53 protein-coding genes, 1 tRNA gene and 1 pseudogene (2 of these 55 cut by a window edge) are annotated in these 56763 nt (G+C 52.5%); 36 read left to right on the top strand and 19 right to left on the bottom strand.

Features of this window, described 5'->3' with window-relative positions:
- The 4 genes in view from aroE to mpl are tightly spaced (at most 38 nt apart) and all read right to left on the bottom strand, a layout consistent with a single transcriptional unit that may run on beyond the window.
- A protein-coding gene (gene aroE, locus AC8GE9_RS15120; RefSeq protein WP_506677986.1) for a shikimate dehydrogenase crosses the window boundary here: on the bottom strand, positions 1 to 477 show its 5' portion. The gene continues 411 nt to the left of window position 1, outside the view; only the first 477 of its 888 coding nucleotides appear in the window; its start codon is at positions 475 to 477; its stop codon lies beyond the left edge, outside the window.
- The gene (locus tag AC8GE9_RS15115; protein WP_506677985.1) at positions 474 to 1376 is read right to left on the bottom strand and encodes an energy transducer TonB; all 903 of its coding nucleotides are present in this window, start codon (positions 1374 to 1376) and stop codon (positions 474 to 476) included. Before AC8GE9_RS15115 ends, aroE begins: the two co-directional genes overlap by 4 nt.
- Positions 1373 to 3289 carry a ribonuclease catalytic domain-containing protein gene (locus AC8GE9_RS15110; RefSeq protein ID WP_506677984.1) on the bottom strand — a complete coding sequence of 639 codons (1917 nt, stop codon included), beginning with the start codon at positions 3287 to 3289 and terminating at the stop codon, positions 1373 to 1375. Before AC8GE9_RS15110 ends, AC8GE9_RS15115 begins: the two co-directional genes overlap by 4 nt.
- Before the next feature lie 38 nt (positions 3290 to 3327).
- Positions 3328 to 4698, bottom strand: coding sequence for a UDP-N-acetylmuramate:L-alanyl-gamma-D-glutamyl-meso-diaminopimelate ligase (mpl, locus tag AC8GE9_RS15105; RefSeq protein ID WP_506677982.1), 1371 nt, complete (start codon positions 4696 to 4698; stop codon positions 3328 to 3330).
- 109 nt (positions 4699 to 4807) lie between these two features.
- On the opposite strand from mpl, the gene AC8GE9_RS15100 reads away from it, so the two are divergent.
- The 8 genes from AC8GE9_RS15100 (at position 4808) to AC8GE9_RS15065 (ending at position 11075) form a co-directional block, all read left to right on the top strand.
- A complete protein-coding gene (locus tag AC8GE9_RS15100; protein WP_506677981.1) occupies positions 4808 to 5386 on the top strand; it encodes a TlpA family protein disulfide reductase in 579 nt (192 codons plus the stop codon).
- 63 nt (positions 5387 to 5449) lie between these two features.
- Positions 5450 to 5893 carry a type II 3-dehydroquinate dehydratase gene (gene aroQ / locus AC8GE9_RS15095; RefSeq protein WP_506677980.1) on the top strand — a complete coding sequence of 148 codons (444 nt, stop codon included), beginning with the start codon at positions 5450 to 5452 and terminating at the stop codon, positions 5891 to 5893.
- A gap of 17 nt (positions 5894 to 5910) precedes the next feature.
- Complete coding sequence (gene accB / locus AC8GE9_RS15090; protein ID WP_506677979.1) at positions 5911 to 6369, top strand: acetyl-CoA carboxylase biotin carboxyl carrier protein; 459 nt, start codon at positions 5911 to 5913, stop codon at positions 6367 to 6369.
- A gap of 1 nt (position 6370) precedes the next feature.
- Positions 6371 to 7720, top strand: coding sequence for an acetyl-CoA carboxylase biotin carboxylase subunit (gene accC / locus AC8GE9_RS15085; protein ID WP_506677978.1), 1350 nt, complete (start codon positions 6371 to 6373; stop codon positions 7718 to 7720).
- 31 nt (positions 7721 to 7751) lie between these two features.
- A complete protein-coding gene (gene prmA, locus AC8GE9_RS15080; protein ID WP_506677977.1) occupies positions 7752 to 8654 on the top strand; it encodes a 50S ribosomal protein L11 methyltransferase in 903 nt (300 codons plus the stop codon).
- A gap of 9 nt (positions 8655 to 8663) precedes the next feature.
- The gene (locus AC8GE9_RS15075) at positions 8664 to 9593 is read left to right on the top strand and encodes a zinc-ribbon and DUF3426 domain-containing protein (protein WP_506677976.1); all 930 of its coding nucleotides are present in this window, start codon (positions 8664 to 8666) and stop codon (positions 9591 to 9593) included.
- Between the two features lie 10 nt (positions 9594 to 9603).
- Entirely contained in the window at positions 9604 to 10545 is a 942-nt protein-coding gene (locus AC8GE9_RS15070; RefSeq protein ID WP_506677975.1) for a carbohydrate kinase family protein, read from the top strand.
- Between the two features lie 23 nt (positions 10546 to 10568).
- On the top strand, positions 10569 to 11075 hold the full coding sequence (locus AC8GE9_RS15065) for an outer membrane lipoprotein (protein WP_506677974.1): 507 nt from the start codon (positions 10569 to 10571) through the stop codon (positions 11073 to 11075).
- Between the two features lie 7 nt (positions 11076 to 11082).
- Here AC8GE9_RS15065 and AC8GE9_RS15060 read toward each other — a convergent pair whose 3' ends face one another.
- The 4 genes and pseudogenes from AC8GE9_RS15060 to AC8GE9_RS15045 form a co-directional block, all read right to left on the bottom strand.
- Positions 11083 to 11655 carry a YggT family protein gene (locus AC8GE9_RS15060; RefSeq protein WP_506677973.1) on the bottom strand — a complete coding sequence of 191 codons (573 nt, stop codon included), beginning with the start codon at positions 11653 to 11655 and terminating at the stop codon, positions 11083 to 11085.
- Positions 11656 to 11798: 143 nt separating this feature from the next.
- Positions 11799 to 12244, bottom strand: a pseudogene (locus tag AC8GE9_RS15055) (histone H1-like repetitive region-containing protein).
- Between the two features lie 259 nt (positions 12245 to 12503).
- The gene (locus tag AC8GE9_RS15050) at positions 12504 to 13709 is read right to left on the bottom strand and encodes a ribonucleotide-diphosphate reductase subunit beta (RefSeq protein WP_506677972.1); all 1206 of its coding nucleotides are present in this window, start codon (positions 13707 to 13709) and stop codon (positions 12504 to 12506) included.
- 20 nt (positions 13710 to 13729) lie between these two features.
- Positions 13730 to 16645: a ribonucleoside-diphosphate reductase subunit alpha gene (locus AC8GE9_RS15045; RefSeq protein ID WP_506677971.1), complete on the bottom strand. Its 2916-nt coding sequence runs from the start codon at positions 16643 to 16645 to the stop codon at positions 13730 to 13732.
- Between the two features lie 366 nt (positions 16646 to 17011).
- Here AC8GE9_RS15045 and AC8GE9_RS15040 point away from each other — a divergent pair, with 366 nt between their 5' ends.
- A complete protein-coding gene (locus AC8GE9_RS15040; RefSeq protein ID WP_506677969.1) occupies positions 17012 to 17515 on the top strand; it encodes a hypothetical protein in 504 nt (167 codons plus the stop codon).
- Between the two features lie 24 nt (positions 17516 to 17539).
- Here AC8GE9_RS15040 and gltX read toward each other — a convergent pair whose 3' ends face one another.
- The 3 genes from gltX to yjgA are packed head-to-tail and all read right to left on the bottom strand — an operon-like array spanning position 17540 to position 20187.
- Positions 17540 to 18943: a glutamate--tRNA ligase gene (gene gltX / locus AC8GE9_RS15035; RefSeq protein WP_506677968.1), complete on the bottom strand. Its 1404-nt coding sequence runs from the start codon at positions 18941 to 18943 to the stop codon at positions 17540 to 17542.
- Between the two features lie 12 nt (positions 18944 to 18955).
- Positions 18956 to 19630: an alpha/beta hydrolase gene (locus tag AC8GE9_RS15030; protein WP_506677967.1), complete on the bottom strand. Its 675-nt coding sequence runs from the start codon at positions 19628 to 19630 to the stop codon at positions 18956 to 18958.
- Entirely contained in the window at positions 19627 to 20187 is a 561-nt protein-coding gene (gene yjgA, locus AC8GE9_RS15025; protein ID WP_506677966.1) for a ribosome biogenesis factor YjgA, read from the bottom strand. Before yjgA ends, AC8GE9_RS15030 begins: the two co-directional genes overlap by 4 nt.
- 35 nt (positions 20188 to 20222) lie before the next feature.
- On the opposite strand from yjgA, the gene pmbA reads away from it, so the two are divergent.
- The 6 genes from pmbA to erpA all read left to right on the top strand — a co-directional run bounded on the left by pmbA (position 20223) and on the right by erpA (position 25011).
- On the top strand, positions 20223 to 21590 hold the full coding sequence (pmbA, locus tag AC8GE9_RS15020) for a metalloprotease PmbA (protein WP_506677965.1): 1368 nt from the start codon (positions 20223 to 20225) through the stop codon (positions 21588 to 21590).
- A 189-nt stretch (positions 21591 to 21779) separates the two neighbouring features.
- Positions 21780 to 22208 carry a 50S ribosomal protein L13 gene (gene rplM, locus AC8GE9_RS15015; RefSeq protein WP_290238500.1) on the top strand — a complete coding sequence of 143 codons (429 nt, stop codon included), beginning with the start codon at positions 21780 to 21782 and terminating at the stop codon, positions 22206 to 22208.
- 9 nt (positions 22209 to 22217) lie between these two features.
- Positions 22218 to 22610 carry a 30S ribosomal protein S9 gene (rpsI, locus tag AC8GE9_RS15010; RefSeq protein WP_481934701.1) on the top strand — a complete coding sequence of 131 codons (393 nt, stop codon included), beginning with the start codon at positions 22218 to 22220 and terminating at the stop codon, positions 22608 to 22610.
- Positions 22611 to 22730: 120 nt separating this feature from the next.
- Positions 22731 to 23792 (top strand): N-acetyl-gamma-glutamyl-phosphate reductase, encoded by a 1062-nt coding sequence (argC, locus tag AC8GE9_RS15005; RefSeq protein WP_506677964.1) that lies wholly within the window; start codon positions 22731 to 22733, stop codon positions 23790 to 23792.
- Between the two features lie 10 nt (positions 23793 to 23802).
- Complete coding sequence (locus AC8GE9_RS15000; RefSeq protein WP_506677963.1) at positions 23803 to 24543, top strand: DUF6776 family protein; 741 nt, start codon at positions 23803 to 23805, stop codon at positions 24541 to 24543.
- A 99-nt stretch (positions 24544 to 24642) separates the two neighbouring features.
- Entirely contained in the window at positions 24643 to 25011 is a 369-nt protein-coding gene (gene erpA / locus AC8GE9_RS14995; RefSeq protein WP_506677962.1) for an iron-sulfur cluster insertion protein ErpA, read from the top strand.
- Between the two features lie 21 nt (positions 25012 to 25032).
- Here the strand turns inward: erpA and AC8GE9_RS14990 are convergent, their stop codons facing one another.
- Positions 25033 to 26166, bottom strand: a complete 1134-nt coding sequence (locus AC8GE9_RS14990; RefSeq protein ID WP_506677961.1) for an anhydro-N-acetylmuramic acid kinase — start codon at positions 26164 to 26166, stop codon at positions 25033 to 25035.
- 15 nt (positions 26167 to 26181) lie between these two features.
- Entirely contained in the window at positions 26182 to 27648 is a 1467-nt protein-coding gene (locus tag AC8GE9_RS14985) for a M23 family metallopeptidase (RefSeq protein ID WP_506677960.1), read from the bottom strand.
- A 201-nt stretch (positions 27649 to 27849) separates the two neighbouring features.
- Between AC8GE9_RS14985 and tyrS the strand changes: the two genes are divergently transcribed.
- The 7 genes from tyrS to AC8GE9_RS14950 all read left to right on the top strand — a co-directional run bounded on the left by tyrS (position 27850) and on the right by AC8GE9_RS14950 (position 34459).
- A complete protein-coding gene (tyrS, locus tag AC8GE9_RS14980; protein WP_506677959.1) occupies positions 27850 to 29076 on the top strand; it encodes a tyrosine--tRNA ligase in 1227 nt (408 codons plus the stop codon).
- Positions 29077 to 29167: 91 nt separating this feature from the next.
- A complete protein-coding gene (gene glyA / locus AC8GE9_RS14975; protein ID WP_506677957.1) occupies positions 29168 to 30412 on the top strand; it encodes a serine hydroxymethyltransferase in 1245 nt (414 codons plus the stop codon).
- Positions 30413 to 30463: 51 nt separating this feature from the next.
- Positions 30464 to 30934 carry a transcriptional regulator NrdR gene (gene nrdR, locus AC8GE9_RS14970; protein ID WP_506677956.1) on the top strand — a complete coding sequence of 157 codons (471 nt, stop codon included), beginning with the start codon at positions 30464 to 30466 and terminating at the stop codon, positions 30932 to 30934.
- A 2-nt stretch (positions 30935 to 30936) separates the two neighbouring features.
- Positions 30937 to 32136, top strand: coding sequence for a bifunctional diaminohydroxyphosphoribosylaminopyrimidine deaminase/5-amino-6-(5-phosphoribosylamino)uracil reductase RibD (gene ribD, locus AC8GE9_RS14965; protein ID WP_506677955.1), 1200 nt, complete (start codon positions 30937 to 30939; stop codon positions 32134 to 32136).
- A gap of 8 nt (positions 32137 to 32144) precedes the next feature.
- Positions 32145 to 32768 carry a riboflavin synthase gene (locus tag AC8GE9_RS14960; RefSeq protein WP_506677954.1) on the top strand — a complete coding sequence of 208 codons (624 nt, stop codon included), beginning with the start codon at positions 32145 to 32147 and terminating at the stop codon, positions 32766 to 32768.
- A gap of 147 nt (positions 32769 to 32915) precedes the next feature.
- Positions 32916 to 34316 carry a Fic family protein gene (locus tag AC8GE9_RS14955; protein ID WP_506677953.1) on the top strand — a complete coding sequence of 467 codons (1401 nt, stop codon included), beginning with the start codon at positions 32916 to 32918 and terminating at the stop codon, positions 34314 to 34316.
- 52 nt (positions 34317 to 34368) lie between these two features.
- A tRNA-Ser gene (locus AC8GE9_RS14950) sits at positions 34369 to 34459 on the top strand.
- A gap of 37 nt (positions 34460 to 34496) precedes the next feature.
- Here the strand turns inward: AC8GE9_RS14950 and AC8GE9_RS14945 are convergent.
- On the bottom strand, positions 34497 to 35804 hold the full coding sequence (locus AC8GE9_RS14945; RefSeq protein ID WP_506677952.1) for a lipocalin family protein: 1308 nt from the start codon (positions 35802 to 35804) through the stop codon (positions 34497 to 34499).
- Positions 35805 to 36375: 571 nt separating this feature from the next.
- Here AC8GE9_RS14945 and AC8GE9_RS14940 point away from each other — a divergent pair.
- The 9 genes from AC8GE9_RS14940 (at position 36376) to AC8GE9_RS14900 (ending at position 46960) form a co-directional block, all read left to right on the top strand.
- Positions 36376 to 36699 (top strand): helix-turn-helix domain-containing transcriptional regulator, encoded by a 324-nt coding sequence (locus AC8GE9_RS14940; protein WP_506677951.1) that lies wholly within the window; start codon positions 36376 to 36378, stop codon positions 36697 to 36699.
- 301 nt (positions 36700 to 37000) lie between these two features.
- The gene (locus tag AC8GE9_RS14935; RefSeq protein WP_506677950.1) at positions 37001 to 38407 is read left to right on the top strand and encodes an amidohydrolase family protein; all 1407 of its coding nucleotides are present in this window, start codon (positions 37001 to 37003) and stop codon (positions 38405 to 38407) included.
- Complete coding sequence (locus tag AC8GE9_RS14930; RefSeq protein WP_506677949.1) at positions 38397 to 39650, top strand: M20/M25/M40 family metallo-hydrolase; 1254 nt, start codon at positions 38397 to 38399, stop codon at positions 39648 to 39650. Before AC8GE9_RS14935 ends, AC8GE9_RS14930 begins: the two co-directional genes overlap by 11 nt.
- Positions 39651 to 39692: 42 nt before the next feature.
- Positions 39693 to 40340 carry a DUF1028 domain-containing protein gene (locus AC8GE9_RS14925; protein ID WP_506677948.1) on the top strand — a complete coding sequence of 216 codons (648 nt, stop codon included), beginning with the start codon at positions 39693 to 39695 and terminating at the stop codon, positions 40338 to 40340.
- Positions 40341 to 40381: 41 nt separating this feature from the next.
- Entirely contained in the window at positions 40382 to 41878 is a 1497-nt protein-coding gene (locus AC8GE9_RS14920; protein ID WP_506677947.1) for an ABC transporter substrate-binding protein, read from the top strand.
- A 17-nt stretch (positions 41879 to 41895) separates the two neighbouring features.
- Positions 41896 to 42852 carry an ABC transporter permease gene (locus AC8GE9_RS14915; protein ID WP_506677946.1) on the top strand — a complete coding sequence of 319 codons (957 nt, stop codon included), beginning with the start codon at positions 41896 to 41898 and terminating at the stop codon, positions 42850 to 42852.
- Complete coding sequence (locus tag AC8GE9_RS14910) at positions 42833 to 43720, top strand: ABC transporter permease (RefSeq protein ID WP_506677945.1); 888 nt, start codon at positions 42833 to 42835, stop codon at positions 43718 to 43720. Before AC8GE9_RS14915 ends, AC8GE9_RS14910 begins: the two co-directional genes overlap by 20 nt.
- Positions 43668 to 45566, top strand: a complete 1899-nt coding sequence (locus tag AC8GE9_RS14905; RefSeq protein ID WP_506677944.1) for a dipeptide ABC transporter ATP-binding protein — start codon at positions 43668 to 43670, stop codon at positions 45564 to 45566. The genes AC8GE9_RS14910 and AC8GE9_RS14905 overlap by 53 nt, the downstream gene beginning before the upstream one ends.
- Before the next feature lie 14 nt (positions 45567 to 45580).
- Entirely contained in the window at positions 45581 to 46960 is a 1380-nt protein-coding gene (locus AC8GE9_RS14900) for an MmgE/PrpD family protein (RefSeq protein WP_506677943.1), read from the top strand.
- Here the strand turns inward: AC8GE9_RS14900 and AC8GE9_RS14895 are convergent.
- A complete protein-coding gene (locus tag AC8GE9_RS14895; protein WP_506677942.1) occupies positions 46957 to 47706 on the bottom strand; it encodes a tyrosine-type recombinase/integrase in 750 nt (249 codons plus the stop codon). The two genes, AC8GE9_RS14900 and AC8GE9_RS14895, sit on opposite strands and share 4 nt — an antisense overlap.
- Before the next feature lie 693 nt (positions 47707 to 48399).
- Between AC8GE9_RS14895 and AC8GE9_RS14890 the strand changes: the two genes are divergently transcribed.
- The 4 genes from AC8GE9_RS14890 (at position 48400) to AC8GE9_RS14875 (ending at position 52934) form a co-directional block, all read left to right on the top strand.
- Positions 48400 to 49869: an FAD-dependent oxidoreductase gene (locus tag AC8GE9_RS14890; protein WP_506677941.1), complete on the top strand. Its 1470-nt coding sequence runs from the start codon at positions 48400 to 48402 to the stop codon at positions 49867 to 49869.
- 56 nt (positions 49870 to 49925) lie between these two features.
- Positions 49926 to 50903, top strand: a complete 978-nt coding sequence (locus tag AC8GE9_RS14885) for a Bug family tripartite tricarboxylate transporter substrate binding protein (protein WP_506677940.1) — start codon at positions 49926 to 49928, stop codon at positions 50901 to 50903.
- A 22-nt stretch (positions 50904 to 50925) separates the two neighbouring features.
- Positions 50926 to 52254: an MmgE/PrpD family protein gene (locus AC8GE9_RS14880; protein WP_506677939.1), complete on the top strand. Its 1329-nt coding sequence runs from the start codon at positions 50926 to 50928 to the stop codon at positions 52252 to 52254.
- 95 nt (positions 52255 to 52349) lie between these two features.
- On the top strand, positions 52350 to 52934 hold the full coding sequence (locus AC8GE9_RS14875; protein ID WP_506677938.1) for a DUF4136 domain-containing protein: 585 nt from the start codon (positions 52350 to 52352) through the stop codon (positions 52932 to 52934).
- An 80-nt stretch (positions 52935 to 53014) separates the two neighbouring features.
- On the opposite strand, the gene AC8GE9_RS14870 is transcribed toward AC8GE9_RS14875, so the two are convergent.
- From AC8GE9_RS14870 to AC8GE9_RS14860, 3 genes are read right to left on the bottom strand one after another with little or no spacing between them, the layout of a single operon-like run.
- Positions 53015 to 54007: a Bug family tripartite tricarboxylate transporter substrate binding protein gene (locus AC8GE9_RS14870; protein ID WP_506677937.1), complete on the bottom strand. Its 993-nt coding sequence runs from the start codon at positions 54005 to 54007 to the stop codon at positions 53015 to 53017.
- Positions 54008 to 54048: 41 nt separating this feature from the next.
- Positions 54049 to 54405: an AtuA-related protein gene (locus AC8GE9_RS14865; RefSeq protein ID WP_506677936.1), complete on the bottom strand. Its 357-nt coding sequence runs from the start codon at positions 54403 to 54405 to the stop codon at positions 54049 to 54051.
- A 3-nt stretch (positions 54406 to 54408) separates the two neighbouring features.
- Positions 54409 to 55764 (bottom strand): acyclic terpene utilization AtuA family protein, encoded by a 1356-nt coding sequence (locus AC8GE9_RS14860; RefSeq protein WP_506677935.1) that lies wholly within the window; start codon positions 55762 to 55764, stop codon positions 54409 to 54411.
- Positions 55765 to 55913: 149 nt separating this feature from the next.
- On the opposite strand from AC8GE9_RS14860, the gene AC8GE9_RS14855 reads away from it, so the two are divergent.
- Positions 55914 to 56567, top strand: a complete 654-nt coding sequence (locus tag AC8GE9_RS14855; protein WP_506677934.1) for a glycosyltransferase family 2 protein — start codon at positions 55914 to 55916, stop codon at positions 56565 to 56567.
- Between the two features lie 115 nt (positions 56568 to 56682).
- Here AC8GE9_RS14855 and AC8GE9_RS14850 read toward each other — a convergent pair whose 3' ends face one another.
- On the bottom strand, positions 56683 to 56763 hold the end of the coding sequence (locus AC8GE9_RS14850; RefSeq protein ID WP_506677933.1) for a Bug family tripartite tricarboxylate transporter substrate binding protein. The gene runs 903 nt beyond the window's last position; only the last 81 of its 984 coding nucleotides appear in the window; its start codon lies off the right edge, out of view — the gene reads right to left on this strand; the stop codon is at positions 56683 to 56685.

Genomic DNA, 56763 nt, shown 5'->3' with positions numbered 1-56763 from the left:
GGCGCAGCCTGTTTCAAGCAAGGGGCCTAGTACGCCGCGCGCGGCACCCCCCGCACCTACCATTAGGATTCGTGCACCCTCGCACCGGACTCCTAAGCGTTTCAGGTCTGCAACTAAGCCCACGCCATCCGTATTGCAGCCATGCAAGACGCCTTGACGCATCCATAGCGTGTTGACCGCTTGCGCTTGTTGTGCCCGCGCACTGAGGTGTGCCCGAGCCAGCTCCCACGCTTCGAGTTTAAAAGGGACCGTGACATTGAGTCCCCGACCGCCATTGGTGAAAAATTGCATCACGGTGTGCGTGAATCCATCTAGTGGCGCTTCCAGATGTTCGTAGATCAAGGAGATATGGGTTTGCGCTGCAAATTGTTGATGGATGGACGGTGAGCGGCTGTGTTTGACGGGATGACCGATCACCGCAAAGCGCGCCGGTGTGGACGAGGAGGGTATGGATGTCGATTTGACGTTGAGGGTCATGGTTGTCGTGCCTCTAGTGTGCCGTGAACGAAATGCCAGGTTCGGGTCAGAACAAGCTGGTCGATTTGTCGAGCCATGTCAGCGGGAAAAGGCGCGAAGGGTGCCGAAAGTTGGGCAATACGTCGCACGGCTTGGTTCAGTAAAGGTTTGTCGGAGGGGCGATTAATCGTGAGGTCCACAATCGTTCCATCCGCGCGTATGGTCAAGGTCGCTTGCACGCTGCCATAGAACTTGCCATCAACGCCACTGGGGTAGTGTTCCGTGCCGACTTGTTCAATACGCTGCCGCCATTGATCAATATAAGGTGCATAGGAGGTTTTGCGCGCAGATACAGCATTAAAGTGTTTGCGAGGTTGTGCGTTGTCGCGCTCAACCCGCTGTTTTAGTACGGCGATTTGTCCGTTGAGAATCACACTGTCTTGATCGACTTCGTCCTCTCCGGCGATATCGCTTGAGTCGGTGGGGTTTGTTGCGGGACGACCTTGGGTGACCCGCTCACTGGACATGAGTAGGGTGAGAAGCTCTTGCTGTTGCAGTTCAAGTTGTTGCCTTTGTTGGGTCAGAGCCTCGAGCATGACGGGTTCGACGGACTCGCCCGCGAGCGGAACGAGCGTCGTTTGGTAGCCGGTTTGCGCGTGGCCGCCGCCGTCAACATTGGCTTGTGCGAGTAGTTGCGCCTGACTAGGCTCGCTTTCTGTCGCGGCATTGACCATGACAATTTCGAGCTCAGAGGGTCTAGGTGTCGAAACGGGGGGCGCAGTCCTATGCCAAGCGATTAATGCCAAGTGTATGGCAACAGACAACAAAAGCCCCCAGCGTAAAAAACGCTGCTGCGCAATGAGCCAGCTTGCGATGCCGGGCGAAGACGCCTCTGCGAGGGAGGGATTGCTGATGTTCACGTCGCTTCGATCAGATCCTCAGGTGGTTGGCTATCCATACTCTCGATAAAACGGCAATCCATGTCAAGCGCAAGTTCGTCAATAGCCGTGATCTGTAATAAAACGCGCTGTCCCCTGTCGATTGCAGGGAGTCCGGCTAAACGCACGATCATTGGGGCATGGCTCAGGCGCACCAAGTCCTCTTTGAGTACAGTGGCTTCGCACTCAGTGATATTTTGCTGTTGTAGCCAGCGCAAGCACCAGTAGCGCTCCATGCTGTTCTGAAAGTCATGCCATGCGACATATTGTGACTCAAACCCGCCGATGATGGCGAATAAATCAGCATCGCGAGGTTTGAACGGAGCGACCAGAGGCGCGGACACGCCATGCTCGATCGCCGCGATCAGTTGCCACTGATTCACGAGGTCGACGTAGCGTCGTAATGGCGAGGTGCACCATGCGTATTGCGCAACGCCGATCGCCTCGTGTGGAAGTGCGTGCGTACTCATGCGTACACGTCCAGTTTGTTGTGAACGATAGATGCCGGGAAGGCCGTGCGTCGCAAGCAAGCCACCCCAAGTGCTATTGGCCAAAATCATGAATTCGGCGACCAATCGATCCAGAGGTGCATTGCGCAGGCGCGGCACGATCCGCACGGTTGAGTGAGGATCGTTTGGGTCGCCGTCCACGTAGAAACTGTATTCGACGCGATTGTTGTTTTCAGGCTTGCCGCGGACGATCTCGCGTTGTTTGCAAAGCGCGAGCGACAGTTGCCAAAGCGGTCGAATCCAGTCGTTATAGGGAAGTTCGATGCTTGGGTCCGCTAAGGACTCTTCGGTGATGAAGTCATCTAGAGCGTTGTGACGCAAATTGGCGCGTACGGTCAAGCGTTCGAGACGACTTTCGTGCGAGAGGATTTCTCCTGTAGCGGGGTTGGCGGTGACGTACAGCGACAGCACCGGGACAGGGCGACCCTCGTCTAAGGAAAAAGCGGCGATCACTTCGTCAGGTTGCATCGGAATTTTGTCGCCTGGCATGTAGACCGTGGACATTCTGGCGCGTGCAAGTTTGTCGAGTGCGCTGTCTTTAGTGACGGATAGACCAGGCGCTGCGATGTGGATCCCGACGCGCAAATGACCATCTGGTAACTGAGTGACTGACAGTGCATCGTCGATTTCGGTGGTGCTGATATCGTCCACCGAGTAGGCCTCAACGTCTGCGAGTGGGAGCTCGTGTGCGCTCTCCGGGACGTCGCAGGGTGCAAAGTCCGTCCCGCGAGGAAAATAGTTTGCGAGAAAGCGTCCCTTGTGCAGCGCCAGCGCATGCGGCCAGGCACCCGCATCGAGCAGGAGCCGTTCGGGTGAGGTTTGGCGTTGTGCGCAGGCCGCGTCGAGTGCTTTCCAAGCCTGTGAGTTTTTATCGGGCTTAGTCACCAAGGACATCGCGGACAGAGCAACCTCTGGTGGCAGTTGGCCTGCAGCGATCGCTTGCGCCCACTCCTCGGTTTGTAACGCTGCCCGTTGCTTCTTTTCCTGAGCCGCGAGTGCCGCAGCCAAAATCTCAGGAGGTGCCGCGCGATAGCGACCTCTGCCCCGGCGATGAAAATAAAGCGGGGCGCTATGTAGCCTCAGCAACAAGCTTGTTTTTTCAAGAGTATCGGGCGAATGTCCGAAATACTCCGCACCCATGGTGTCAATGTCAAACTCATCAGCCGGCGCACATTCCCAGAGAAAAGGCAGGTCGATCTCGTTGGCTAAACTTTCTGCCTGAGGTAGCAGTACGTCCGGTTTGGGGGTCGCGAACGTGAACAGGCAGTTGGCTCGCTTGACCTTGCTGCGTTTGCCGGACTCCGACTCGACTTGCAGTGTCGCATCGGCTTCGGCCATGATGTGGCCTGTTTTAAACGCGCCATCTTCTTCATATAAAACGTACATGGATATTGGTATTCCGGTGAATCTAAAAAGAGAGCTTGTTAGGCCGACGAGGCGGCGAGCGCCTCAAGGAGTCGACCATGCACGCCGGCAAAACCGCCATTGCTCATGATCACAATGTGGTCCCCCGCCTGCGCCGCGTGTTTGATCGCTTGAATGAGTGGCTCGATTTCGTGATGCGCTTGCATGCGTGAGCCAAGCGAGGCGAGCACTTCGGCAGGCTCCCACCCTAGGGCTTGTTTACCTTCGCGTTGTCCATAGCAAAAAACCAAATCCGCGTCGGCTAATGCTGCGGGCAAGCGTGCCGCTATGGTACCGAGTTTCATGGTGTTGGAGCGTGGTTCGAGCACGGCGAGGATACGTTGCGCGCCTATCTGCGCGCGCAAACCTGCCAGAGTCGTTGCGATTGCAGTGGGGTGATGCGCAAAATCATCATAGATCGTGATGTCCCGGACAGTACCTCGCACTTCCATGCGACGCTTGACACCGCTGAAGTTGCAGAGCGCGGCGATGCTGTCTTGTGGTGTGACGCCGACGTGGTGAGCGGCGACGATGGCTGCGAGTGCGTTGTGCTGGTTGTGCGCCCCTGTGAGTGTCCAATCAATGTCACCGTAGTGCTCCGCACCCTTTGATACTTCAAAAGAGACTGCATCAAGTGTGCGAGTTTGCCAACCGTCGTGCGTATTGATTAAGGTGTGCCCGGCCCAGCAGCCACGAGCGATAACCCGCGCCAGCGCATCGTCTCGCGCGGGCGTGATGACCAGGCCGCTGCGGGGAACGGTGCGCAGCAAGTGATGAAATTGGGTCTCGATCGCGGCCAGATCCGGAAAAATATCTGCATGATCGTATTCGAGGTTGTTCAAAATAGCCGTGCGCGGTCTGTAATGAACGAACTTAGAGCGTTTGTCGAAAAAGGCTGTGTCGTACTCATCGGCTTCAATCACAAAAAAGGGTTGTTCGACGTCAAAGCGCGCTGAAACCTCGAGGCCGGGTGCGACACCCCCGATCAGAAAGTTAGGTTTTTTGCCGGCGCATTGCAAAATCCAGGCCAACATAGAACTGGTTGTCGTTTTGCCATGCGTACCCGCTACGGCGAGAACGTGCTGGCGTTGCAGGACAAAGTCGCCTAGCCATTGCGGACCTGAGGTGTAAGGCAAACCTGCCTCCAGGATAGCTTCCATCAAGGGGTTGCCGCGCGAGACCACATTACCGATCACAAAAAGATCAGGCTTGAGCGCCAGTTGGTTGGGCTCAAAGCCCTCGATCAGGTCGATACCTTGCTCATCGAGTTGCGTGCTCATGGGGGGATAGACCCCCGCATCACAGCCCGTGACACGATGTCCCGCGGCGCGCGCGATGAGCGCTAAGCCACCCATAAAGGTGCCGCAAATTCCCAGTATATGCAGATGCATGAACAGTCTCCTGCCGACATTGTAGAGGCAGTTGTCTCAAGACTCGCCGGGGGTTAAACCTTGTGCGGAATCAACGTATTCGGGGCGAGGAGGCGCTATGATAGAAAACATGAAGAGAAGAACGGTGATCTTTGGAGGAGCAGGTCTTGTGGCGATCGCCACCACGGCGTGGTTTGCCTGGCAGTCGAGCTCGCGCCGCGCGCCTGCTGCGAATCGCGCAGTAGGTTTACCGGGTACGATGCCACAAAAAATCGAGCCTAATCCTCGCGTTTTGTACGAGGCGACGTTCCCAGATTTGACGGGCAGCCCGGTCGCGCTCAAGCGGCTCCTTGGTCGTCCAGTCGTCGCCAACTTTTGGGCAACTTGGTGTGCGCCCTGTGTCGAGGAGATGCCGCAGCTCGATGCCTTATCCAAATCTTTACCAGAGATTCAATTTGTTGGCATTGGTATAGATACAGCATCTAACATCTCTCAATTTGTAACTAAAATACCCGTTTCTTATCCTTTGTATGTGGCCGGTCATACTGGGATCGTCTTGGTCAGAGAGCTCGGCAATGCGGCGGGCGGACTCCCTTTTACCGTCCTGTTAGATGCAGAAGGCCGCATTTTCGACACAATTCTTGGCAAGGTTTCAACCGAGGATTTAAATGCAAAAATCGGTCGCTTAGTCGCAAAATCAAAGACGTAGATAGACAAATGGCGTGATTTAGCGTAAAAATGCGTACCTGATCATTGCTTTTGGCGAGTTGGCATGGCTCAACACCTTCTTGTTCTAAACGGACCCAATCTGAATTTGCTCGGGTTGAGAGAGCCGCATCTCTATGGGCATACGTCGCTGCCTGAGTTAGAGGCGGGTCTTGTGACGCTTGCTCAGACTCTCGGCGTTTCGCTGGCTACCTTCCAGAGCAACCACGAAGGCGCCTTAGTCGATCGCATACAAGCGGCGCGAACGGACGCAACCGATTTCATTATCCTGAATGCGGGTGCCTACACACACACGAGTGTTGCGATTCGAGATGCCCTTGCGGGGGTTAAGATTCCCTTTGTGGAGGTTCATTTGTCGAACGTTCATAAACGCGAAGAATTCCGTCATCACTCCTACCTGTCTGATCTGGCGGTAGGTGTGGTGGCAGGTCTCGGCCCATCGGGCTACGAGGCTGCAGTGCGCTTTGCCGCTCAATATGAGCTTATCTAGAACTTTACGGAAATACTATGGATCTGAGAAAACTTAAAACCTTAATCGACTTGGTATCCGAGTCAGGCATTGCTGAGCTTGAAATTACAGAGGGCGAAGGTAAGGTTCGTATTGTTAAGTTTTCACAGGCTTTACAGCCTGTCGCCTACGCTCCGGCTACTGGGCAATATGCACCCGCTCCAGCGGGCGCAGAGGGTGTAGCGTCTGCCGCAGCGGTTGCGCCCGTACCCGCAGCAGTTGTCGGACACACGGTCAAGGCGCCTATGGTTGGGACCTTCTATCGTGCGCCCAATCCAAACTCTCCTTCGTTTGTCGAAGTCGGTCAGACGGTTAAAGAAGGCGAACCTTTGTGCATCATCGAGGCAATGAAATTGCTCAATGAGATCGAGGCAGACAAATCCGGAGTCATCAAAGAAATTTTGGTTCAAAACGGTGAGCCGGTCGAGTACGGCCAGCCTCTTTTTGTGATCGTTTGATATGTTTGAAAAGATTCTGATCGCCAACCGTGGCGAAATCGCGTTGCGTATTCAGCGCGCGTGCCGTGAAATGGGTATCAAGACCGTTGCGGTCCATTCCGAAGCCGATCGCGATGCCAAATATGTCTGGCTCGCGGACGAGTCGGTCTGCATTGGCCCGCCAGCTTCGCGCGATAGCTATTTGAATATGCCGGCCATCATTGCGGCCGCTGAGGTCACTGATGCTGAAGCCATCCATCCAGGTTATGGTTTTTTGTCCGAAAACGCCGACTTCGCCGATCGGGTAGAAAAGAGCGGTTTTGTGTTCATCGGCCCGCGGCCTGAATCGATTCGTCTGATGGGCGATAAGGTGAGCGCTAAACAAGCCATGATCGCGGCCGGTGTGCCCGTCGTGCCTGGTTCGGCGGGTGCATTGCCTGATGACCCGAACGAGATTTTGCGTACGGCCCGTGAGGTCGGTTATCCCGTCATTATCAAAGCGGCAGGCGGTGGTGGTGGACGAGGCATGCGCGTCGTGCACACCGAGGCGGCTTTGCTCAATGCGGTCACCATGACCAAATCTGAAGCTGGTGCGGCGTTTAATAATCCCGAGGTCTATCTCGAAAAGTTTCTTGAAAACCCCCGTCACATTGAAATCCAGGTGTTGGCGGATGGTGGAAAAAACGCTGTGTGGCTTGGTGAGCGTGACTGCTCTATGCAACGGCGTCATCAGAAAGTCATCGAAGAAGCGCCTGCTCCCGGAATCGATCGCAAACTGATCGAAAAGATTGGTGAGCGATGTGCCGACGCCTGCCGCAAGATCGAATATCGCGGCGTCGGTACATTTGAGTTTCTGTTTGAGAATGGCGAGTTTTATTTCATCGAAATGAACACGCGCATTCAGGTTGAGCATCCTGTGACGGAGCTCATCACTGGCATTGATCTGGTGCAGCAGCAGATTCGTGTGGCGGCAGGAGAAAAATTCCTGCTACGTCAAAAGGATATTACGTTCCGCGGTCATGCCGTGGAATGTCGTATCAACGCCGAGGATCCTTTTACCTTTATGCCGAGTCCTGGCCTCATCACCAACTGGCACACGCCAGGTGGACCCGGTGTGCGCATCGATTCGCATGCGTTTAATGGCTACTTTGTGCCACCAAATTACGACTCGATGATTGCAAAGGTTATTACCTATGGCGATACACGTGCACAGGCGGTGGCGCGTATGTCGATCGCACTGTCAGAGATGGTTGTCGAAGGGATTAAAACCAATATTCCTCTTCACCGCGAATTGATGGCCGATGCAAAGTTTGTTGAGGGAGGCACCAGTATTCACTATCTCGAACACAAGCTCGCTTCCCGCGCCACTTAACAGCGTTTAATGGCACGTAACGGAAAACACGATGCGTGAACTGGTACTTTTGTGTCCTGGCTCTCTCGCAGAGCCCCTCTCCGACGGTCTGCTGGAGTCCGGTGCATTGTCCGTGTCTGTCGAAGACGCAGACCTTGACACCGACGAGGAACAGCCGCTTTTTGGAGAGCCTGGCAGCGAATCCAATACGCAAGCTTGGGCGCGTAATCGTCTTGTGGTCTTGTTGGCGGACGGTACTGATCCGGAACAATTATTGGCCAGCGCCCGTCAAGATCTGGATACAGACGCCGATCTGCCATGGCATTTACGTCTGGTTCCCGATGCGGACTGGGTCCGACTCACGCAGTCACAGTTTGGACCCATCTCGGTGGGTGAGCGCATTTTGATCGTACCGAGTTGGCATGCAGAGCAGATGCCTCAGACATCTGAGGCCGGACATATCGCGATCCAATTGGACCCAGGCTTAGCTTTTGGCACAGGCAGCCATCCTACAACCCATCTTTGCCTTGAATGGTTAGCCGATGAGTTAGCGACCGGCTCAACAGTGTTGGATTATGGATGTGGCTCAGGGATTTTAGCGATTGCCGCCAAAATGCTGGGTGCCTCAAGTGTGACAGGCATAGACATAGACGAACAAGCCGTGCAAGCGACGGCAGACAATGCAGTGGCCAATCATACAGAGGTCAATGCGCACCTGCCCGAAGGTTTGGTGGATGGTTTGTTTGATGTGGTCGTCGCTAATATTCTTTCCAATCCTCTAAAGGTTCTAGCGCCGATGCTCTCGATGCGTGTGCGTTCGGGAGGTTATTTGGTGCTGTCGGGGGTACTTGAGCGGCAGGCCTTAGAGGTCGCGCAGGCTTATGCCCCTTGGCTACCAATGACCGTCTGGCAAGCCCGCGATGGCTGGGTTTGTTTGGCTGGTCGCAAACCCTGAGGTGTTCGCATGAGTCTAATTACGCGTTGCCCAAAGTGTCACAGCGACTTCATTGTCAAACTAGAACAACTGCAAGCGCTGAATGGTTTAGTGCGTTGCGGGACCTGCTCGCATATTTTTGATGGCTTTGCGACGCTCGAAAGCCAGCTCCCCACGTTAACGCAGCGTCCAGGTGTTGAGCCAGTTCGGTTTTCAACGCCAGCAGCGACAAACGCGTCTGCAGTTTCTGTAGCCTCGGCTGCAGAGCCCGCAGTATTACGGCATCGTGCTGAAAGAAGCGAGCCCTTAGAACGTAGAGAGCAAGAGATCCCTGAGCCCGCAGTATTTACTGCGCGCGCGGATGCCGAATCCTCCAGGGCAATTCTAGGCGAGTCCCGACTTCGTGGCGAAGGCCCTTCGGTGGGGAGAACGCAGCCAGAGTTTTTAGTCGATGAAGTCGATACGCCGAGACTGAAGATGCTGCTGTGGAGTTTGGCAAGCGTACTTGCGCTTGGGTTGCTAGTCATTCAGCTCGCTTATGTTTATCGTAATGATATTGCGACACAGTTCCCCTCATTTCGCCCCGCTGTTGATGCGATGTGCTCAAAACTCGGCTGCGAAGTGAGCCTACGTCGATATATCGAGCGGATTTCAGTGTCCGTGATTGCTTTTGAGCGTCAGGCGTCTACAACCCAAGAGGGTAAGCCTGCCGAGATGTCCTTGAGATTTTCTATGCGTAATCGCTTGAATCAAGCGCAACCATGGCCTGGGCTGACTCTTGAGCTCACGGATGCGTCCGGAACTGTCGTATCACGTAAACGCATGAGTCCCAACGATTATCTCCCTACCCAATTGGTTGATAAGCCTTTCGCCTCGAATCAAGAAGTCAGTCTTATTTTGCCCGTTACTGTGACAGGTTTGCAGATTAACGGCTACACGCTTAAACCATTTTTTCCTTGAGGCATATAACATGACAGCCCCAGTTTTAATTTGTGGTTCAGTCGCTTTCGATACGATCGCAGTCTTCGAAGGACAGTTCAAAGACCACATCTTGCCCGATCGCATTCATGCGTTGAGCGTGTCCTTTTTAGTCCCTCGTATGCGCCGTGAGTTTGGCGGTTGCGCAGGCAATATTGCCTACAACTTGAAACTTTTGGGTGGACATCCGATTCCCGTCGCTACGGTTGGTGAAGACGCGTCAGATTATCTGCAGCGCTTTAAACAGCTCGGTATCGAGATCAAGATGATTCGTAGTCTGCCCGGGACCTTGACCGCGCAATGTTTCATCACGACGGACTTGGATGACAATCAGATCACGGCCTTTCATCCAGGGGCCATGGAGCGTTCTTCGGAAAATGATTTAACCGGTCATCAGGCGGCCTGGGCGATCGTGGCGCCTGACTCAAAAGCCGGCATGATGGCCAACGCCAAACGCTTGCATGCCCAAGGGACGCCTTTTATTTTTGATCTGGGTCAGGCGATGCCTCTTTTCGATGGGGATGACATTATGAGTATGCTTAGCTTGGCGCAAGCGCTCACTGTCAATGATTATGAAGCAAGCGTTGTGGAACAACGCACTGGCAAGACAATCGCGGCACTCGCTAAAAACTTACGGGCGATCGCTGTGACGCGTGGCGCAATGGGTGCGACGCTCTATACTGAGGGTCAAGAGCATCATATCGACCCAGTTAAGCCTCAAGGACTTGTAGATCCAACGGGTTGCGGTGATGCGCACCGAGCCGGTTTGTTATATGGTTTGACGCAGGGCTGGAGTTGGTCAGATGCCTGTAAACTTGGAAATCTGATGGGATCGATCAAGATCGCTTCGCGTGGTCCACAAAACCATGCGCCAAGCCGAGCCGAGATTGACACAATGCTCAGCAGCTATTGCAATTTACGATTACCTGTTTGAGCGTGTTTGAAAGGATTCTTGTGATGAATGAAAAATGTTCTATTCGGGCCAAGACTGGCTTTCGTCTAGCCTTGAGTGCGCTTGCGTTGTCCAGTATTGTCTTGGTGACGGGTTGCGCCAAACCCTCAGCCTCTGCGAATGTCTACAACTATAACCAGACGCAGCGCGATCAGATTGTCAGAAATGGAACGGTGATTAACGTACGTCCCATCACGATTCAGAGTGATCAGACATCGGGTGGAGGGGCGATTGCCGGTGGAGCGATAGGCGGCGTGGCCGGTAGCGCCGTTGGTGGCGGTACAGGGCGCACCTTGGCGGTTATTGGTGGCGCACTCCTAGGGGCGCTTGCGGGCAATGCAGTTGAAGAGCGGATGGGAAAGAAAGATGGGCTAGAGATCACTGTTCGTTTGGATAACGGTGAAACGCGTGTGATTGCTCAGGAAGCAGACTTGCCAATTATGATGAATCAACGCGTCCAGGTGGTGAGCGGCGCGGGACCGACGCGTGTGGTCCCGCTTTCAGGCAGCTAAAGCCTCATTACAGAATGAACAGCGGGAAGAGTTGGTAGGTGATGCGGTTGAGCACCATGATGGCGATTTGCGCCAAAACCAACAATACCAAGGGTGATAAGTCTAAGCCACCTAGTTTGGGCATGATGCGACGGATCGGCTCGAGCAAAGGCGCGGTCAGTGTCCGCAAGACGGGCATGACAGTTGCCATGGGATTGACCCATGTCAGCACGGCTTGAATCAAGGTGAGCCAGACAATCAGGTTGAGTGCCCAACGCCCAACCGTCGCAAAGCCTGCACCAATGACGCCCGGAATCAGCTTGACCGGGAGCATGCTTGCGGTAGACACAAACCATAACAAAAGCAGATAAGCGATCGCCGCGAGGAGCGCGCCTAGCAGGCTTGCCCAGTCGGTGCCTCCGTCTGTGGGCACCAATCGGCGCAAAGGCGTGACGAGCCAATTAGTGACTTGGTTAACGGCTTGTGAGATCGGATTAAAGGGGTGGAGCTTGACGGCTTGTAACCACGCGCGCACCAAAAGCACTGCGCCAATCAGAGTAAAGCCGATATCGAGTAGGAAGCGGAGGATTTCGCCAATCATAAGAGAGTCTGTCCCGAGTGGAGAAAAAAGATTGACATTGTCGCATGCGAGTGCGAACTCTTGGGAGACCGAGTTTGTTTATGGGATAAAAAAAACCGCCTGGCGAACCAGGCGGTTAGGTCTAGCAAACCTCAGCTAAAAGCTCAGGGACGGCCACCCGTAGGAAAAGGCCAAGACGCTGCAGGATTCAGGGCTGTTTTTGCACCTGGAGCTGCGGCGGTCGAGGGGGCAGCGGCTGCCGGCTTTTTAGCGGGAGCTTTTTTAACTATTTTTTTTTTGCAGCAACTTTGGTCGCAGCTGGCTTTTTAGCAACGGCCTTTTTGGCGGCAGGCTTTTTAGCTGCTGCTTTCTTGGCTGCTGGCTTTTTAGCTGCAACTTTCTTGACTGCTTTTACGGCTTTTTTAGCTGCTGGCTTTTTGGCCGCAGCTTTTTTTGCTACTTTCTTGACTGCTTTTTTTGCTACAGGCTTCTTAGCAGCGACTTTCTTGGCTGCTGGCTTCTTTGCAACGACTTTCTTCGCGGCAGCTACGGGCTTCTTAGCGGCTGCTTTCTTTACTGCTTTTTTTGCTGCTTTTTTGGCTGTTGCCATGGTAATACTCCTTAGTTCAGGGTCCCAAACATTAAAACCCGTGCTTGACTCCGCCCACCATGGGAGGATGTGTCGCCCGAGTTATTCATCGTCACAAGCCGCTACCAAACATCGGTAGCATGTGATTTGTGCTGATGAATCCGGCACAGCCATTTGAACTGCCTCCCATTAGGACGCGAAGCATTTCAAATGGCACCAGTTGGCAGGGTGAGCCGCCGACTGGCAAGTACAAAGTGAGATTGAAACTCTGACTAGAGACTTATTCCCAATTGAGGGCGCCTCCAGTCTGATACTCAATCACACGCGTTTCAAAGAAATTGCGTTCTTTCTTTAGGTCAATCATTTCTGCCATCCAAGGGAAGGGGTTTTCTTCTTGGGCGAACAGAGGTTCGATGCCGATCTGCTGGCAACGACGATTAGCAATAAAGCGCAGGTACGATTTGAACATGGGCGCATTCAGACCCAGCACGCCGCGTGGCATGGTGTCTTCGGCGTAGGCATATTCAAGGTCGACCGCTTTGGCGAACAGCAAGCGAATTTCTTCGCGGAAGGCTGGCGTCCAGAGTTGTGGATTTTCGAGCTTGATGGTGTTGATCAGATCAATGCCGAAATTGCAGTGCATGGACTCATCGCGCAGGATGTACATGTACTGCTCGGCAGCACCGGTCATCTTGTTTTGGCGACCCAGCGCGAGAATCTGAGTGAAACCAACATAAAAGAACAGGCCTTCCATCAGGCAAGCAAACACAATCAGCGACTTCAGCAGCGTTTGATCCGTTTCGAGTGTGCCGGTTTTGAAGTTCGGGTCTGCGATGGCGTCAATGAAAGGGATCAGGAACTGATCCTTGGCGCGAATCGAAGGCACTTCGTTGTATGCATTAAAAATTTCGGACTCGTCGAGGTCTAAGCTCTCAACGATGTACTGATAAGCATGTGTATGAATGGCTTCTTCGAAAGCCTGACGCAACAGGAACTGGCGACACTCGGGCGCAGTAATGTGACGGTAAGTGCCCAGCACGATGTTGTTGGCCGCGAGCGAGTCCGCTGTCACAAAGAAACCAAGGTTGCGTTTGATGATGCGGCGCTCGTCATCAGTCAGTCCGTTAGGATTTTTCCAGAGGGCGATGTCGCGCGACATGTTGATTTCTTGGGGCATCCAGTGGTTAGCGCACGTTGCGATGTACTTTTCCCAGGCCCACTTGTATTTGAAGGGCACGAGCTGATTGACATCGGTCTGGCCGTTGATGATGCGTTTATCGGCAACATTGACACGTGTTGCGGGGTTAGGTGCCACGGGTGAGTATGTGAGGCCGGGTGTTGGTAAAGCGGTATCGCCAAAGACACCTGTGGCCGCGCGCGCAGACATGGATGCTGCCAGTGATGCGGGTTGCACGGAGGAGAGTGCTCCGCCCAAGCCGGCAGGCGGGGCGGTTGTGGTCGTAGGTTCGTCGTTCCAGCTAAGCATAATATTTTTCCGGTGGCGGTTTATTGGCAGGCTTCGCACTCTTCGAAACCTGGATCGCCAGGTCTCATGGTGCAGGCCGCCCCGAGAATTTCAGGATCGGGTAATGTGGGAGCGGCTGAAGCGAACGTACCGCTAGTCGCGCTCGCACCAGATACATTGACTGCATTGAGCTCACCACCACGCCCTGTTGATTTTTCAGCACTCGTCGCGCCAAGCGTACGCAGGTAGTAAGTGGTCTTGAGACCACGCAACCAGGCGAGCTTGTACGTGTCGTCGAGTTTCTTGCCGGAAGCACCAGCCATATAGATATTCAGTGACTGCGCTTGATCGATCCATTTCTGGCGACGTGCGGCGCACTCGACGATCCAGTTTGGTTCGACTTCAAAAGCTGTCGCGTATAGGGTACGTAAATCGGCCGGAACGCGATCTATGCGGGACAAGCTGCCATCGAAATATTTGAGATCGGCGACCATTACTTCATCCCAGAGGCCCAGTTTCTTGAGGTCACGAACAAGGTGTTCGTTGACAACAATGAACTCGCCGGAGAGGTTCGATTTAACGTACAAGTTTTGATAAGTTGGCTCGATGCACGCGGACACACCAATAATATTCGAAATTGTTGCTGTTGGGGCAATTGCAACACAATTTGAATTGCGCATGCCTTGTAGTTTGATGCGTTCACGCAACGAATCCCAATCCAACGTACTGGATTCATCGACTTCAACATAGCCGCCACGATGTTCACGCAACAGTGCGATGGAATCATGCGGCAAGATACCGCGTGACCACAACGAACCTTCGAAGCTTGCGTAACGACCGCGTTCTGCTGAGAGATCGCTGGAGGCGCTGTAAGCGTAATAGCAAACGGCTTCCATCGAGCGATCTGCAAACTCAATCGCGCCTTGTGACGCATAAGGGACGCGCATCAAGTGTAGGCAGTCTTGGAAACCCATCATGCCCAAGCCGACTGGACGGTGACGCACGTTAGAGTTGCGGGCTTTTGCGACGGCGTAGTAGTTGATGTCGATTACGTTATCAAGCATGCGCATCGCGATCTTGATGGTGCGCTGAAGCTTGTCGTGGTCGAGAGACAGCGTGCCGTCTGCGTTTTGTTTCAAGTGCGCAGGCAAGTTGACCGAACCCAAGTTACACACTGCAATTTCTGTATCGTTTGTATTCAGTGTGATTTCTGTACATAGATTTGAGCTGTGTACGACGCCCACGTGTTGCTGTGGTGAGCGGATATTGCATGGATCTTTGAAGGTGATCCATGGGTGACCGGTTTCAAACAGCATCGACAGCATTTTGCGCCAGAGATTGGTCGCAGGCATTTTCTTAAACAAAGGCAAATCGCCACGTGCGGCTTTTTCTTCGTAGCCTACGTATGCTTTTTCAAACTCGACACCCACTTTTTCGTGCAGATCCGGGCAATCGGAGGGTGAGAACAATGTCCAGTCTCCACCTTCGATCACGCGTTTCATGAACAAGTCAGGAATCCAGTTTGCGGTATTCATGTCGTGGGTACGACGACGCTCATCGCCTGTGTTTTTACGCAGATCTAGAAACTCTTCGATGTCCAAGTGCCAGGACTCGAGGTAGCAGCACACGGCGCCCTTGCGTTTGCCACCTTGGTTGACGGCCACAGCAGTATCGTTGACCACTTTAAGGAAGGGCACGACACCTTGGCTTTCGCCGTTGGTGCCTTTGATGTGGCTTCGCATGGCGCGCACAGGTGTCCAGTCATTGCCCAAGCCGCCAGCATATTTGGCCAGCAATGCATTTTCTTTGATGGCTTCGTAGATGCCGTCCAGATTGTCAGACACGGTGGTGAGATAGCAAGACGACAGCTGTGAATGCAACGTACCAGCATTGAACAGCGTTGGCGTGGAGCTCATGAAATCAAAGGACGACAAGATCTGATAGAACTCAATGGCACGTGTTTCACGGTCCACTTCAGCAATTGCCAAACCCATCGCGACACGCATAAAGAAGACTTGCGGGAGCTCGATACGCTGACCACGGATGTGCAGAAAGTAGCGGTCATACAGGGTCTGCAGACCAAGGTAGTCAAACTGCAGATCGCGGCTTGCATCCAGTGCGGCCGCCAAGCGTGGCAGGTTGTAGCGCGAAAGCTCTGAATTCAGCAGGCCAGCTTCGACGCCGCGCTTGATGAATTCAGGGAAGTATGTGGCATAACGCGTTGCCATGTCTTCTTGCGAGGCGTCTTCGGACAAGACTTCTTTGCGGATCGTATGCAGTAGCAGACGTGCGGTCACCTTGCTGTAAGCTGGATCGTTTTCGACCATCGAGCGCGCTGCTAAAATCGCCGACTTGTAGACCTCGTCGACGGGTACGCCATCGTAAATGTTCTTGAGTGTTTCGCGCTGAATCGCGGCGGTGTCGACGAAATCACCCAAGCCGAAGCCTGCTGACTCGATCGTGGCCTGTAATTTTGCCAAATCAAGAGGTTTGCGTACGCCACCATCTACGACGTGAAGCGTTGTGGCTTCGGCCGGTGCTTGTTCAACTTTGGCTTTGGCGCGCTCTTGAGAACGGCGCTCGCGATATAACACGTAGGATCGCGCAACATCATGCTCGCCTGAGCGCATCAAGGAAAGCTCGACTGCATCCTGGATGTCTTCGATATGAAAGGTGCCACCATTGGGACGGCTGCGTACGAGCGCCTGAACGACTTGACGCGTCAAGGAATCGACGAGTTCGCGCACGCGCGCGGAGGCTGCACCTTGGCCGCCATTCACAGCTAAAAAGGCCTTGGTCATGGCGATGCCGATCTTGCTCGGCTCGAAATTGACCACTGCACCGTTACGGCGAATGATGTGGTATTGAGTCCAAGTGGCCTCTGTTAAAGGCACGTCTGTATATAAAAACTGGGGTGCGGCTTCGCGTTGCGACACTGAGCTGGTGGAAGTTTGCATTTGGGCTCCTGCAAGGTGAATGGGGCACACGCCCATTCGAATTCGGTCATAACAAGCCATGTAGTCAACCAGGAAGCCTGCGTTAGAGCTGTTAGCATCTTGGCAAGCGACCACTACATGTAGTGTTTAATTTTCTATTGGATACCAATTCTAGTGTTTGAAACGAGGCTAGGCAATCATTTAATTTATTATTTTTTAGCTATCGTTAACCCTATAGTTCAAAAAAGTGTGGTGTAAAAGCAAATCTCGGCGCTTGTCCAAAAGGGATTTTTATTAAATCAACCGAGATGTGACTGTTTTTGTCTAAATATGTAGCACTATTGCGGTTACTTATTTCGTTTTTGATGTTGTTGCGTTGAGGTGTTGATGTCCACTCTTGGTTTATTTCGCTGGTCTGCAGCGAGTCTGTGTTTAGTATTAGCGGGTTGCGGCATTCCGCGACCTTCTGACTCGTCGTTGTTGCTTGCGCCTGAAAACTTACCTGAACCTGTCTGTGTCGCGCCGTCGGCAGAACAGTCGCTAACAGGTGTTTGGTATGTGGTGCGTAAACAAGCGGATGTCGCAGGCGAAGTTCAGACGCTATTGACGTTGACGGCCGACGGTAAGATGCGTCAGCAGATCCGTGTCAAACAGGGACGTAATATTCGTTCTGAGCTCCGCGAAACGGGCTGTTGGGAAGCACCACAAGGAAAACTTGTGGTGCGCATCAGTCGCTCGAACGGTGAAATGGTCGATTACCGCGACCCGATGTACACGCTGACTTACTTAATAGAGCGTAACGATTCGCGCCGGGTTGTCTTTCGTGAGGACAAGCCGGGTAGCAAGCCGATGACTGGCCAGCGCGTTCAAGACAGCTTTAGGCTGATGTAAATCACTCGTGGAATGCGAGTGATGTCAAACTAAAGCGAGTCTTTCCAGTACTGTATTTTTTCCTAAAATTTCCAACACGGCATCGATCGCCGGTGTTTGCGTGATGCCCGCCACGGCAACGCGCAAAGGAATAGCAAGCTGAGGCATCTTTAAGCCATGCGTCGAAAGCGTGGACTTAATTAACGCACTGAGCGCTGCCCGTGTCCACTCCAATTCGGCGGCTTGCGAGGCAAAATCTTTTAAAACAAGACGCGTTGGCTCGGTTAGATGTTGAGCAACGAGCTCCGGCGCCGCCGGTTCAAACGCACCACAAAACAACATGGCGCTATCGGCGAGCTGTTCAAGCGTTTCTGCGCGGTCTTTTAATAAGGCAACGACTTGGGTCAACGCGACTTTTTGCGTGTCACCCCCACGTGCAGTGATGCGCGGAGCAACCGCACTGGCAAGGGCTGAATCATCGCTCTGCTTGATATAGTGGGCATTGACCCAATTGAGTTTTTTGGGATCCCATTGCGCGGCGGACTTGGATAAATGTTGTGGATCAAACCACGTGACGAGTTGCTCGCGAGTGAACAGTTCGTCATCGCCATGACTCCAGCCCAAACGCGCCAAATAATTGATCATGGCCTCGGGTAAATAGCCATCCCGATCATACTCCATGACACTCACCGCGCCATGTCGCTTGGAGAGTTTTTCGCCGTCCGGTCCCAAAATCATGGGCAGATGTCCGTACTCAGGCACAGGAACGCCGAGGGCGCGCAAAATCGTAATCTGGCGGGGTGTGTTGTTGACATGGTCGTCGCCACGCAGCACATGGGTAATACGCATGTCCCAGTCATCCACGACCACGCAAAAGTTGTAAGTCGGCGTGCCGTCGGGACGCGCGATGACGAGGTCATCGAGTTCGCTGTTATCGAAGGTAATGGGCCCCTTGACCATATCAACCCAGCCCGTCGCGCCATCCTGTGGGCTTTTAAAACGCACCACGGGTTTGCGATCCGAAGGGATAGGCGGCAAGGTTTTGCCGGGCTCGGGACGCCAAGTACCGTCGTAACGTGGCTTTTGACCCAGCGCACGGGCGCGCTCACGCATCTCGTCGACTTCGGCAGGAGAGCTGAAGCAATGATAGGCGGTGCCCTGCGCGAGCATGCTGGCCACGACCTCGCGGTAGCGAGCCATATGCTGCATTTGGTAGAAAGGACCTTCGTCAGGGGTGAGACCCAGCCAAGCCATGCCATCTAGGATCGCTTGAACCGCCTCAGGGGTCGACCGCTCAAGATCTGTGTCCTCGACACGCAAAATAAAGGTGCCACCAAAGTGTCTGGCATAAGCCCAAGAAAATAAAGCAGTACGTGCGCCACCCAGATGAAGAAAACCGGTGGGCGAGGGCGCAAAGCGTGTACGAACAGGTATTGAAGGGGAAGACATAAATAAAACCTATTAAATCAGCACGCTTTGTAAAAAACGTGAAATGTCGTGAATTTCCTCTGGGCAGACGGAGTGCTGCATCGGATAGGTATGCCACTGGACGGCGTAGCCAAGCGCGGCGAGTTTTGCTCGGGAAGCTTCAGCGCGCTCGAGGGTGACAACGGGGTCATGCGTACCGTGGGCCAGAAAGATCGGGGTGTCCACATTGGCGGGTTGACGTTCGCTGTCCGCCATATCGATCAGGGGCAAGTAGCCGGACAATCCCATCAGTCCCGCGAGCTTGAAGGTTGAACGCAAGCCCGTGTGCAAGGTCATCGCGCAGCCTTGAGAAAAGCCGGCAAGCACGATCCGTTCGGTCGGGATGCCGCGCGCGTTTTCGCGAGCAATCAAGGCCTGAATCGCGCGCTCAGAGGCACGAATGCCTTGCTCATCCTCGCGTTTGACGAGGTTGGGTGTCAGGATGTCATACCAAGAGCGCATCGCCATGCCGCCGTTGATGGTCACAGGCTGAATCGTGGCATGTGGAAAGACAAAGCGTACAGACAGTGAGGCGGGTAAGCGCAACTCATGTACGATGGGCGCGAAATCGTGCCCATCGGCGCCAAGGCCATGCAGCCAAAGGACACAATGTGTTGGATTGGGGCCCGTGTTGTGCTCGACGCATTCAAGCAAAGTATTGGTCGTCATGCTTCGGTATCCGGATCTTGGAGAGTTTTGAGCGCCTGAAAAAGCGCGCGATAATGTTTGCGTTGTGGCTCTTGGCCTTGTCGCAGAGATTCATTCGCCGTGGCTTCTTTGCGCCCTTCACGAATGAGCGTGCGGATATGCTGAATATCCGCCTGAGGATATTTTTCCAGCAAGGTGGTGAGGGCGCTGTCTTCTTTGAGCAGGCGATCACGCAAGGCTTCGAGGCGATGCATGGCTCGCGTTTGGTCACGAGAGCCGTTTTTCCAAGTGTCCAACAGCGTGCGGATTTCCTCAGCAGGGGCATCCCGCATCAGTTTGCCGACGTAATGAATCTGCCGTCGAAGGCCTTCGCGACTCGTTGTGCGCTGTGCCAGACGAATCGCGTCATAGAGGCGCTCGGCCAACGGTAGTTGTTTAAGACGCTCTGGGGACAGGTCCACCAGTTCGCGTCCGAGGTCGACCAAAGCAAGCATGTCGCGCTTTAATTGCGACTTGCTGGGGCCGTCGTAGAGGGACTCATCGGTCCCGTCAGGTGTTTGAGGTAATTCTTGTGTCATACGGCTATCATAAAGCCTCACGCTAACGGACTAATATGGCTACATCAAATTCTTTTCTTCCAGTTGCTCAAAATCGACCGATTTTCGAGGATTTAGTGACTCAGGCGCTCAAACATGCTCAAGGTCTGGGCGCGAGTGACGCTGCTGCCGAGGTTTCTGAGGGACGCGGCTTGGCCGTGTCGGTCCGGAAGGGCCACGTCGAAACGGTCGAGCAGACGCGCGATCGCTCGCTCGATGTGACGGTCTTTGCTGGGCAACGCCGCGGTTCCGCCTCGACTTCTGATTTTTCCACCAAAGCGTTACGCGAAACGGTTGAGGCGGCTTGGCACATTGCGCGGTATACGGCAGAGGATCCCGCTGCAGGGCTACCAGAAGCCGATCAGTTGGCCATTGGTGTCAAAAATAAGCTGCAGCTCCATCACCCCTGGGCGTTGAGTGTCGAAGAAGCCACAAGACTCGCTGTAGAGGCCGAGCGCGCCGCTCTGGCCACCGATAAGCGCATCACCAATACCGAGGGGGCGGGCGTTGATACCCACGAGGGACATTTTGTTCTGGGTAATACCCGTGGATTTCTGGATGGCTATGCGTACTCGAGGCACGGTTTGTCAGTTTCTCCCATTGCCGGTCGCGGCCGCTCGATGCAGCGTGATTATTGGTACACCAGTGATCGTCGTGCGGACCGACTAGCAGATCCGGCAGCCGTGGGTCGCTATGCCGCCGAGCGGGCGTTGGCGCGCTTGTCGGCTAAAAGAATCCCGACAGGGCATTTCCCCGTGTTGTTCGAGGCGCCTCTGGCGTTGGGATTGCTCGGGGCACTGACGCATGCCACGAGTGGTGGCGCGCTATATCGTCAAACGAGTTTTTTGCTGGATTCGCTCGGTCGTCAGCTTTTCCCAACGCATATCAATGTCCTCGAGGATCCCCATATCAAAGGGGCGATGGGCAGTTCTCCTTTTGACGAGGAAGGTGTAAAAACGCAAGCGCGTGACGTCATTCGCGCCGGTGTGTTGCAGGGGTACTTTCTCTCAAGTTATACGGCTCGCAAGCTCGGCATGGTGACGACAGGCAATGCGGGTGGCTCCCATAACCTCGTATTGCGTTCTTCGCAGACGCGTAAAAAAGACGATTTTGAGGCGATGCTGCGCAAAATGGGCACAGGCCTCTTGGTCACGGAGTTGATCGGTCAGGGCGTCAACTATGTAACGGGTGACTATTCTCGTGGCGCTTTTGGTTATTGGGTCCAAAACGGAGAAATCCAGCATGCCGTCGAGGAAATCACGATTGCCGGTAATTTAAAGGATATGTTTGCCCAAATCGTTGCCGTGGGTGCCGATGCGATCACCCGAGGCAGCAAAACAACGGGCTCGATCCTGATTGAGCGTATGGCGGTTGCGGGCACCTAGTTGGCTTACGAAATGATTTTGTTGTAAAATCAAAGGCTTTCCCCGAGCAATGACTCCTATTTGGAGTGATGGCTTTGGTTTTTGTGGGCGTATGCACGGGCGGGTAACAACGCATTGGCATAATGTTTTTATAAAAATCAGGGGAGTCTTTTCGGGATGGTCCCGGAGGGAATTTATTAGGATCCAATCATGAAGACATTTGTGGCCAAGCCGCATGAAGTCAAGCGTGACTGGTTCGTGATTGACGCGAAGGGCAAAGTCCTCGGTCGTGTGGCCAGCGAAGTCGCACGCCGTTTGCGCGGTAAACACAAACCAGAATTCACGCCACACGTTGATACGGGCGATTACATCGTCATCATCAACGCCGCTGAGATCGTCGTAACCGGTAATAAGTCGCAAGACAAAAAATATTTCCGTCACACGACATACCCAGGTGGTATTCGCGAAACGAACTTTGCAAAAATGCAAGAGCGTTTTCCGGGTCGTGCAGTCCAGAAGGCCGTCAAGGGCATGTTGCCCAAGGGTCCTTTGGGTTACGCGATGATCAAAAAGCTGAAGGTCTATGCTGGTGCTGAGCATCCGCACTCTGCCCAACAGCCACAGCCACTCGAATTTTAAGGACAGGCCATGATCGGTAATTGGAATTACGGAACCGGCCGCCGCAAAACTTCGGTGGCTCGCGTCTTCATGAAAAAAGGTGCAGGCAAGATCGTCGTGAACGGCAAGCCCGTTGACGAGTACTTTGCTCGCGAAACAGGTCGCATGGTGGTGCGTCAGCCTCTTGAGTTGACAGGTCACACTGCGTCGTTTGACTTTCATATCAATGTGCACGGTGGCGGCGAAAGCGGTCAAGCGGGCGCAGTGCGTCACGGTATTACCCGTGCGCTGATTGACTATGATGCAACACTCAAGCCCTCGCTGTCTAAAGCAGGCTTTGTCACGCGTGATGCACGCGAAGTCGAGCGTAAGAAAGTTGGTTTCCACAAAGCACGTCGTCGGAAACAGTTCAGCAAGCGTTAATGACGCATGCCAGAAAAAAAACAGACCGCGTAAGCGGTCTGTTTTTTTTGTACTCATGGGATAATGTTGGCATCATTCTAATCGTGCAGCCGTTTGCGGCGGATTCACAGGAGCACACGCGTGACACAAACATCAACAAAACGCATCAAGGTTGGCATTGTGGGCGGCACGGGTTATACCGGTGTCGAACTGTTGCGTATTTTGTCCCAGCATCCCCAAGTTGACCTCCATGCGATCACCTCCCGCAAAGAAGACGGGATGCCTGTGGCTGAGATGTTTCCCAACCTGAGAGGACATGTCAGTCTGGCGTTCTCTTCTCCAGACAAGGCGCCTTTGACGGGTTGTGATGTCGTGTTTTTTGCGACACCGCATGGTGTGGCGATGAGTCAGGCCAAGGAGCTACTTGCTGCGGGAGTGCGCATTATTGACTTGGCTTCGGATTTTCGTCTCAAGGACATTCAGACGTTTGAACATTGGTACAAGATTCCACATACGTGCCCCGAGGTGTTGGATGAGGCCGTGTATGGGTTGGTGGAGCTCAATCGCGAAGAGATTGCGCGGGCTCGCGTCATCGGCAATCCAGGTTGTTATCCCACGACGATTTTGTTGGGTTTGGCGCCTTTGCTTGGTGGTCAACCTTTAATCGATACTTCGGACATCATTTCTGACTCCAAGTCCGGTGTCAGTGGCGCTGGCCGCAAGGCTGAAGTCGGTATGTTGTTTTCCGAAGCGAGCGACAACTTCAAAGCCTATGGCGTTGCCGGCCACCGCCACCATCCCGAAATCAAAGCGCAGCTGGATCGCCTGGCTGGGACTTCGGTGGGACTGACCTTTGTGCCACACCTTGTGCCGATGATTCGCGGCATGTTTAGCACGATCTATGTGCGCATTTTGCCCGAGGCGCGCGAAACCGATTTTCAGGCCCTATTTGAAAAGCGCTACGCCAATGAGGCGTTTGTCGACGTCATGCCTGCAGGTAGTTTGCCAGATACTCGTTCGGTGCGTGCCTCCAATGCCTTGCGTATTGCCTTGCATCGTCCGGGGAATGGCGATCGCCTGATTATCTTGGTCGTGCAGGACAACCTCGTCAAAGGCGCTGCGGGTCAAGCGATTCAAAACATGAACCTGATGTTTGGTTTGCCAGATACGGTCGGTCTGAATCAGGTTGCGATCTTGCCTTGAGGGCCTTGTCTTGAGCGGCCCTCCTGAAGGCAGGTTTCCTTTCAAAACGCTTGTGTTTTGGATGTTGGGGGCGTTTGCCTTGATTGCAGCCGGCCTTTGTGCGGGTGTATTTTTAACTCAGCGCTCAGGGTCGGATGCGCTGGCATTGCAGTCACGCACGCAGCAAGCCTTGCAGGCACAAGTTCGCGTGGATCTGGAGGCCCAAGTTGCCGAGGCTCTGACGCACGCCCAGCAAGTGCGCAACGCGCTCACCATCGAGCAAGCGGCACGCGCCGAACTCGAAAAAAGTCTCGCGACTCTGCAGGAGGAGTTGGGTCGGTCCAAGGATCATTTGGCGTTTTACGAACAGCTTTTGCCTCCAGGTCCGCAAGGTGCAATCGCTTTGCGTGCTGTCGAGTTCGAGAAGCAGAATCAGACTCTTGCCTTCAGAGTGCTGCTGATGCGCAGTGGCAAGCCAGGCGAACGCTTCAATGGTCGCCTGCAGTTTGTGGCGAGTGGCCTCAAAGACGGTAAAGAGGTGACGGCTGTGTTGGAGCCTTCGCAGCGCGTAATGAATGTCAGCACTTCGAAATCCCCTCTCAACACGCTTGGTGCGGCGACGCAGGGAGAGGATAGTCTCAAGTTAAGTTTTGACCAATTTCAGCGCAGTCAGGGTGTGCTTGCCCTACCGAGGGACTTTCAGCCAACCTCTGTGGTGGTGAGTATTTTATCGGGTGAGATTGTCCTTGCTTCGCGCAAGGTTGATCTTTAGTTTCAGCGTAGAGTTGCGGTATAGTTGAGCAACTTAGTCGGGTATGTCCGACATCAGATTTATTTAGAAAGTTGCCCTTTAGCAGGGCAGGAGCCAAACATGAGCACATTGAGCCAAACTGTTGATCTTCAGGCACCCCCTACGCCTATTCTGTTCACTGATTCTGCTGCGGCAAAGGTCAAAGACCTGCTGATTGAAGAAGGCAACGCCAACCTCAAGCTCCGTGTGTTTGTTCAGGGTGGCGGTTGTTCGGGTTTTCAGTACGGATTCACGTTCGACGAGGACGTCAACGATGATGACACGACCTTGGAAAAAAATGGTGTGGCCTTGCTGGTTGATCCGATGAGTTTCCAGTACTTGGTTGGTGCTGAGATTGACTACAAAGAAGACATCGAGGGCTCACAATTCGTCATTCGCAATCCAAACGCGACGACGACCTGTGGATGCGGATCGTCGTTCTCGGTCTAAAGTGCTGGCAGCCTAGATCGTCTAGGCGGGCCAGCAGGCGCCAAGTATGCGCTGACCTGCCGCTCCGGTGACGGCTGGGTGGCCCGCAGCGACACCATGTTGATGTGCCCAAGCGAGCCAAGCAAAAGCGAGTGCCTCCACATCCTGTGTTTCAATGCCCACGCTCTGCGTGGTGCGTACAGGACAGGGTATCAACCTTTGTAAGTCCAACATGAGTGCCGTATTGCGTGCACCGCCTCCACAAACCAAGACTTCTTGCACATCGCTCGCATACCTGCGTAAGCATTGTGCAACCGTCTCAGCGGTGAGACGCCGCAGGGTTGCCTGAATATTTTGTTTTTCAGTGTCCGTGAGCGCATTGGGTTGATGGGTATCAATCCCAAATTGGGTCAGACGCTTTTCGAGCCACTCACGATTAAACAAGTCTCGCCCTGTCGATTTTGGGGCAGGCTGTGCGAACCAGGGCTCCGAACCAAGGAGAACTAAGAGTAAGTCTCTATCAGGCTCTCCAGCAGCACCCCAGGTACCGTTTTGATCAAAGCTGCGACCTGTGTGCAGAGCGCACCACATATCCATCAGCACATTGGCGGGACCCGTATCAAATCCAAAGGGGGGCTGCTGAGGTCTGAGGACGGTGATATTGGCGATACCGCCAAGATTTACGATCACGCGCGTGTGCGGTGCAGAAAAAATACCGGCATGGAAAATGGGCACGAGCGGGGCACCTTGACCACCAGCAGCCACGTCCCTGCTTCTGAAGTCAGCGATCACGCTGATACCGGTGAGTTCGGCGAGAAGGGCAGGCGCGTTAAGTTGAATGGTATAGCCGAGCTCAGGTCGATGCCTGACAGTTTGACCATGCGCTCCGAGCGCAGAAACCTGCTTGGGCGAAACCTCGGCCAGAGCAAGGGTATGTTCGACGGCTCGAGCGTAAAGCTTCACTAACGTGTTAGCAGCGAGTGCAGCGCGGCCAAGCTCGTCATGACCGCTCGCATTCAAGGCGAGCAATTCGGCTTGCAGGGCGGGCGGGAAATCGATCGAAGAGCGAGAGAGCAAGGTCGGACGACCTTGCGAATCAAAGCGCGCAAGTACAGCGTCAACGCCATCTAGGCTTGTACCGGACATGAGCCCTAGGTAGAGCGAAGTCGCTGCCAAGAGGACGTGAATCCGTTAGCGAAGCGCAATACTGCTGGTTTCGGGCACGGCTTCCTGAAACTTGGCGAGCACTTGCAGTTGCTGTTTAAAAGGGGCCACAACTTGAGCGAATTGCTCGCGATGTTCATCGGCGAGCGGTTTAGCCGTTGGCATATTTGCCGTGGCAGTCAGAGGATCGATAGGCTTGTCTGCGACGCGGAATTCGTAATGTAGATGGGGGCCGGTCGACCAACCCGTCGAACCAACGTAGCCAATCAAATCACCTTGCGAGACCTTCATGCCCGCCTTGAGGCCCGCAGCGAAGTGACTCTGGTGAGCATAGAGCGTTGTGATCCTGCTATGGTGCTTCAGGATGACGGTGTTGCCATAGCCATTTTGCCACCCCACGAAATCGACGGTGCCATCGGCTGTCGCGTGAATCGGGGTTCCGGTGGGGGCGGAATAATCGACACCGGCGTGGTGGCCAGACCAAGCTTGTAAGCCAGGTAGTTTGCGCATACCAAAGGTTGAGCTAATACGTGAGAATTTAAGCGAGTTGCGCAGAAAGGCGCCTCGCAAGCTTTCACCTTCGAGGTTGTAGTAGCTCCCAGTTTCGCCATCGGGGCTAAACCAAACGGCGTTATAGATCTTTCCGCCGTTGATAAACTCGAGCGCCAAAACGCGACCTGTTCCAGCGTTACGACCGCCGATTGTGCGAGTTTCGTACACCACACGGAACTGATCGCCTGTACGCAGGCCACGCAAGAAGTCGACTTTGTTACTCAGTACGTCGGCCATTTGCAAAGTGATGCCATCGGGAATGCCAGCAATATCAGTCGCTGCGAACAAAGAAGAGCGGATGGTGCCAACGGCAACTTCGATGTGCGTTTCTAAAGGCTGCAGGAGCTCTTCGGCTACAAACCCACCCTTGATGGCGGTGATTTGCAGTGTTTTTGCGATGCTCGGGCCATTTGTTTCGGCATTAGGGGTATGGAAGTAACGCACCCACAACAGATCACCATTGTCATCCGTGGCGGCTTGAACCGAGCGACCGACAATCAATTTGTAGACCGAACGCGCTTTGGGCTCACGTGTCAGGAAGCTGAGTAAATTGGCGTCCGAAACGTCCAGGCGCTTTAGAACAGTCGCAAGTGTGTCTCCAGAGCGAATACGCGTTTCCGTAATGTAAGGCGTTTCCTCTGCTGCTTGTTCGGTGACTATGGCTTCGGTTGGTGCGGGTACTGGAACAATATTCAGTACAAGATTTTGTTCTGGAGCGACTGGTTCGGTTTTGATCGCAGTATTAACACCGGATAAGCCAGTGGAGGCGTCCATGCTCGAGGGTTGCATGAAACCAAAGGCCACCGCACCCAACCCTAAAACCAGCGCAGAACTGATCACGACACCTCGCACCAAGCCTGAGCGACTCTCTTGCTGCCCGGACAGCGGTAAAGCCGCTGGGGCGAAGCTAGGTTTAGATGTCGAGTGATTCTTAAAACGCATCAGGTGGAAATCCTCTGTACTGAGTTTGGTACTTGTTTACAGATAACGATGCTTAAACACCACACTCGTGCCGGATTTTGCGTGGCAGAGCAAGATTAGTTTGCGTATGATGTCAATCTTGTAAAAAAGTATGTTAGCCGATTTCTAGCGATCAAACAGCTTTTTTGTCACTTTCACCGACCAAATTGGCTTACTTCTTTTATGTTGACGACAAAATACGCTATTACCCCCGAAGTAGAAGCTAACTTGCGAATAGTCGAGCGAGGGTGCGATGAGTTGTTGGTCAAGACCGACTTTGCACAAAAACTCGCACGCAGTCAAGCCACGGGGATACCGCTGAGAGTCAAGCTGGGCTTGGATCCTACGGCACCTGACATTCATCTTGGGCACACTGTCGTGCTCAACAAAATGCGCCAGTTGCAGAACCTTGGCCACACCGTTATTTTTCTGATTGGCGACTTTACGTCCATGATCGGCGATCCGTCGGGGCGAAATTCAACCCGTCCCCCCCTCACGCGGGAGCAGATTGAGGAAAATGCCCGTACTTATTATGCGCAGGCAAGCTTGGTGCTGGATCCTGCGCGTACAGAGATTCGTTACAACTCTGAGTGGTGCGATCCCTTGGGTGCGCGCGGGATGATCCAGCTGGCATCCCGCTATACGGTCGCGCGCATGATGGAGCGTGATGATTTCACCAAGCGCTTTAAATCAGGTGTGCCGATTTCGGTGCATGAGTTTTTGTATCCGCTTATGCAAGGTTACGACTCGGTAGCTCTCAAATCTGATTTAGAGCTCGGTGGAACGGATCAGAAATTTAATCTGTTGGTCGGTCGAGAGCTGCAAAAAGAATACGGACAAGAGCCTCAATGTATTTTGACCATGCCCTTGCTTGAAGGCACGGACGGCGTCGAAAAGATGTCCAAGTCCAAAAATAATTACATCGGAATTGGGGAAACCCCAGAGTCGATGTTCGGCAAAATCATGTCGATTTCTGACACGATGATGTGGAAATACTTCGATTTACTGTCTTTTCGCAGCATCGAAGAGGTGGCCGCCTTACGTGCAGAGACCGAGGCGGGTCGTAATCCCCGGGATGCCAAGGTGATGTTGGGTCAGGAGATCGTGGCGCGCTTTCACTCCCAGTCGGCGGCCGAGGCGGCATTGGGGGCTTTTGAAGCGCGGTTCCGGGATGGCGCTGTGCCTGAAAACATGCCAGAAGTCACCGTTGCGGGCGCCCCAGTCGGGATTTTGAAGTTATTGCGCGAGGCCGCGCTGGTGACCTCGGGTGCAGAGGCTCAGCGCAATATTGAGCAAGGCGGGGTGCGGGTGGATGGTGACCGAGTCGAGGACAAGTCTTTGCAACTCGGTGCAGGTACTTATGTGATTCAGGTCGGAAAGCGCAAGTTTGCCCGCGTGACTGTCGCCTAATCTACCCTTGGCGGTCTGTGCCATCTAGTCTGGCGCATCGCAGTACACTATACCCATTCGGTTTTCGTCCTTTTATTTTGCCAGGATTGCTATGTTTGATCGCACACTCACGTTAGACCGCGTTGACCCTGAAGTTTGGTCCGCCATTCAAAAAGAAGACACACGGCAAGAGCAGCACATCGAGCTGATCGCCTCCGAAAACTACGCCAGCCCTGCCGTGATGCAGGCGCAGGGTACTCAGATGACTAATAAGTACGCCGAAGGTTATCCCGGCAAGCGTTACTACGGTGGTTGCGAGTATGTGGATATTGTTGAGCAGCTCGCCATTGATCGTCTCAAGTCCTTGTTCGGTGCTGAGGCGGCAAACGTGCAACCGAATTCCGGCTCACAGGCCAACCAAGCTGTGTATCTGGCTTTCCTGAAACCAGGTGACTCAGTGCTGGGCATGAGTTTGGCGGAGGGTGGTCACTTGACGCATGGCGCTTCGGTCAATGCTTCCGGCAAGCTTTACAACTTTCATCAGTACGGTTTGGATGCGAACGAGGTGTTGGATTACGACAAGGTCGAAGAGCTGGCCAAGACCCAAAAGCCAAAGATGATCGTCGCAGGTGCCTCGGCTTACTCGTTGCGCATGGACTTTGAGCGTCTGGCACGCATTGCAAAAGACAGTGGCGCCTTGTTGTTGGTCGACGTTGCGCATTATTCAGGTTTGGTTGCGGGTGGTGCATATCCCAACCCAGTTCCCCATGCTGATTTTGTCACCTCCACGACGCACAAATCTTTACGTGGCCCTCGTGGTGGTGTGATCATGATGAAAGCCGAATATGAAAAGGCGATCAACTCCGCTATTTTCCCCGGGATTCAAGGTGGACCGTTGATGCATGTGATCGCTGCTAAGGCGGTGGCTTTCCGTGAAGCTGCAACGCCTGAGTTCAAGGCCTATGCCGCACAAGTGGTGAAAAATGCACAAGTTTTAGCTGAAACACTCGTCAAGCGTGGCTTACGTATTGTCTCTGGTCGCACAGAAAGTCATGTCATGCTGGTCGATCTGCGCGCCAAGGGCATCACAGGTAAAGAAGCCGAAGCAGTATTGGGTGAAGCACACATCACCGTCAATAAAAATGCGATCCCGAACGACCCAGAAAAGCCATTTGTGACAAGCGGTATCCGTCTGGGTACGCCTGCGATGACCACGCGCGGTTTTAAGGAAACGGAAGCACAACTGACAGGCAATCTGATTGCGGACGTGTTTGACAACCCCCGTGACCCTGCGAACATCAAATCGGTGCGTGAGCGCGTGAATGCGTTGACAGCATCGTTTCCGGTTTACCGTTAATCAGCGGGCAGCGCAGCGCGTTGCCCTGAGTATTTTGATCAAGGCGACTTCATGAAATGTCCCTTTTGCGGGCATGCTGATACACAAGTCATCGACTCGCGTGGCGCGGATGAGGGTGACTTTATTCGTCGACGCAGACGATGTCACTCCTGTGATCGACGTTTTACAACCTACGAGCGTGCTGCGCTTGAGATGCCGACAATCGTCAAAAGAAATGGCAGCAGAAATGAGTACGAAGCTTCAAAGCTTCGTGCAAGTCTGTCTTTGGCTTTGCGTAAACGTCCTGTCAGCACGGAAGAGGTCGACGCAGTGGTGGCTCGCATCGAGGAACGCTTGCTAACCAGCGGGCAGCGCGAGGTTTCGACCGAGTTCTTGGGCGAACTTGTCATGAATGAATTAAAAAAGCTCGACAAAGTGGCCTACGTGCGCTTTGCCTCCGTTTACAAAAGTTTCGAAGACATTGGTGAGTTTGTCGAAGCGATTCGCGAGATGCAGGGTCCTCCTGTGCTGCGCAAAACTTGATTATGAAATCCTCTCAACCCGTCGACGCACGCAATCCCGATCAAGACGTATTTTTTATGCGCCAGGCGCTCGCGCTCGCTGAGGGTGCGCTGTATGTGCCCTCACCCAATCCGCGCGTAGGATGCATCATCGTACGTCATGCACAGGTGCTTGGGCGGGGGGCGACGCAAGCGGTGGGTTCGCATCATGCAGAGGTGATGGCTCTACAAGATATGCGCGCTCGCGGCTTGACTGCCGAAGGTGCGACGGTCTACATCACGCTCGAGCCTTGTAGTCATCATGGTCGCACCCCACCGTGTGTCGATGCGTTGATTGCTGCGGGACCTGCGCGCGTCGTCTTTGCACACTTCGATCCCAATCCTCAGGTGGCAGGGCGTGGAATGCGCATGCTTCGTGAGGCAGGTATCGAGGTCAATGTGGGGGTGTGCGCGGATCTTGCGCTCGCCATCAATCCGGGATTTGTTTCGCGAATGACGCGAGGTATCCCGTATGTCTGGATGAAAATCGCCGCCTCGCTCGATGGACGAACCGCACTGTCCAACGGTGTTTCGCAATGGATCACAGGGCTAGAAGCACGTGCGGACGGACATCACTGGCGCGCGCGCAGTTGCGTGGTGCTTACCGGGATTGGAACGGTGCGCGCAGACGATCCTCAGATGACGGTCAGGCATGTGGCGACCGCGCGACAGCCACGTCGAGCCGTGATTGATCCGGGTTTTGACATTCACGAAGATGCCACCATCCTCAAGGGTGAAGGGGCGATTATTTTTACGGGCGATCAAAACGCAGAAAAGCGCGCGCGCTTGATGGACCGTGGCGTGCAGGTGGTTTACGTGCCCGAAGACGTTGCGCCCTCCGGCGGTGGTCGTCTGCGAAGACGCGTCGATATGCGTGCCATGATGCAATGGCTCGGGGAGCACGAAGCGAATGAAGTGCATATCGAGGCGGGTTCGGGATTGAACGGCGCACTCCTCAATGCCGACTGTGTCGATGAGCTGCTGGTGTACTTGGCCCCGACCTTGTTAGGTGAGGGGATGGGCATGGCGCAATTGCCCACACTGACCAAGCTCGAGGGCGTGCAACGCTTTGAGTTTATAGAGCTCAAGCAACTCGGTCCTGACGTTCGTTTGCGTGCGCGACTGCCAGAGCATTGGCGTGAACTCATGCAGAAAATCCATTTGACTGAACACAGCACAGGATAAGCACTCTAATGTTTACTGGGATCGTCGCGGCCGTGGGTCGCATTGAAAAAATAGAACCGCTTGCGGGTGGCCAGGCCGATGCGGGTGTTCATATTTCTATTCATGCGGGTGGCTTGGATCTAAGTGATGTCGGCTTGGGTGACTCGATTGCGATTCAGGGTGCTTGCATGACGGTGGTGTCTAAGCACGCTGAGGGTTTTGCCGTCGATGTGTCGCGTGAAAGCTTGCGACTGACGATGGGTCTGGACGCTCAAGGCGCAGTTAATCTTGAAAAGTCTTTACGGGTTGGTGACCAGATTGGTGGGCATATTGTTTCTGGTCACGTGGATGGTCTGGGCGAGGTGATTAAGTTTGAGCCAGTAGCCGAGTCTTGGGAGCTGGTTGTGCAAGCGCCTGCATCCTTAGGTCCATTTTTAGCCTACAAGGGCTCGATTACGGTTAATGGTGTGAGTTTGACCGTCAACCGTGTTGAGGACTTGGCGGGTGGGACGCAATTCAGTATTAATTTGATTCCGCACACGATTGCGGTGACGACTTTGCAGCACCTCAAGGTGGGCGAGAGGGTCAACCTCGAGGTGGATACGATCGCCCGGTACTGCGAGAGGATGCTCAACTATAAAAATATCGTCTGACCTTGATGGTAGGTGAGTGCTCGGCTTGTCTGCTCAGTCATTTTGACGCAATACCCTATATCGCGCCACTTTATTTGTCGTTATAATTTTATTGCGACAGTTAAATGGCGCGATATTTTTATTGACCGGTCTCATGGAGCGAAAGATATGCCACGATTCACATCGAAAGATGAGTTGAATCACTTGATCAAATTGATATCAGAGCATCAGAAGGGTATTGGTATTCGTGCGCTATTGCAGCTCCTCGGAGGCGGCTTGCCGCTCAGAAGTTTGCAGCGGCGTTTGGCTAAGCTGATAGAGCAAGGTCAAGTGCAGATGACTGGGGAAGCACGCGCTGTGCGTTATTGCGTCATTCCAAAACTGGTCAATGTACCAATCGTAAAAAAGTTAAAACTCAGGGAGCACACTTCTGACGATGAGTACGTCCCAACCTCAACAGAGGGCGAGCAGATTAAAGCCTACGTTCGCCAGCCTCGCCAGTTGCGCCTACCCGTCGGTTACAAGCTGCAATTTCTGGAGCAATACCATCCAAACCAAACCGCATACCTGTCAAAAGGTCTTCGCGATCAGTTGCACGCCATAGGACGCTCGCCCGCAGGCCACACCCCTGCAGGCACCTTTGCCCGAGACATTCTTAATCGTTTGCTCGTGGATCTTTCTTGGGCTTCTTCACAGCTTGAGGGGAATACGTATAGCCGCCTCGATACCGAACGGCTGATTGAATATGGTCAAGCTGCTGAAGGTAAAGATGCGTTGGAAACGCAGATGATCCTGAATCACAAAGATGCGATTGAATTTTTGGTGCGTAATCCCGACCATGCCAATCTGACGACGGACGTCATTATTTCGTTGCATGCTTTTCTATCAGATAGTTTGATGGCCGACCCCTTATCCTGCGGTCGTATCCGCAATCGGGCGGTAGAAATTGGGGGAAGCGTCTATTTACCTGTCGCCTTGCCCCAAAGGCTTGAAGAGCTGTTCGGTATTGTTATAGAAATGGCCGCGGAAATTCACGATCCGTTTGAACAGTCTTTCTTTCTCATGGTGCATTTGCCTTACTTACAGCCTTTCGAGGATGTGAACAAGCGAGTGTCTCGATTGGCAGCCAATATTCCCTTTATCCGACATAACCTGTGCCCTCTATCTTTCATTGATGTGCCGCAGCAGGCTTATGTGGACGCCATGCTCGGCGTATATGAATTAAATCGTATCGAGCTGCTCCGGGATGTGTTTGTCTGGGCCTACGAGCGCTCATGTCAACAGTACGTAGCGGTGAAACAAAATCTCGTGCCGCCTGACATATTTCGGCTGCGCTATCGGCAGGCGTTAAGCGAAGTCGTCGCGGCCATCGTGCGTCACAATGAACCTGCGACTGTTGATGCTGTTCGCCATAGAATACCTATCGCTGTCAAGAAGGAAGATCAGGAGCATTTCATCGAACTGGTACATGGCGAATTTAAAACCTTGCATCGAGGCAATGTCATTCGTTTTGGCATCCGGCCTTTGGAATTTTCTGCTTGGCATGAAAAGCACAACAATCAAGCTTAGCGAATGCTGTCTTTTCCCCGTTAATGCTAGAATAACGGGCTGTAGTGAAAACGGACAGGTGGCCGAGCGGTTGAAGGCGCACGCCTGGAAAGCGTGTATACGTTCAAAGCGTATCGGGGGTTCGAATCCCCCTCTGTCCGCCAGTAAATGATGAAGAGCCTGAAGAGCCGATCCCAGAAATCAGCCCGCCGGCGAGGGGTACTGCGCGGTCGGGGTGATGGTGCCCCGTACACCCAACTGATACGCCCTGGCCAAAAGCGCGTTGTACTCGGCCTCAGAGGGGAACTGCTGACGGGTTAGGATGGTGCCCGACGTTCCGTTTGCGTCCCCGACGATCATCCATCTGTAGTCCGGGGCGTAGTCGAGGATCCAGTAGTTGCCCGGCTCGTTCCGGTTGGGCTCGCCGGCGAAGCTCACGTTGAGGCGGGTGTTGAACGCGTTGACCGGTACGGCCGATCCTGTGATGCTCCAGTCCGGACCGCTGGGTCCGACGAATTTGCTGGAATTCTGCACGTTGATGCTGCCGTCGGGCTGGGGCGTGTAGACTGCTTTGACGTTTACGAGTAAGGCGGACGGACCTTGTTTCACGCTGCCCTGTTCGTACCAGGTGCCTGCATACTGATTGATATCAACCGGCGGCGGTGCGGGCAGCACGGTGCCCCCAGTCTCGCCAATCACGATCGGCTGGTTTGGGACATAGACGCCGTCGTTGGGATCGCCGTAGATGCCGTCATAGGGATCGGTCGGACCCCTGTCTCTGTACATGTCGTTGATCCAGCCGGTGGCTAGCGTGATCGCGGCGGCGCTCATGGCGCTGCCGTTATCGAGCTGAACGCCGAAGAACTGGTAGGGGTGGAAGGCTACGAGTTGCTCCGTGGTGCTGCCCCAATTATTCCCGGCCTGCGGCGGCGAGGCGATCTGGTAGAGCGGGATGTCCATGGCGTCGAGCTTGGCGAGCGAAGCGGGGAACTGGTCCGGGCTAGCCAGGCCGTCGAACATCACCACGCCCAGCAGATATGCGGCCGCGCCGTTGTCGACGGTGCCTCCGGCCACCTCTGCGGCGAACCCGCCGCCCAGACGCTCTCCGGCAAGCAGGAACTTCTGGGGTAGCGCCCGCTGATAGCCAGCGGCGGTCGCGCTCGTGGCGAGCGCCACACGGTCACCCCGCATCATGTCGGCGATCGCCTTTTGCATCTCCGGGCTGCCGAGATATCGCCCCGGCTGGGTCGGAATCTCGAAGGAACTGATCTCAGGTACCACGACAATGCTGTTGGTCTGGACTGCGATCTTGGCCGCCTGCTCGGACAAGGACGCCATGTCGCCGCGCTGGAGCCAGACGACGCCGTTGGGCGCGACCGTGCTGTCAGTCTGGGTCGGGAAGTACCAGTCTGCCGACGTCACGTAGCCCCCGGGGCTATACGGAATGGCGAGCGAAGACCTGCCGACTGTCACGCCGTTGTCGAATTGCGGAGCGACGGTCGCAGGCATGTCGTCGCCGCCACACCCGCCCAAACCAAGACACAGCACACCAACGATTAACAAGGAGATAGATTTTAAAATGACAGTATCCTAATTAGAAGTTGCGGGCAAAGCCGAGGGTGACGGTATTGCTGACAAAAATTATAGTTTGTTTCCTTGGTGAACCGCCCAAAAACCTCGTAGTGTTTGCTCAACTGATAAGTCACTCCAACGAAGGGGGTCTGCCAGCTGTTGGAGTGCAGCGGGCTCATCGGCGATGACGACTCTTAGCGATCGTCAACAATGCAGGGCCTGAAATCAACACTTTACGAATAAGTAAGTTTCTCATTTCACCACATGTTTTCACCACATGTTTTGGTTTTCAAATCTATGCACCGTTGATGGAGCATAGCTTAAAAAAATCGTTAAAACTGTCTTAAAAAACCGATCCACTATGTTTAGGCGGCGGCTCCAAAAACGGACAGCAACGAGACATTGATCAAGCCGTTGAATTGTGGAAAGAGTTCAAGCGGGCAAAGGCAAATTTACTCAAAAAAAATAAATCAATTGTGTCGACTAGCAAACGCAAAGGGTAATAAATATGGCACTAACCAGAGACTTTAAAGAAACGGTTTTGGCACGCGTTGAACGCGATCCTGAGTTTGCCTGTGCCATGCTGAATGAGGCAATCATGCTTTTTCTGAATGGTGAGCCCGAGACCGCAAAGCTTATCTTGCGCGATCTCGTCAACGCTACAATGGGGTTCGAGGGTTTGGCACTTTCCGTTGAAAAGCCAGCAAAAAGTATTCATCGAATGCTGTCCTCATCAGGCAATCCAACTATGTCAAACCTGGCTGCAATTTTTTCCGCTCTCAAATCAACGATGAAAGTAGATATCCAAGCTCACTGCGTCAGTGTTGCCTAAGTGGTTAGTATCCCTGCCGTAGACCAAAAACAAAAAACCTGAGCGGGTATGGGGGCCTCCATGCCAGGGATTTTCTAAGGCTAGAACGCAAGGCGGCACCAACCTTAGAGCAACATGCTGACGAGTTTCGCCATTGATCGCTCAGGGAGACATGGGTTGTTCTAAGTATGGCTCTTTTGTAAAGCGATCGTTTGCCGGACGCTGAGGTTACAAGCCCCGATTAAAGTACTAGCGGCAACTTCTTTTTTGCTTTAAATTCGGCAAAACGCGCTGCATCCGAACCAACTGCAAGGAAAAAGTCGTGGCCCTGCTTGTCATCAAAACCGAATGGACGGTTCTTTACATTGCCGGTCGCCACGTCCCCGTGCGCGATGTTGCATTGGTGATTGAAAATAAGCGTATTGCGGCGATCACGACTTCGCCTCCCGCAGACGCGCAGACAATAGAACTTAAAGGCGGCATTTCCTTGCCTGGTTTTATTAATCTGCACAACCACACCATCAATGCACCACTCTTTCGTGGCATCGTCGACGATCTCCCACGCAGCGCGATTGGCGAAAGCAAGGTGTACTCAATGCTTATGCCAATCGGTGGCCTGGCCGTTAGTTACCTAGAACCTGACGAACTAGAGTCGCTTGTGGCGCTCGGTCTTCTTGAAATTATAAAGAGTGGTACCACCACGCTGCTCGATCAATTTCGACCTGTACAAGCCTGCATTTTAGAGCTCGCCAAGCGATGGGGGCTCAGGCTCTATGGCGCACCCTACCTCTTTTCACCTACCGCTGCGGTGAGTGACGCAACCGTCGCGCGTGCAGCGCAAGGCAGCTTCGAAGGTGACAGTGGTATCGCAACGTTTAACCAATTATTTTCTCAATATGACCAGGGGGCTCAGGGCGGTACTCGTGTCATTTTAGGGCCTCATGCCGCCGACTCATGCGCCCCGGAGTTGCTCAAATCCGTTAATCAAATCGCACTTGAACGCGAACTATTGGTCACCATTCATCTTGCCCAAAGTCAGGGCGAAGTCGATCGCGTCAAGGCGGAAAGAGGAATGGGAACCATTGATTACATGGACTCTGTCGGTTTGCTCAGAGAGGGCGTAATCTTTGCGCATGGCGTACATCTCACTGACGACGAACTGCAACGTGTTGCTCAATCGGGTGCGAGCTTAGCGCACTGTCCGACGGTCTTTTTACGCGGAGGCAAGTCACCTCACTATGCGCACTTCTCGCGACAAGGTTTAAAAGTAGGTATCGGTACGGACGCAGAGAGAATGGATATTTTTGCGCAAATGCGTGCAAGTGGTTTTGCGTCTAAACAAGCGACGAGCGCAAGCCAAGGTGCAACCGCTGCCGAGTTACTGCATGCCGCAACGGTTCATGGCGCGAATGCTCTTCGACGTCCCGATCTGGGTCGGCTTGAAGTGGGCGCCGCTGCTGATCTTATTATTATTGATGCAAACAAGGCACACCTGCAACCCATTAATGACCCGATCCGTACACTTGTTTGGTACACCAGCGGCTCAGATATCGATACCGTTATGATTGATGGTCAGGTCATCGTTCGCAATGGCAAAGCGCTTGGGCTCGACGAGTCACTCATTATTCGCCAAGGATCTGCAGCTGCGCAAAAGGTCTGGGATGAAGCTCGCCGTCGCGGCCACTTTCCAACAGAAGCAGAGCCACTTAGAGAACCACATGGATATTAAGCAGCAACTGCTCGCGTGGATTGAACAAGACCGAGAAGAGATTATTCAATTCCTATCGGAGTTTGTTTCGACGCCTAGCCCTAATCCACCGGGTGACACCACGGCTGCGGCGCAGTTTATTTTTAAGCATCTTCAAAAACATCAAGTGCCAGCAGAAGTGCGTGCGGCCAAAGACTGGTTGCCGAATATTGTGGGCAGCTTCGAAGCTGCCCGACCAGGTCGACACTTAGTTTTAAACGGCCATATTGATGTGTTTCCTGCTGGTGATTCTAAAACTTGGTCTCGAGACCCCTGGAGTGGTGCGATCGAAGACGGAAAAATTCATGGCCGAGGTGTCGTGGATATGAAGTGCGGAACAGCCGCGTCGATCTGGACCTATATTTACCTTTATCGCATACGCGAACGCTTAGCCGGGAAGCTTGCGCTCACCTGTGTATCGGATGAAGAAACAGGCGGAACCTGGGGCGCAAAATGGCTGATCGAAACCTTTCCGACTGAATTCGCGGGCGATTGCATGCTCAATGGCGAGCCAAGTGTTCCCAATATGGTTAGGTTCGGAGAAAAAGGGACTCTGCGCGTCGCTTTTGAAGTTGATACCCCCGGAGCACACGCCGCCTACACCCATTTAAGCGATAACGCCATTAAAGTGGCAACCGCACTCATTCACGATTTGTATAGCCTCGAAAATCTCGAGATCGAACAAGCGCCTGAGGTCAGGCGTGCCATTTTGAACGGTGCCGCAGCGATCAACGCCGGCCTAGGCCAGGGTGCATCCGACATACTCAACCGTATTACAGTGTGCGTTGGGGTCATTCAAGGTGGCATAAAAATCAACATCATGCCCGGACACTGCCGTATGGAGGTCGACATCAGAATGCCCGTTGGGGCTACGCATTCGATGCTCATCGAACACATCGAACGGATTCTGACGCGCTATCCACAAGCGAAGTATTTTCCAATATGGACGCATTCTTGTGAACCGACCTACAGTCCACCAGATCACGAGATGATGCAAATTCTAAAAACGACTGTCACGGGTTTAGGTCTGCCTGAGCCCGCTGCAGCAGTGAGCCTTGGTGCGACTGATTCTAAGCACTGGCGACAATACGGTGTACCCGCCTATGTCTATGGCTGCCGCCCAACCAATATGGCTAAAGCGGACGAGCAAGTCGAGATTGAAGAGTACTTGCACATCGTGCGCACACACGTGCTGGCAGCTGCGGCTTACTTAGATGTTCGTTAACACAAGGCTAGTCACTCTTTATCAAGATACAGGAGCCATCAAATGACTTTTTCTATTTTGGGACGCTGCGCGCGTACCGGCATGTTCGGATTGGTGGTCACGACCTCGTCGCCCGCCGTTGGTTCGCGCTGCGGATATGTTGCAGCGGGTGTTGGGGCTGCGTTGACACAAAATCGAACTGATCCGCGCCTAGGACCTTTAGCGATCGATCTGCTCAAACGAGAATACACGGCTAAACAAGTCATTGCAGCAATCGTTGCCGCCACACCATATCATCGCTGGCGACAGCTGGCCTGCATTGATCGTCAGGGCGAGACTGCTGCCTTTACGGGTGCGAGTGTCAAGCCTGAGCACAACGAGGTGCATGGATTGAACTGCGTCTCAATTGCGAATATTGTTCGGTCATCTGAGGTGCCTGCAGCGATGGTGCGAGCGTTTGAGAGCGATCAATCAGCCCCCTTGCCGGTACGTCTGCTAGACGCCCTCGAGGCTGGTGAACGAGCTGGCAGCGAGTTTGTTCCCTTGGTCTCTGCAGCGCTTTTGGTGTCGCACGAGCACGCGTTTCCTTATGTCGATTTACGTGTCGACAGCGACCCCCAGCCTATCGCGCGACTACGCGCGCTTTGGCAAGAATATCAGCCGATGGCAGATTTATACGTCACCCGGGCTATTGATCCAGATTCACTGTAAGATCCTCACTGGCTATACTTCGCAACTACCGGAGAAAAATAATGAAACGCCTACTTTACATCACGTTCTTGACCATAGCGTTGAGCGTAATCGCCACAACTGCACGAGCACAGGGCGCAATCCGCGTCGCCGTTGGCACATCATTTAATCAACTCGATCCAGCCTTAACAACAATAGGCGATGAGTATGTTTATGTGCATCTGGTCTTCAATGGCTTGACCCGCATTGATCACAGTCTGAGCGTGAAGCCTGACCTTGCTGAAAGCTGGACCGTGTCAGAAGATCTAAAAAAGTGGACCTTCAAACTCAAGCCAAATGTTAAGTTTCATCATGGCCGTACGCTAGACGCGGACGACGTTGTCGCCACCATTAACCGTATTCTCGATCCAAAAACCGGATCGCGTGCGCGGTCTAATTTGGACATGATTGAGTCGGTTAATGCAATCGACCCGTTAACTGTGAGTTTCACACTTAAACTCTCTTACGCTGGCTTTGCCGATATTTTTGCTGATCGGCAACTCAGAATTATCCCAAAAGACCAGATCGCAAGCCTATCGACCCAACCAATCGGCACGGGTCCGTTTGTTTTTAAATCCTGGGCGCCTGGCGATCGCATGGAGTTGACTAAAAACGCTCATTACTTTGAAACGAATTTGCCCAAGTTAAGCGCAGTAACCATCAGGGTGATTCCTGAAGCCGCCGCGCGTATTGCAGCGCTCGAGTCAGGTGCAATCGATATCGTCTGGAACTTACCCTACGAATCAGTTGAGAAACTTAAAAAAAATCCGCTGGTTCGCGTTGATAGCGTATCGACGGCTACTTGGGATGGCATTATTATCAACAACGAACGTCCACCTTTTAACGACGTGCGTGTACGTCGCGCACTCGCCCTGACCATTGATAAGGAAGCGCTCGTCGAACTTGCATTATTTGGCCAAGGCGCACCCACGCATAGTCCGATTCCTCCAAGCCATCCCTACTTCAATAAAAACATCGGCTTTAAGAGCCCAGATATTGCTGCAGCCAAAAAGTTACTAACAGAAGCAGGCTACCCCAATGGCTTTGACGTTTCATTGCCTGTGCCACTAGAGCGTGAGCAGCGCGTTCGCTTGGGCGTTGCAGTCAGAGATATGGCTCGCGCTGCCGGCATTCGTATCAACGTCGAACGGGTTCCGTTCGCTTCATACGCAGCCAATGTATCGGGAAAGGCGCAAATCTACATCGATGGCTATTTTGCCCGACCAACAATCGACGCGGCACTTTACCCATTTTTTCATTCTGCGGGTAGTTGGAATCGTCAACTTTGGCGTTTTAAAGACGAACGCGCGGATAAAATTTTGGACGATGCCCGCAAAACTACCGACGAAGCCAGCCGCAAGGTCTTGTTTGAACAGTTTCAAACTATTGTCAACGACTCAGTACCTGGGGTCATTGCCTACTCAGCTGCGCACGTGAACGGTGTACGAAAGAGCGTTGAGAACTTCAAGTCGACTCCGATGCAGTGGCTGGAACTCAAAGATGTCAATTTAAGCAAATAGGTTACAGGCCAAGCGAGATGGGTTCTTATATTTTTCGACGACTGCTCGCAGTGTTGGGTGTCTTGCTTGCGGTATCTGTGTTGGTATTTGCGATTTCATCGCTCTTGCCTGCAAACGTCGCCTATCTTATTCTTGGTCCGTTCGCCCCGCCCGAACAGGTACGTGTGCTTGAATTGCGCTTAGGTCTGACCGACCCGATCTGGCAGCAATATTGGCGTTGGGTGAGCGGATTTCTCTCTGGCGACCTAGGCCAATCGATGTTGATGAATCGCCCAATTGCGCCTCTTTTAGCAGAGGCTATTGGCCATTCACTCATTCTCACACTGAGCTCCTTCGTCTTAATCGCCACGATTGGTGTCACCTTGGGCATCGTCGCTGCGCTGCATCACGGCAAACCCTTAGATCACGGCGTGTCGATCATTACCTACCTCGGTGTGGCGGTGCCGGAATTTTTCTGGGCGATTGTTGTGATCATGGTCTTTGCGGGCTGGCTCGGCTGGCTTCCCTCTTCCGGTTATGAACCGCTTGCGAGTGGCTTCTGGGTTTGGGCCCAGCACCTGATCGCGCCGACCTTAACGCTTGTCTTTGCTCACTTGGCTCACGTATCAAGATTGACTCGCTCAAGCATGATCGAAATCATGCAAAGTCCTTACATTATTGCTGCGCGGGCCAAGGGACTACCAGAGCGCATCATCGTCAGGCACCACGCATTGCGTAACGCACTGCTGCCAACCATCACCGTATTAGCGTTGGATTTTGGTCGACTAATGGGTGGCATCGTTGTCGTAGAAACCGTGTTTGGCTATCCAGGGCTCGGTCGACTCATTGTCTTCTCGATCCAAAATCGAGATCTGCCCACTTTGCAGGCTGCAATCTTAGTTGTTGCCGCAATCTATGCTCTTGCTAATTTAACGGCAGACTTACTGTACGCGCGGTTAAACCCAAAGATTCGTTATGGCAGAAATGTCTCCTGACACCACCAACGTCCCCGACCTCTCAGCGCGCAGCCTGGGCCGTAAGCCTATGTCTTTACAATTAAAGATTGGTCTGCTGTTAACCCTGACGATTGTTCTGCTTGGTTTGCTTGCCCCGTGGATCGCGCCTCATCCCTGGGATACCATCTCGATCAAGTCTAGATTCTTGCCTCCGAATTCAACCTATTGGCTTGGAACAGACGAGTTTGGTCGAGATGTTTTAAGTCGAGTCCTGATGGGCACCGGGCTGTCAATCGCAATGGGGGTGAGTGCCACCCTGGTCAGTCTGGCAATCGGCATTCCAATTGGCTTAGCAGCAGGGTATTTTCAAGGACGTACCGATGAAGTCTTGATGCGCTTTGCGGACGTACTGATGGCTGTGCCACCAATTATGTTGGGCCTATTGGTACTCGCAGTCACCCCGCCTAGTCTTTGGAAAACTGCGCTCACCGTCGGGTTTGTCTATATTCCTCCGATTGCGCGTGTCACACGCAGCGTGACACTCTCTTTAGCGCATGAAGATTTTATTCAGGCAGCAAAAGCGCGCGCCGAAACAAACACTTATATTTTATTTCGCGAGCTGCTACCTAACGCCTGGCCACCCCTGATTGTTGAAGCAAGTCTGCGCGTCACTTATGCGATTCTTCTTGGCTCTGCTCTGAGTTTTCTTGGTCTTGGTGCACAGCCGCCTAGCTCAGATTGGGGGCTCATGATTTCCGAAGCCCGATCCTTTATCGATCGCGCGCCTTGGATTGCCTTAGCGCCAGGTTTGGCCATGTGTGCTCTGGTGATCGGTGTCAATCTGATCGGAGACGGTGCGCGCGAATACCTTGATCCGCGGCTCAAAGCGGGTGTTGGCAAAGCCTAGCATGCTAAACATCGACAACTTAAGCCTTCAATATCGTAGCCACTCTGGCCTAGTGCAGGCTTTATCTAACGTGTCGCTAAAGGTACGAAAAGGCTCAACTCTTGCTATTGTTGGCGAATCAGGTTCTGGGAAAAGTACGATCGCGCTCGCCGCGATGGGTTTATTACCTAATGAAGCGCAGATATCGAACGGATCGATTTTGTTTGACGGTCAAAATATCTTAATGATGACACCTGAGCAACGCCGCCACGTTCGTGGTGCTCAAATCGGGCTAGTTTTTCAAGACCCTTTTGCAGTCTTGAACCCTTCGCTAACGGTTGGCGATCAAGTCAGCGAAGGTCTCATTTATCATCTCGGTCTAAGCAAAACTCAAGCGTTAGCGCGTGCGATAGAGCTTCTGGATGAAGTGGGTATTGCTCGACCTGCGATTGTCGCCAAAGCCTATCCACATGAGCTGTCAGGAGGGATGCGACAACGCGCTTTGATCGCTGGCGCCTTGGCTGCCGAACCACAGTTTCTGATTTTAGATGAACCAACCACTGCACTAGATGTGACGATCGAAGCACAGATTCTCGATCTGCTTCAATCGCTTCAAGCTCAACGTAGCTTAACGATGTTATTCATCAGCCACAATCTTGGTGTTGTCAAACGCGTTGCCGATGAGGTTGCCGTTCTGTATGCAGGCGAAATTATTGAGCAAGGCGCAACGACCGAGGTACTTTTCGAGTCTCGACACCCCTACACAAAAGGTCTCATCGCAGCTGTTCCATCGCTGCGAAACCCAAAGATTGGCCCACTCGCTTCCATCGCAGGACGACTTCCGGACCTGAGGGTGCTTCCGACGGGTTGTCGCTTTGCTCCTCGTTGTCCGTTTGTCACTACGGGTTGCGACAGCCTTCAAACACTCACACGACTTGAACAACATCACTTAGTTCGCTGTCACGCCAGTGCAGCATTGCGACATCAACCGTGGCCGGTCAGTGCTGCGCCCACCCAGCAAGCGGGCATCACGCAGAGCTCGAAAACTATTGTTGAAGTAAAAAATTTGCAAAAGACATTCCGACAATCTACAGGAAAAATATATTTTAAAAACTTCTTGCCTAAAATAAAATATGACGAACACCACGCTGTCGACCAAGTCTCTTTAAAAATTAGGGCTGGTGAAGTTCTTGGCTTAGTCGGCGAGTCTGGCTCTGGAAAAACAACTTTAGGGCGCACCATTCTGCGGTTGCTAGAGCCCACGAGCGGTGAAATCAATATTGACGGAAAAAATATCAGTCAAACTGCGCAGTCTCAACTCACAGACATGCGAAGATGCGCACAAATTGTTTTTCAAAATCCGGATTCGTCGTTAAATCCTCGAAAAACGGTCAGACAGCTATTGACTCGACCGATCGAAAGATTTCAACTCGTCTCCCACGATAAGATTCCAGCCAGAATTCATAATTTGCTTGACTTGGTTCGTCTGCCGCATCACTATGCTGATCGTTACCCTCATCAAATGAGTGGTGGCGAAAAGCAACGTGTCAGCATAGCGTGCGCGCTTGCCACCGAACCGCGTTTTATTGTTTGTGACGAGCCTGTATCAGCGCTCGATGTCTCTGTACAGGCTGCGATCGTCAACCTCTTGAGCGATCTGCGGGAGCGCTTGCAAGTCGCCTATTTATTTATCTCCCATGATATCTCTGTCGTCGCTCACTTGGCCGATCGCATTGCTGTGATGAAAAACGGCCAGATCGTTGAGATTGGTGATACGCGAACGATCATCGAACAGCCGAGCCATCCCTATACTATTAAGCTTCTTTCGGCTGTACCCAGTCTTGAAAGGCGTTCATCCGCGTATTAAACGGAGCCATTGCTATGTCTGACGATCTTTATGCAACGCAGCTCGCAAAATTTATTGCCCGTACTCGCTACCTTGATCTCAGTCAGGCTGTCAGTCATAAAGCACTCGTTCACACATTAGATACCTTTGGTGCAGCACTGGCGGGTAGCACCTCAAACGAGGCAAAGTTAGCGCGCACTACCTTTTGCGCTGCGCAAGAGACTGGCGCATCGCTGTGCTGGGGAACTTCGCAACGCCTCTCTGCGCGCAGTGCTGCGCTTGTCAACGGAATCGCCGCACACGCTTTCGAGCTTGATGACACCGGAGGTTGTGATCACTCGGGGGCGGTGGTATTGCCGGCATTGATGGCCTTAATACCGACACTTAAGCGCCAAGTCACTGGCAAAGAACTTTTGACGGCGATCACGGTCGGCTACGATGTTGGGCGCCGAGTGCTCGAGTCGTTTGGTGGCTATCGGCCGCATAACGAAGCTGGCTGGCACTCAACCGGTACCTGCGGTGTGTTTGGCGCAGCGGCTGCCGCGGCCAATCTGTTACAACTTACAACTGAACAAACAATATCTTGCCTGGGCTTAGCGGGTAGTTTTTCGAGCGGCCTCTGGGGTTTCGTGCACGATGGCACGATGGCAAAAAAAGTTCATGCCGGTCGCGCTGCAGAGGGCGGCGTGCTTGCCGCACTTTTAGCCCGAGGTGGCATGACTGGCCCCCGAAAGGTGTTCGAAGATGTATGGGGAGGATTCTTCAATACCTACGGCCGTGAAGCCATCGACCGACACGCTTTAGTTCAAGCGCTCGGTCAAGACTGGAGGATGATGAACTGTGCGATCAAGCCATATGCCTCGTGTCGCGATACACATGCGGCCATCGATGCCATTGATCGCTTAGTCAGAGCACACCAGATTTCGCCTCAGGAGGTAAAAGAGATTCATATTCGTCTCAATACTTTTCTAGCTGGTATGGTGGGTGGGCGTGATGTTTCAACCCTACCTGCAGCGCAAATGAGCTTGCCATACGCCGTGTCAGCCCGTCTCTGTCTGGGTCAGGCAAGTCTTCAATCCTACTCTGATGAGAATCGTCAATCCGAGCAGCTACGAGCAATGATCGACCGAGTGATCATTGATATTGATGACTCTGTTCAGGCCAGTTTTAGCAGCGACGTATCGATCGTGACGACCGATCATAGAATACTGAAGGAGTCAACCAGTGTTGCATTAGGCGCTCCGACAAACCCCTTAACTCAAGACGCCTTAATAGAAAAATTTATGGTGCTTGCGCGTTATGCCCTGTCAGATGAACAGTCGTTACGTCTAGCTGTCACACTGCAGAATCTCGATACTCTAGAAGACTCTGCCCATTTACTGCGACTACTCGAGCCAACCGCCGATAATATTTAACCTGGATAATCGCTGTGGCAATAATTAGCCCAGTCACTCATCAGCATTTTTTGTTTGTCCAAATTTTCGCCATGCTGATAGGCGGCTTCAGCCTGATGAACAATTGAGTGAGAGAGTGCTTGCTCGATAACCTCTCTCTTTTGATCAGTTGTTTCACCCGCCCAGTCTCTAAACGATGCGCGAAACCCGCTGACGGTCAGACTAGTATGGCCAAGTGTGCCTTGAAGAAAAGCCATCATCGCAGCGTTAGATAATGGTTGAGGGACGCGGACTTGATCTTTTCGCCTGCTGCGACCGTTAAAGACATAAGGTGATCCATCGATACGGGTGAGTGATTTCAGCAAGTCAATTGCTTGCGGCGATAGCGGTACACGATGCTCTTTCTCTTTTTTTATTCTGTCTTCAGGAATGACCCAAAGCTCTTTCTCAAAATCAAACTCACTCCACTTTGCCTCAATGACTTCGCTGGTTATGGTCGCAGTCAAAATGCAAAATATGAGTGCTTGCGCTGACAAGATCGGATTCGTTCCGATAGTCTTAAAAAGCGCGGGCACTTCTATATATGGCATTGTCGGGTGATGCTTTACTCTTCTCCGTTTGCTGATAGTTGGCAGTAGCACTTGTAGCTTACCTTTCCATCTAGCGGGATTCTCGCCTGAGCTATGCCCCATCACGCTAGCCCAGTCCATTACGTTTACCGCAGCTTGTCCCAGTACATATATTGCTCCGAAGAAATGAATCGACATAACAGGATTTATTGTTGATATTTAATGGATCTAAGCAGCTATTGCATTGATTGATCGCTTGATCATCTATATTGCTGGATGATGGTGAATACCAGTGATTTTGATCAGGGTTTAGGCTTTCACTGTTTATGCTTTGACATTGGAATGTTTGGGATGCTACAGGCTGGTTTTCTGTGCTGGTATTGGTGCTATTCCCTTCGCCGCAGGAAAGCAGAAACGGAAAAATGAGTAATAGCGAAACGCTCTTTAATATTGAGATACCCTGTCCCCTTGTAAAACTATTATATGCCTTGGTAACTTTAAAAAAGGCAGCGAGTGTATTGTTAGCCTTGATGCGATATTTTGTAGGGCTCTTATAAGCTAGTTCACCCGTTGCAATAAATATTGCAGCATCAACAGTAAGCCACAAGAGAGAAGTGGGTGTGTCTGTAGTAACCGACCAAGTTAATGCACCTGTCGTAACGGGTTTCGACGTTCCCAAAAACTGAACTGCGGCTTTACAATACTATCCATTTACCTAGTATGTCTTAAACGCTTTTAAGCTGACTGAACATATGCATCAGGGAAGTTTACGTATCGGCTGAGTTGGCAAAAAACAGTTGTTATGAAAAGCACTTTTAGGTTAAAAGGAATATAGAAAAAGTATTAGAAAGAGATAGAAAACTTGGTTGGCTAGAATTAAGGAGACAAGTTGTGCAAGGCAAATCAACACTTAAAAAATACGATGTGGTTGTTGTGGGTTGTGGCGTTGCAGGTTTGAGCGCGGCAGTCGCTGCAGCAGAAGCGGGTGCCAAAGTCGCATTGTTAGAGCGGTCGACTTACGAAGAGCGTGGGGGAAACACCCGCTATACGGAAGCAACGCTACGAATGAAAAACGAACAAGAAGTGTCTCCCGATTTTGAAACACTTCTGGTTGAAAATAGTGGCTATTACATTCAGCCCGATTTTCAGGCAGCAACGGTTTTAGATTATGAAAACTGGCCGGCTTTAGTTCGCGCACTTCCCTTTACAGACCCTGATTTGATCTCTTGGTTTGTTGACTCAGTCCCAGAAGTGATTGCTTGGCTCAAACAGCGCGGCATTCAATTTGGAAGCACAGGTTTTTATGGTTTGATCCCTCGACCTTCGCCACGGATTGCAATTGTTGGAGGTGGTTTGCAACTCGTTGAAACGCTGACACCGTTTGCAGAAAAACTTGGTGTCGACTTTTTTTATCAGCATACAGCCAGAGATCTTTTGCAGTCTGATTCTGGCGCGATCAGCGGACTGGTCGCGACTAAGCTCGACAACGAGCCAGTTACGTTTGAGAGTCACTCCGTGATTTTGGCGAGCGGCGGATTTCAAGGTAATCCGGAAATGGTTGTTCGTTATATCGGAGCGAAAGGTCGTTTTCTCAGACCGATATCCAGAGGTGGTTACTACAATAAAGGCGAAGGTATTGAAATGGGTTTGCGAGTCGGTGCTGCGCCGTCAGGTGATTTCGCCGAATATCACGGTCAGCCCATTGATCCTCGATCAAGCGGTTCTGAGCCCTTGGTGATGGTTTACCCATATGGGGTTTTAGTTAACCGTCAAGGGCTTCGGTTTTTAGATGAAGCGCCAGGTCCGATCGACTCGAATTACGAAGAAGCTGTAAGAATAGTTGCTGAGCAAAAAAAGGGTATTGCTTTCTGCATACTCGATGACAAGATTAACGATATCAAAAATTGGCGCCGTACGGTGCGCACGGATCAACCACCCGAAACAGCGCCAGATATCAAGACGCTTGGTGAGCGCCTTGGGTTTGATGGTGCTGCTGCACAGAAGACTGTTGACGAATACAACCGTTGTTGCCGCGAGGGTATTTTCAATCCTGAAACCATGGATGGCTTGTCCACGGTCGGTTTGACGCCACCTAAATCAAACTATGCGGTGCCAATAGATAACCCGCCGTACCATGCCTATCCGATTACTTCAGCCAATACGTTTACCTTTGGTGGTCTTAAAATCAATACAAATGCTCAGGTCGTATCTCAGGCTGGTAGCGTTTTGTCTGGTCTGTACGCTGCGGGTGAGACTGCGGGCATCTATTACGGACGTTATCCGGGCGCAACATCCGTATTGCGCGGGGCAGTATTTGGTCGCCGTGCTGGAGAGCACGCAGCAAAGGCGCTTAAGGGTTAAGTTTTTTCATTTGTACGCATTCACTTTATCAGAATAAAAATCAGGAGCATTCCCATATGAAAACTGTACTTACTTTGAAATGGTTATCTGCAAGCGTTTGTTGTTTGCTTGCTTTCGCAGCGCAGGCTCAGAACTATCCTCAAAATCCGATCAAGATCATCGTTCCTTACAGCGCCGGTGGTCCAACGGATGTTGCGGCTAGAATTTTTGCTGAACGACTTGCTGGAAAAATTGGGCAACCAGTGATTGTTCAAAATTTATTGGGTGGTGGTGGTTCAGTTGGCACGGAAGCTGCAGCGCGCGCGAATCCAGATGGTTACACCTTTTATTTTGGTGCCAACTCGATGGCCATTTTTCCCTTTGTTAAATCAGCGGATACCACTTCCACTTTTAAAGCGAGCGATTTTGTTGCAATTGGCGGTATCGCGACGTCAGCCCATGTTTTATTAGCCTCCAAAAACTCAGGAATCACTTCAGTGAGTGACTTGGTAAAGAAAGCTAAAACTGGGGCCGAGGCAGTGTCTTATGGTTCTGCTGGTGCCGGCGGCTCGACGCATTTACCTTTAGCTTTTTTTGAGAAAGACGCGGGAATTAAACTGTTGCATGTCCCTTATAAAGGCGCTGCCCCGGCTTTTTTAGATTTGCTCGCGAGCCGTATTGACTTGTCGACTCCAGGATATTCGGCAGCCTTAAACGAGCCGATACAGAGCGGTAAAGTGACAGCACTTGCTGTGACGTCTAACAAACGCTTACCTTTTTTACCAAATGTACCAACCTGGGCTGAGCAGGGCTACCCCACCATGGTTTTCCCTATTTGGTATGCGCTATTTGGACCTAAAGGCACCCCTCAGTTCGTTATCGATCGTTTGAGTAAGGAGATGAAAGCGATGTCTGAAGAGCCAGACTACACCAAAAAACTAGCCGCGCAAGGCAACGTTGCTGAGTTTGTTCCACCGAAAGAGTTAGATCAGTTACTTGTTCGGCAAACGCTTGAGATGGGTCAACGTATCAAGGCTATTAATTTACAGTTTTAATCGGTCATACCCTGGAGTGCATATGTCTGTTGCTTTACACGCTTTAGGTGACTTTGTTGCCGCTACGCAATGGGATCACGCAAAGCCTGGGCAGCAACAGACGGTTGATCAAAGTATTCGGGCGTCTTTGCTTTGTTGCTTGCTTGGTATCGAGCGAGAGAGATCGACTTGGCCTTACTTTTTTAATAAAGAGGGCTTGAGTTTAGGTCAGCAAAATACCACTCGGATGCTTGGTGAAATCTTCACACCCTTGGATGGGATCGGATGTTTAGCCACTTTGGCTGGCGCTGCTGATCTGGATCCTATGGATCCGGGCCCGTCCCATACCCCTCTGCCTGCAACATTGGCTGCGTGTTTTACAGCAAAAATGCTCAACGCCGATGATCCTGAGAAATCAATCGATCAGGAGCAAATTGGAGGCGGTGTATTAGCGGGAATTGAGGCGGCATGGAGAATTCGACGTGCGATCACAGGCGCCCGTCCTGGTTTAGGGTTTCACAGTCCTGGTGTGTTTGGAACGGTTGCTGCCGCTGCGGCGGCTTCGCGCGTGTTGGGTTTGAATGCTCTGCAGTGTAGCCAGGCGATGGCGCTAGCCTTAACCCGAGCGTCGGGATTAGCTTCAAATAGCGCCGCGTCCATGGTGGGTATGACGCATTTTGGTTGGGGTACATTTCATGGAGTCGAATCAGCCTTACTCGCAGCAAATGGCTGGTCGGCCTCGAGTGATCTGTTTCGTGCACTATCAACGTTATTCGGAGAGGGAAAGGTTGATCTTGAACGTATGCAATTAGAAGACGGTCATTTCGATGCCGCTAATAGTCTCGTTTTTAAGCACTATCCTTGCAACATCTATACGAATCTTGTGGTGCAAATGCTCACTACTGTGAGCACCTCACCTGTCGATAAGATTCATGTCATGATGCCGTGGATTCCGCATTTAGATTGTCCAGCACCCAAAGATATGAGACAGGCAAGAAATAGTTTACAGGCAGTCGCAGCGATAGCAGGTGCTGGAGGGACTTCTTATAGTGCCTTTTCTAGTCCTGATGGTGCCTGGCAGCCTTCACTTGCAGTATCCCGGTTACTTCCTAATGTGGTTCTGGAAATGGACAAAGAGGCTCCCACCAAACTGAATGAGGCAAAGATATCCGTACGCGCCTGGCGCTCTGGAAGTTTAGTGTTGGATGCACATGGCTCGATGCAGGATTTAAAAGGATGGGGACGTGTTCACGCTGAAAGTCTCTTGGCAGGTTTGGAACAACAAGAGGGGCTCGAAGCCTTGTACGATCAAACTTATTCGAAGGGATACGCTTACCTTAAAAAGCGTATTTCATTTTTTCAAACAAAATAAATTTGCTTAATTGGTTGCCTCCTGCCTTCGTTGTGTAAAGCGCATTATGTGCACGGATACACTCGGTCTATAGCTCGTCAAAAAATGGAAGACCGATGAAAATCTCAATACGTTCCTTGTGTGCTTTTTTGCTGTTTGGTCTGTTGGTCGCTTGCAGTAATGCGCCTATTGTGCGAAGTGATTACGATCCACGGGCTGATTTTTCTGCTTATCGTTCTTTTGCCTTTATGGAGCCCTTGGGCACTGATCGAGCGGGCTACACGACCTTGTTGACCGAGCGACTCAAGCGTGCGGTGGCGCTGCAGATGGAGTCGCGAGGGTATATTTATCAAGAAAAAAATCCTGATGTATGGATTAATTTTCAATCACAAGTGCAGAGTAAAACCGAATACGTTCCACCTCCGCCCATGATGTGGGGCGTTGGGTACGGCTTTGGTTTTTATGGCGGATGGCCCGGCTATGCTTTTGGACCCGATGTGATCCAGTACAGCGAGGGCACGCTCAAGGTGGACCTTATCGATGCCAGACGCAAGCAAATGGTGTGGGAGGGCATCGGTACAACGCTCTTGGGTAATGCTCAGCAAACGGCTTCTGAGGCCATGGTCGAGAACATCGTGTCCTCGATCTTCACGCGCTACCCATTCCTAGCGGGCTCGGGAGTCGTTCAGAAGCGTAAATAGTGCGCCGTTCAGCATGTAAAAGATGAGTTAGCGAGCCTCATGCACTCTAGCGATGAGGCCCGCTCGTTCAAGTGCCGACACTATTTCAGTGAAATGTTGTTGGCTTTGCCGACCTCTTGCCATTTTTTGTTGTCAGCGCGGACAAAGTTTGCAAATTGCTCCGGTGAATCTCCGACAGGTTGCGCACCAAGTTCAAGCATTTTCTGTTGCATCTCGGGCGTTTTTAAAATCGCAACGATATGTTTGTTCAAACCATCAACGAGTGGCTTTGGCGTGCCACCAGGCGCAAACAAGCCAAACCAGGCCGACATGTCATAGCCAGGAACGCCTGCTTCAGCCAAGGTTGGAATCTCAGGCGCGGCAGGCCAACGCGTCGTGGTGGTGACGGCTAGTGCACGTACCTTACCTGCTTTAATCAAGGCCATTGATGAGGGCAGGTTGTCAAAACCGATTTGTACTTGTCCACCCATCAGATCAGTCAGCATGGGCGCGCCGCCTTTGTACGGGATATGCGTGATTTCAATCTTAGAGAGTTGCTTGAGAAGCTCTCCACTCATATGCGGTGAGCCGCCGTGGCTGGTGGAGCCAAAGTTGATTGTCCCGGGCTTTGCTTTGGCCAGGGCAATCAGTTCTTTGATATCTTTAGCTGGAAAATTGGGGCTTGCTAACAGAACATTAGGCGTGCTGGCGACAAGCGTGACGGGGACGAAATCTTTGGTCGGGTCGTAGGGAGGAGGTGATTGAAGCGCCGTAATAATGCCGTGTGAGGCGATGGTGCCCATCACGAGTGTGCGGCCGTCGGGGGCAGCCTTAGAGACTTGTTGTGAGCCGATGACGCCACCTGCGCCGGCTCTGTTTTCAATGACAACGGTCATTCCCGTGCGCTGTTGAAGACCCGGTGCAAGATTACGCGCCAACAGGTCAGTCGTGCCTCCGGGTGGATAGGGCACGACGATACGTAGCGTTTTGTCCGTGCCTTGTGCGCCAGCGATGGCAGACCAAGCGAGGAGCGTGCCGAGAGCAATGCCCTTGAGGGTTGTACGACGTGTTGAAGCGCGGTGCGGATGATTCATGGTGTCTCCTATTTATTGTGAAGTTTGGTTTGTCTCGACTTTTAGGTGATGAGTTCTGGAGCCTTTAGAAATATTTTTAAATGCTCGGGTACCTCGATTTCAAAGCCCAGCACGGCAGCTGAAAGAGCTTTGCCATAGTTGTCCAGACAGAGACTTCTGGAGACGCCGCCGCCGAGTGCGCCCTGACAGACAAAGTTCATCGCATGAATATTGTCAACGTCATAGCGTGTTACGGTGCCGGTAATCGCACCACTGTAAAATTTTTTGAAACGCTCTTCGGTGAGTTGTTCTTTGAGCAGGGGGTACAGCTCAGGTGCATAAGCAAAGACGGCAATATTTGAAGTGTTGCCTTTGTCGCCTGAGCGCGTGTGCGCAACATGTTGTAGTTTGACTTTCATGGCTTAGCTCTCAATATAGGTAACAGACGCTGGGACTTTTTCGCGTGGTACGAGGGAGGACCAGACGCCGATCACTTCTCGCGTGCGATCCTGATGCGGGACGCGTTTGCCGGTATGCGCGATGCCAGAGACCGCCATGCCATCGATCTCGCGTCCAACTTTGGCTGCTTCCTCTTTAGTTTTTGTACGTGCGGCGACACGTACGGCAATTTCATAGGGTTCGGGGGCGTCCGCTGGCGTGGCTGCGCCGTGAATGGCATTGAGACCTAGAAAGTCGATACGAAGATCTTCGGCTTGTAGCTTGACGATTTTGAAACGTTCTTCGAGGACTTTTTTAGCGATCTGGGCGCGGCGCAGTGCACCTGGGCCTGCATAAAAAAACATGTCTTCACCGATATGCCCTTCGGTGCAGCCAAGCGATACTTTGAGCGTGGGGGTGCGTGGCTTGCCGCCGATGTGGCTCACGCGGATGCGATCGGCGCCGACTTGCTCGAGTTTGACCGTCGTGAAATCGACCACGACATCGGGCGTGAGGTAGTTGGCGGGGTCGTGGACTTCGTATAGGAGTTGCTCTTTGACGGTCTGCAACGTGACGGCACCGCCTGTACCAGCGACTTTGGTGATGATGGCGCTGCCGTCTCGGCTCACGATTGCGATGGGAAAGCCGAATTTCCAAGGCTCAGGGACGTCTTTAAAGCCGGGGTCCATAAAATAACCGCCGGTGACTTGTGCGCCGCACTCCATCAGGTGGCCGATGCCTGTCCCTTGGCCAAGTTTGACGTGATCTAAGGGGTCCCAGCCAAACTCGAACATCATGGGCGCCATAAAGATAGACGGATCCGCGACGCGTCCTGTGATGACGATTTGAGCGCCAGCTTTCAGCGCCTCGACGATAGGTTCCGCACCTAGATAAGCCTCAGCGGAGATCAGGGTGGACTTAAGCGTGGAGGTTTTTTCACCTGTTTCCATAATCGTGTCGGTCATTTCCAAGACATGCTCGGTGATGAGGCTGCCGTTGACCGAGGCGATTTTCACACCCCTGTAACCTAACTCTTGTAAAAGTTCTGCAATGCGTCGTGCCGCAGCGTCTGGATTGATCCATCCCTGATTGGTGATGATTTTGGTGCCGCGTTTCATGCAGGCGGGGAGGACGGCCTTCATGCGGTCATCGAGATAGGTGTCGTAGCCCGGAAAAGACTTGTCGCGTCTGGCTCTGACTTGTGCGGCAGAGACGGTGGCCTCGGCCATGGTTTCAAAGCATAGGTAGTCGAGATCGCCTTGTTCTGCGTTTTGGGCAGCAGGTTCAACGCGATCCCCCCACCATGCAGCACCTGAGCCGATGCGAATGGTTTCTTTCATTATTTCGCTCCTTTTAGTTATTTTGAATGTTTATCTATGAATCATTGACGTAAAAGGCACTGACGTCAATACATACTGCCCACCCACACACATATTTGGTGTGGTCTTCAGGTGTTAAGGAATATTTTCATGCTCTACTACGACCAATTATGATTACTGTCGTTATTGCTTCGTATCGCTACGGGCACCTCGCTGCACATTGCATCGAATCTCTGTTGTCTCAAACAAGTCCCCCTTCAAGAATTTTATTTGTGGATGATGGCGGGATGGATTGCGCCCATCTTCCTGGCTTGTATCCAGATATTGAATACACCCTCAGGCCTAAAAATTTAGGTACGGTCAATAATTTTCAAGATATGCTCTCCCGTGTCGAGTCTCAGTATGTGCTCTTTATTGGAGCGGATAATTGGCTCAGGTCTGATTCAATCGAGCTCTTGTCTACCGCAACAACAGATATCGTGACCTATGACATCGTGGTGACCGGTGAGCTCAAAGAAGAAATCTTGACGCGCGTGCCTGGCGAGACGCGTCCACATTTGGGTGATTTGTATTGGGATCGTCAAGCGCAGCACCACGGTTCGATGATGTATCGCACGGATTTTGGTCAACGTGTGGGATACCAGAGGAGGTTCGAGCATATTGGTCATCCTCAAGAGGATTGGAATCTCTGGGACAAAATGCTGGAGCAGGGTGCGACGGTTGCGAGTTTAAAAGAAGGCCTGTTGTTTTACAGAAGACATCGAGAAAACTTTTTGAAATACGGCGAGCAAATTGATTCGCCGGTTGTGGAAATGTCTGCTTGAAAATTTGAGTGCTGTTGAAATGGTTTTTAAATGCAAATGAGGCTGCTATCCTTTTGGGATGCAGCCTCATTTTTGTTAATTGATTAAGAGGTGATCAACAGCATTGATGCGTCGTTTAGTCTACGCTTGCACCCGAACTTTTGACGATTTTCTGCCAGTTAGCTAAATCGTCTTTGATCAGTGTGGCGAACTGTTG

The organism is Zwartia lucis (assembly GCF_965234455.1).
GTDB classification, from domain to species: domain Bacteria; phylum Pseudomonadota; class Gammaproteobacteria; order Burkholderiales; family Burkholderiaceae_B; genus Zwartia; species Zwartia lucis.
Note: the sequence above shows the minus strand (reverse complement) of the source record. Positions and strands in the feature narration are given on the sequence as shown.

Excerpts from the sequence above, each read along its gene's own strand:
- AC8GE9_RS15110 (WP_506677984.1), bottom strand. The coding sequence starts at position 3,289 with ATGTACGTTTTATATGAAGAAGATGGCGCGTTTAAAACAGGCCACATC.
- mpl (WP_506677982.1), bottom strand. The coding sequence starts at position 4,698 with ATGCATCTGCATATACTGGGAATTTGCGGCACCTTTATGGGTGGCTTA.
- AC8GE9_RS15100 (WP_506677981.1), top strand. The coding sequence starts at position 4,808 with ATGAAGAGAAGAACGGTGATCTTTGGAGGAGCAGGTCTTGTGGCGATC.
- aroQ (WP_506677980.1), top strand. The coding sequence starts at position 5,450 with ATGGCTCAACACCTTCTTGTTCTAAACGGACCCAATCTGAATTTGCTC.
- accB (WP_506677979.1), top strand. The coding sequence starts at position 5,911 with ATGGATCTGAGAAAACTTAAAACCTTAATCGACTTGGTATCCGAGTCA.
- accC (WP_506677978.1), top strand. The coding sequence starts at position 6,371 with ATGTTTGAAAAGATTCTGATCGCCAACCGTGGCGAAATCGCGTTGCGT.
- prmA (WP_506677977.1), top strand. The coding sequence starts at position 7,752 with ATGCGTGAACTGGTACTTTTGTGTCCTGGCTCTCTCGCAGAGCCCCTC.
- AC8GE9_RS15075 (WP_506677976.1), top strand. The coding sequence starts at position 8,664 with ATGAGTCTAATTACGCGTTGCCCAAAGTGTCACAGCGACTTCATTGTC.
- AC8GE9_RS15070 (WP_506677975.1), top strand. The coding sequence starts at position 9,604 with ATGACAGCCCCAGTTTTAATTTGTGGTTCAGTCGCTTTCGATACGATC.
- AC8GE9_RS15065 (WP_506677974.1), top strand. The coding sequence starts at position 10,569 with ATGAATGAAAAATGTTCTATTCGGGCCAAGACTGGCTTTCGTCTAGCC.
- AC8GE9_RS15060 (WP_506677973.1), bottom strand. The coding sequence starts at position 11,655 with ATGATTGGCGAAATCCTCCGCTTCCTACTCGATATCGGCTTTACTCTG.
- AC8GE9_RS15050 (WP_506677972.1), bottom strand. The coding sequence starts at position 13,709 with ATGCTTAGCTGGAACGACGAACCTACGACCACAACCGCCCCGCCTGCC.
- AC8GE9_RS15045 (WP_506677971.1), bottom strand. The coding sequence starts at position 16,645 with ATGCAAACTTCCACCAGCTCAGTGTCGCAACGCGAAGCCGCACCCCAG.
- AC8GE9_RS15040 (WP_506677969.1), top strand. The coding sequence starts at position 17,012 with ATGTCCACTCTTGGTTTATTTCGCTGGTCTGCAGCGAGTCTGTGTTTA.
- gltX (WP_506677968.1), bottom strand. The coding sequence starts at position 18,943 with ATGTCTTCCCCTTCAATACCTGTTCGTACACGCTTTGCGCCCTCGCCC.
- AC8GE9_RS15030 (WP_506677967.1), bottom strand. The coding sequence starts at position 19,630 with ATGACGACCAATACTTTGCTTGAATGCGTCGAGCACAACACGGGCCCC.
- yjgA (WP_506677966.1), bottom strand. The coding sequence starts at position 20,187 with ATGACACAAGAATTACCTCAAACACCTGACGGGACCGATGAGTCCCTC.
- pmbA (WP_506677965.1), top strand. The coding sequence starts at position 20,223 with ATGGCTACATCAAATTCTTTTCTTCCAGTTGCTCAAAATCGACCGATT.
- rplM (WP_290238500.1), top strand. The coding sequence starts at position 21,780 with ATGAAGACATTTGTGGCCAAGCCGCATGAAGTCAAGCGTGACTGGTTC.
- rpsI (WP_481934701.1), top strand. The coding sequence starts at position 22,218 with ATGATCGGTAATTGGAATTACGGAACCGGCCGCCGCAAAACTTCGGTG.
- erpA (WP_506677962.1), top strand. The coding sequence starts at position 24,643 with ATGAGCACATTGAGCCAAACTGTTGATCTTCAGGCACCCCCTACGCCT.
- AC8GE9_RS14985 (WP_506677960.1), bottom strand. The coding sequence starts at position 27,648 with ATGCGTTTTAAGAATCACTCGACATCTAAACCTAGCTTCGCCCCAGCG.
- tyrS (WP_506677959.1), top strand. The coding sequence starts at position 27,850 with ATGTTGACGACAAAATACGCTATTACCCCCGAAGTAGAAGCTAACTTG.
- glyA (WP_506677957.1), top strand. The coding sequence starts at position 29,168 with ATGTTTGATCGCACACTCACGTTAGACCGCGTTGACCCTGAAGTTTGG.
- nrdR (WP_506677956.1), top strand. The coding sequence starts at position 30,464 with ATGAAATGTCCCTTTTGCGGGCATGCTGATACACAAGTCATCGACTCG.
- ribD (WP_506677955.1), top strand. The coding sequence starts at position 30,937 with ATGAAATCCTCTCAACCCGTCGACGCACGCAATCCCGATCAAGACGTA.
- AC8GE9_RS14960 (WP_506677954.1), top strand. The coding sequence starts at position 32,145 with ATGTTTACTGGGATCGTCGCGGCCGTGGGTCGCATTGAAAAAATAGAA.
- AC8GE9_RS14955 (WP_506677953.1), top strand. The coding sequence starts at position 32,916 with ATGCCACGATTCACATCGAAAGATGAGTTGAATCACTTGATCAAATTG.
- AC8GE9_RS14945 (WP_506677952.1), bottom strand. The coding sequence starts at position 35,804 with ATGCCTGCGACCGTCGCTCCGCAATTCGACAACGGCGTGACAGTCGGC.
- AC8GE9_RS14940 (WP_506677951.1), top strand. The coding sequence starts at position 36,376 with ATGGCACTAACCAGAGACTTTAAAGAAACGGTTTTGGCACGCGTTGAA.
- AC8GE9_RS14930 (WP_506677949.1), top strand. The coding sequence starts at position 38,397 with ATGGATATTAAGCAGCAACTGCTCGCGTGGATTGAACAAGACCGAGAA.
- AC8GE9_RS14925 (WP_506677948.1), top strand. The coding sequence starts at position 39,693 with ATGACTTTTTCTATTTTGGGACGCTGCGCGCGTACCGGCATGTTCGGA.
- AC8GE9_RS14920 (WP_506677947.1), top strand. The coding sequence starts at position 40,382 with ATGAAACGCCTACTTTACATCACGTTCTTGACCATAGCGTTGAGCGTA.
- AC8GE9_RS14915 (WP_506677946.1), top strand. The coding sequence starts at position 41,896 with ATGGGTTCTTATATTTTTCGACGACTGCTCGCAGTGTTGGGTGTCTTG.
- AC8GE9_RS14910 (WP_506677945.1), top strand. The coding sequence starts at position 42,833 with ATGGCAGAAATGTCTCCTGACACCACCAACGTCCCCGACCTCTCAGCG.
- AC8GE9_RS14900 (WP_506677943.1), top strand. The coding sequence starts at position 45,581 with ATGTCTGACGATCTTTATGCAACGCAGCTCGCAAAATTTATTGCCCGT.
- AC8GE9_RS14895 (WP_506677942.1), bottom strand. The coding sequence starts at position 47,706 with ATGTCGATTCATTTCTTCGGAGCAATATATGTACTGGGACAAGCTGCG.
- AC8GE9_RS14885 (WP_506677940.1), top strand. The coding sequence starts at position 49,926 with ATGAAAACTGTACTTACTTTGAAATGGTTATCTGCAAGCGTTTGTTGT.
- AC8GE9_RS14880 (WP_506677939.1), top strand. The coding sequence starts at position 50,926 with ATGTCTGTTGCTTTACACGCTTTAGGTGACTTTGTTGCCGCTACGCAA.
- AC8GE9_RS14875 (WP_506677938.1), top strand. The coding sequence starts at position 52,350 with ATGAAAATCTCAATACGTTCCTTGTGTGCTTTTTTGCTGTTTGGTCTG.
- AC8GE9_RS14870 (WP_506677937.1), bottom strand. The coding sequence starts at position 54,007 with ATGAATCATCCGCACCGCGCTTCAACACGTCGTACAACCCTCAAGGGC.
- AC8GE9_RS14865 (WP_506677936.1), bottom strand. The coding sequence starts at position 54,405 with ATGAAAGTCAAACTACAACATGTTGCGCACACGCGCTCAGGCGACAAA.
- AC8GE9_RS14860 (WP_506677935.1), bottom strand. The coding sequence starts at position 55,764 with ATGAAAGAAACCATTCGCATCGGCTCAGGTGCTGCATGGTGGGGGGAT.
- AC8GE9_RS14855 (WP_506677934.1), top strand. The coding sequence starts at position 55,914 with ATGATTACTGTCGTTATTGCTTCGTATCGCTACGGGCACCTCGCTGCA.